This is a genomic window from Parascardovia denticolens DSM 10105 = JCM 12538, from assembly GCF_001042675.1.
GTDB classification, from domain to species: Bacteria; Actinomycetota; Actinomycetes; order Actinomycetales; family Bifidobacteriaceae; genus Scardovia; species Scardovia denticolens.
Map to the genome: position 1 here is coordinate 804523 of NZ_AP012333.1, position 57671 is coordinate 862193.

Consider the following 57671-nt stretch of genomic DNA (forward strand, 5'->3'; position numbering starts at 1 on the left):
CCGACCGGGCTCGGGACTTCCTCTCCAAGATCATCGAACACTAGGAGGGATCATGACGAACATGAGAACGAAAACGACCGCCGGTCCTGGCCGCCTCCTATGGAAAATCTGCTCCCTGATCCTGGCCTTGACCACCGCGGTCGGCCTGTCGGCCTGCGGGGCCGTTCGGGGGAAAAGCGACCATGTGATCACCATCGGGATCAAATTCGACCAACCCGGCCTGGGCTACAAGAAAAACGGGACCTATTCCGGCTTCGACGTGGACGTGGCCCGGTACATAGCCAACAAACTGGGCTATAAGGACTACGAGATCAATTGGGTGGAAGCCCCCTCCAAGCAGCGCGAGACCATGCTGCAAAACGGGGATGTGGACATGATTCTGGCCACCTATTCCATCACCGACGACCGCAAGAAGACCGTCGATTTCGCCGGCCCTTACCTGGTCGCCGGCCAGGACCTCCTGGTCCGCAAAGATAACACGAACATCCACGGTCCCCAGGATCTCGACGGCAAACGCCTGTGTTCGGTCACCGGTTCCACCTCGGCCACGGTCATCAAGCAGAAGTATTCCAACAAGGTCCAGCTCATGGAACAGCCGTCCTACGCTGAATGCGCCACCGCCCTCTTCTCCGGAATCGTGGATGCGGTGACCACGGATGACATCATCCTGGCGGGCTTGTCCGCCAACGCCCGCGGCCGCCTGAAACTGGTCGGCAGGCCTTTCACCCAGGAATATTATGGGGTGGGCATCCAGAAGAACGCGAAATCCAAGGCTTTCGCCCATAAGATCAACGCGGCCATCAACGAGATGGTCGCCACCGGGGCCTGGCAGCGGGCCCTGTCCAAAGACACGGATGGCTCCGGCTACCGGCCCGACGCCCGGTACAACCCGCCCAAAGCGGTCGAGGAATAGGCAGGAGGTAAACGTCATGTCTGAATTTTTCTCCGGATTCGCGTCCCTTTTCCGCGAATACAACATCGTCGGCGCCTTCTGGGTCAACATCGAGATCACTTTCTGGGCCGCCCTCTTCTCCATGATCATCGGGACCATCCTGGTCATGATGCGGATCAGCCCGGTGGACTCCCTGCGGGGTTTCTCCGCCGCCTACACCGAATTCTTCAAGAACATGCCTTTGACCATCATCATGGTTTTCATGGTCTTGGGTTTCTTCGGTCAGCTCAAGCTGGGCTTCTCCGATGACTTCACGATCAACTTCTTCTGGCTGGCCGTGACCGGCCTCAGTCTTTACACGGCCTCTTTCGTCTCCGAATCCTTGCGGTCCGGCATCAACACCATCCCGGTGGGCCAGGCCGAGGCTTCCCGGGCCCTGGGTCTGACCTTCTTCCAGTCGATCACTTCGGTCATCCTTCCCCAGGCCTTGCGCGGGTCCATCGCCCCTTTGGGCAACACCCTCATCGCCTTGTTGAAGAATTCCACCGTGGCCGCGGCCGCTTCCGTCACCACCGAGACCTCCTCCCTCATGTCGGAGATGTTGGAATTCCATCCCAGCCAAATCGTCCAGATCTTCCTGGTCTTCGCTTTGGGGTACGTGATCCTCATCATCCCCATTGGCCTTTTGACCACTTACCTGTCCAATAGATTGGCGGTGCGCCGATGACATCCTCCTCCCATACCGATACTTCCACCCAGCTTCTTTTCGACGCCCCAGGTCCGAAGGGGATGAAGAAGATCCGCATAGCCAACGCCATGGGGGCCTTCCTCATCGTCGTCCTGGTGGCCTTGGTCCTCGTCCGTCTGTGGCGGCCTCCCCAAGGGGAGAACCAGCTTTCCTGGGAGCTGTGGCGGCCCGCTTTGGATTCGGAAGCATGGACCGACTTCTACCTGCCCGGCCTGGTGCAGACTTTGGCCGCCGCCGGTGTGGCCATCGTGGGGTCCGTCCTCTTCGGCCTCCTCTTCGGAATTGGCCGTCTCATCCCCAACGGTTTCGTCCGCTGGCTCTCCGGCATCGTCGTGGAGTTCTGCCGGGCCGTCCCCGTCCTCTTGATGATGATCTTCATGTGGCGTTGGTTCGCCTCATTGGACGTCCCCTCCGCCTCCTATTGGGCCGTGACCCTTTCCTTGGTCCTCTATAACGGGTCCGTGGTGGCCGAGTTGGTCCGGTCCGGGGTCGGCTCCTTGCCCGGCGGACAGCATGAGGCGGCTTTGGCCCTGGGATTGACCAGGACCCGGTCCCTGATGTTGGTGGAAGTCCCCCAGGCCATCTACGCCATGCTGCCCGCAGCCGTCACCCAGCTGGTGGTGGTTCTGAAGGATACGGCTTTGGGGTCCATCATCCTGTATACGGACCTACTCCAGCAATCCCGCCGCCTGGGGTCCATGTACTTTAACATCCTGCAGACCCTGTTCATGGCCGGCATCCTCTACTTCATCATGTGCTTCATCGTCTCCCGGATCGCCGAGACCCTGCCCGCCCGTATGGCCGCCCGGACCTCCGGCGCTACCGAGCCCGATCCCACGGCCCCCATCGCCATCAACGACCCCAGCAACGTGGTCCGCGTGCGGGCCGCCCAGACCCCGCGTCCTCTTGGTGGCGCCCAGCCAGACCTGCCGGACAGCTATGGCGAATCCGGTTTCACCCCGGACGGATGGATGGGCGATTACCGCGGCTGGCTTCATGAGGATGAAGAGCAGTACCTGCACGGTCGGGAGCGCTACCATGAGCGCAACCAGCATATGAGCGTGGAGAAGCTGGCCAGCATGATCAATCAGGATAAGAAGGTCACCCTGGATTCTTCATCCCCGTCCGGCAAACATGGACGCAAACACGGCAAACAGGCCAAGCAGACCAGGCAGACCAGGTCGGCCGACAAAGGGGAGAGGAAGGGCAAGCATAAGAAGGATGACAAAAAGTAAGTAAGAGCGACCGGTGATTGTCATGGGGCGGTCTTACACTGTAAAAGCTTGAGAAATCAAGAAAGTGGATCTCCCACCTGGGAACCTTTTGAGGCTCCGGGTTCAGGCTGAAGCCTTGGGCTGCAGCCACGGCCGGTCGTCCGGCCATGCATGAGGAATCATGCTTCCCCGTCCAAGGGATGTTTCAAGCATTCGTCGCCTGCGAGGGCGAAGCTTTGGGCGGGCGTTGGAAGCCATGTTTCCGATTAGGGTGATTCAAAAGCGATTCCGCTTTCTTCTCCTTGCCATCCCGGCCGGGAACAAGAAGGCGGAGCAAAGATGAAATGGAGTCATCATCAGCGAACAACGTATTAATGATGAGATTCGCGCTTCCGAGGTCCGTCTGATCGGACCGAACGGTGAGCAGGTCGGCATCGTGAAGACCTCGATCGCCATGAATCTCGCGCGTGAGGCCAACCTCGACCTGGTCGAGGTGTCCGCGCACGCCAAGCCGCCTGTGGCAAAGCTCATCGACTATGGCAAGTTCAAGTACAACGAGAAGATCAAAGCCCGTGAAGCTCGCCGTAACCAGAGCACAGCCGAAGTCAAGGAATCGCGTTTCCGCCTGAAGATCGATGATCATGATTTCGAAGTCAAGAAGAACCAGGTGTCCCGCTTCCTGGAAGGGGGAGACAAGGTCAAGGTGAGCATCATGCTCCGAGGCCGCGAGCAGTCCCGGCCGGTGGGAGGCATCGAGCTCATGCAGCGTCTGGCTGATGAAGTGGAGGAGTTCGGCACTGTCGAATCCGCCCCTCGCCGTGATGGACGCAACATCATCATGGTGTTGGCGCCTAAAGGCAAGAAGGTCCACAAGCAGTCCGAGCAGCGCCGTCGCGGGGCCGATTCCCGCGAAGAGCGCCAGGCCCGTCAACAGGCGCGCTTGAAGGCCAAGGAAGAGGCTCAAAAGGCCGCGGCCCAGGAAGCAAAGGAGGCTCTCGCCTCCCTGGGCAAGGGCTCTTCCGCCGCCGAGCAGACTGATTCGGAATCAGAGAATCCCCAGACTTCCACGAAGAAGACTTCTTCCCGTCCCGCGGATGAGGGCGAGGGGAAGGCATCACCTAAGGAGGGCAAATAATGCCAAAGATGAAAAGTAATTCCGCCCTGTCCAAGCGCGTGCGCACCACCAGCAAGGGCAAGATGGTCCACAACGGCAGCGCCATGCGCCATAATCTGGAGAACAAGTCCGCTTCCCGGCGTCGTCGCATGTCCGACAACAAGGTTCTGGCCAAGGCCCAGACCAAGAAGCTGGCCGCCATGCTCAACGCCTGAGGCCAGATCTTAGCCGGCGAGTCCAGACGGATATACGAAGAAATAGATTTTAGAACAGACGTCAAGAAAGACGAGGAATTGAATTATGGCACGTGTCAAGCGCGCAGTGAATGCGCATAAGAAGCGTCGTGTGGTGCTCGAGCGGGCGAAGGGCTATCGTGGCCAGCGCTCCCGCCTTTATCGTAAGGCCAAGGAGCAGCTCCTGCACTCCTTCACTTACAGCTTCCGCGACCGCAAGGCCCGCAAGGGTGATTTCCGCAAGCTGTGGATCACCCGCATCAACGTGGCCGTCCGCGCCGAAGGCATGACTTACAACCGCTTCATCCAGGGTCTGCGCCTGGCCGGCATCGAACTCGATCGCCGCGCTTTGGCTGACCTGGCCGTGAACGATCATGACACTTTCGTCTCCATCGTGGATGCCGCCAAGAAGGCTCTGCCGGCGGACGTGAACGCTCCCGCCAAGTAAGCAAGGTCGGGGCAAGCGGAAAGTCGGAACGGCTGATGAGCCGGAACCTACAGCTCCGAGAAGGGGAGCGCCCTCCCTTTCGATTCAGGGGATGGTCTTGGAACCATCCCTTTTTTCATGCCTTTCGTTCATTTCGCTCGTCCCCTCATCCCGGTCTAGGAAGGATTTCGCTCTAGGCCTTCTTACTTGCACGTTCTAATGTGAAGAAGCCTCCTATCAGAGGCGTGTCCTTTTGTGATTCCGCCTTTTCTAGAGTAGAGTGGGAGTGTGCGAGATGCAACGTTTGCGTCTCCTCAAAGAAGTCTCATTCAATGAAGATAAGACGTAGAGTATGGTCTCCATCTTCAGATAGAAAGGAATCAGATGGGTGATTCAGCACAATCCAAAGATCAGCATATTGTCGTAGCCCTGGGCGAGCTTTTGTGGGACATGCTTCCCACCGGCAAACGAGCCGGTGGCGCCCCTGCGAATTTCTGCTACCATTCCATGAAGAACGGGGCCGATGGATATGCGATCAGCGCTTTGGGAGAAGACGAACTCGGAGATGAGCTGGAAGCAGAGGTCAAGAAGGCCGGCATCAAGCATGTGATCAAACGCAACGCTTATCCGACCGGAACCGTGGAAGTCCATCTGAGCGATGGCATCCCGACCTACGACATCGTCAAGGACGTCGCTTGGGACCATATCCCCTTCACCAAGGACATGGTCGATCTGGTCAAGCAGGCCGACGCCGTCTGCTACGGGACCTTGGCCTGCCGCAGCCAGGAATCACATGACACCATCATGCGTTTGCTCGACCAGGTCCATCCTGGCACCATGAAGTATTTCGACATCAACCTTCGCGGCGATTTCTACTCCAAGATCCTCATCGAAGAGCAGCTCGAATCCGCCACCGTCTTCAAGATCAACGACGAAGAGATCACCCAGCTCCAGACCATGTTCAGCGTCCCCGGCACCCCCGAGGAAGTGGCCCAGTGGTTCCTCAAGCAGTATGACCTGGATTACGTGATCCTGACGGCCGGCAGCGAATATTCCGAAGTCTTCGGCAAGGGCGGGGCCTTCTCCAAGGTCGTCACCCCGAAGGTGGAAGTGATCGACACCGTCGGCGCCGGCGATTCCTTCTCCGGCGTCTTCTGCATCGAGATCCTCAAGGGCACCCCGCTCCACCTGGCCCATAAGAGGGCGGCCAACGTGGCCGCTTATGTGTGCACCAAGGCCGGGGCCTGGCCGGAGTATCCCGACGAGATCCCCGATTACGTGGCGGATCAAGGGCTGGAATAAATCACGGTCCGTAAGGGACCTCGTGCTCTCCGTCTGTATCTTTCTTCCAGGCTTCTCAGCCGCTGTCCGCCTCTTTCCGGTTTGGATGGCGACCGGCTGGCCTGACCTCACCGACGCTGTGGAAGGATCCTCTTGTCCGGCGGTTCTCTGTCTTTCTTCGCGCGCCCAACGTGTGCTTGGCGTGCGTGCGCCATCAGGTGAGTGTTTCTATCTTTTCGGCAGAACCATCTTCCCCTCGTTCTAAGGATTTTTCATGGAACAAAAAATGACACGACAAACGAAACAAGCCTCAGCAGGCGTCATCGCCCCGATTTTCCTGGCCTTCTTCACCATGGGCTTCGTCGATTTCGTAGGAACCGCGACCAACCTCGTGAAAGAGGATCTGACCTTGTCATCCGGACAAGCCAGCCTCTTCACCACCATGGTCTTCTTCTGGTTCTTCATCTTCGCCATCCCCACCAGCTATTGCATGAACAAGTATGGCCGCCGGGTGACCGTCCTGATCTCCATCGCCATCACCATCGGCGCCTGCATCTTCCCCATCTTCGCTTACGCCATTCCCGGCGTCCCCAAAGGCGGCAAGCTGGCTCTCATGGTCATCTCCTTCATCCTCTTGGGCATAGGCAACACCTTCATGCAGGTGTCCCTGAACCCTCTGATCGCCAACCTGGTTTCCGGAGACCGCTATTCCAGCACCATCTCCGCCGGCCAGTTCGTCAAGGCCATCGCTTCCTTCTCGGCTCCTCTCATCGCCGCCTGGCTGGGTCAGGCCTTCCACATCTGGTGGTTCATGTACGTGATCTTCCTGATCATCTCCGTCCTGGCCTTCGTCTGGCTGGCCGCTGATAAGATCCAGGAGGAGAAGCAGACCGCCCCCGACATGTCCTTCGGCAAGGTGCTGGGACTTCTGGGCGATACGGTCATCCTGCTCTGCTTCATCGGCATCCTCTGCCATGTGGGCATCGACGCCGGGGTCAACACTTACGCCCCCCAGTTCCTGATGGGGGCTCATGCCGGCATGAAGGCTTCCGCCGCCGCCTACACCACGTCGATTTACTTCGCCTTCCGTACCTTGGGCTTCGCCGTGGGCATGTGGGCCCTGGCCAAGTATTCCAACAAGGTGACCGTGGCCATCTGCGCCACCTGTGTGGCCTTGTCCGTCCTCTGCTTCATCCTCTTCACCACGGTCCTGCCGGTCAACTGGATCCTCTATGTGGCCTTGGCCTTAGTCGGCTTCGGCAACTCCAACGTCTTCTCCCTCATGTTCTCCATCGCCGGTCTCCATATGCCCAAGCGTCAGAACGAGATCTCCGGCCTGATGATCATGGGCCTGATCGGTGGGGCCATCCTGCCTCCGATCATGGGCGGCATCTCCTCCTTGGTCGGCAGCCAACTCGGCTCCGCCCTGGTCCTGATCGTCCCCGCCTGCTATCTGGTCTTCGTGGCCTGCAATCCTCACCTTCTGGGCGAGGACTGATGATCGCTGGACAGTCGTCTGATAGCTGAGGGAATCATTCCCCTTTTGGGCTCATCCGGGAAACCGGATGGGCCTTTTGCGAGGATTGGGCCGAAAATCGGGGGAGGACGGGGGAGAAGCGATAGGATTTGAGGGGATGTATTTGACGGAATCTCGGGTAGGCCTGAGACGGACTTGCAAGAGGATTTGATACAGATTTGACACAGAAAGCGGAAAGGCGGGACGATGACCGCGACGAATGAGGATTTCGAGACCGGCAGGGAGCTCTTCCTCGGCTACATCTCGATTGAGAAAGGCTTGTCCGAAGCCACGCGCCGGGCTTATGAATCCGATTTGAAGAAGTACATGGCCTGGCTGGCTAGGCATGGGATTGACCGGCCCGACCAAATCAGACAGGAGGACGTGGAGACCTTCGTGGCCAGCTTGTCCCAGGAGGGGGAGTCCAGCAGGTCCATCGCCCGCAGGCTGGCTTCCATACACGAATACCACCGTTTCCTCACCTCCCGGGGGATGGCGCAGGCCGACGTCTCGCAAGGGGTCAAGCCCCCCAAGGCGGCTTCGGTCCTGCCGGATGTTCTCACCATCGAAGAGGTCCGTAGACTCTTGGAGAAAACCAGCAATGAGAGGGATACGGACCCGGTCGTCTTGCGGGACAGGGCTTTGTTGGAGTTCCTGTACGCGACCGGAGCCCGCGTCTCCGAAGCGGTAGGGGCCAATCTGACTGACGTCGATCTGGATGATCATTTCGCCCGTCTGACCGGCAAGGGGAACAAACAACGCCTGGTGCCCTTGGGGTCGTATGCCTGCCAGGCCATGGAAAGATATCTGGACGGTCCTCGGGCCCAGCTTCAGGCCAAGGCCGCCAAAGGGGCCGAGGTCAACGCCATCTTCCTGAACAAAAAGGGCAAACGCCTGTCCCGCCAATCGGTCTGGGAGATCGTCCAGAAGGCGGCTGACAGGGCGGGGATCACCAAGGAAGTCCATCCCCATACTTTGCGCCATTCCTGCGCCACCCATCTGATCCAAGGCGGGGCCGACGTGCGCATGGTCCAGGAGCTTTTGGGGCATGCGTCGGTGACCACCACCCAGATCTACACCCACATCTCGCCCCAGACTTTGATTGAATCCTATATGGGGGCCCATCCCCGGGCGAATTAAGGAAGCAGTCCCGACCCGGGCGAACGATTGGTCTTTGGCCGAAATCAGCGGCCTTCAGGCTGATCAGCAGGAAAGATATGAAAAGCGGCACCCAGAATCCTGAATCCTGGATGCCGCTTTCCTGTTCTCAGCTTCGGCAGACGAAGCTCAGGGCTTTAAGAGGCCATGACCGCTCATGCCGAGGCCGGAGTGGGGACTATTTCTCCCAACCAACGTCTTCCCTCAGGACCGTCTGCCATCCGGCTGGGCCGGAGTTGGCCAGTCCTTTGGTATAGGCGCCCATGACGGGGCCGTTGAAGTAGGGGAAGGTGCCGTAGAGGGCCAGGGCCTTCTTTTCGGCGGCGTTCATGGTGTCCACCTGTTGCTTCGTATCCTTGATGGAGGGGACCTTCTTGAAGGCTTCGTCGATTTCCTTGGTGCCGACGTGGGTGTAGTTGGACTGGGAGTCGGAGCCATAAAGCTGATAACCGGAGCTGAAGGCGTCGGTGGGGATGGAAGAGGACCAGCTCATGCGGACGATGTCCCAGTTGCCGGAAGTCAGGGTGGTGGAGAAGTTGGCGGAGGGCTGGTTGTCGATGGTGAGCTTGATTCCAGCGGCCTTCAGCATCTTCTGCACGGCCAGGCCATTGGCCTTGGTCTTCTGGCTGTCGGAGAAGGTGGTGTAGGACAGGGCCAGGGTCTTGCCGTTCTTGGCGTAGTAGCCGTCGGAGCCCATCTTGTACCCGGCCTTTTCCAGCGTCTTTTTGGCGTTGGCCACGTTGTAGGCGGATTCCTTGGGCATGTTGTCCTCATAGGAAGACTGGGTGGGGTATGTGAGCTCCGACCCGGGGACCGACTCGTTCCAGTCGATGCCGGCGTTGGCCAGGTCGTCAAGCTGCTTGCGGTTGATGGCCTGGACGATGGCGCGACGGACGTTGATGTCCTTGAGCTGGGGGCGGGTGGTGTTCATCTCGAGGACGCCCACGGAGGAGGCGTAACCGCGACGGATGGTTGCTCCCTTGACGGAGGCGACGGCCTTGATGTCGTCCTTGGATCCCAGGGAGACCGTGTCGATTTCGCCGTTCTTGAAGGCGTTGATCTCAGCCTGGGATTCCAGCTTCTTCAAGGTGACGGTGGTCATCTTGGGCTTGTTGCCCCACCACTTGGGGTTGGCGGTGAAGACGACCTGGGAGTCAGTCAGGCTCTTGACCACGTAGGGGCCGGCTCCCCAGTCCTTGTCGTGCGGGTCGTTGGACCATCCCTTGGTGTAGGCGTTGACGTTCGCCGCCTGAGGAGGATAGACGCCCAAGAAAGAGTAGGCGGGATAATATGGGGTCTTCATGGTGACCACGGCCTGCTTGGAGCTGGTTCCTTGCTTGACGGATTCGACTTGGTCCCAGCCGGTGGTGGAGGCGGGGGTGTAGTTCTGGTCTTTGCCGGACTGGACCTTCCAGGCGGCTTCCACGGCGGTCCAGTCGATGGGGGTGCCATTGTTCCATTTGGCCTTGGGGTTGAAGTTGAGGGTGATGGTCTGCTTGCCGTTGACCGTCTTCACGTTGTAGTCGGTGATGTAGTTCTTGTTGGGGGCGACCTTGGAGCCATCGACGTTATAGGTCCACAGGACCGGCATGTAGTAGGACCAGAGGGTGTTCATATAGAGGGTGTTGCCGTTAACGGACCAGGTGTTCCAGTCGGGGCCCAGCTCCACGATGGGGTAGGTGACGGATCCGTTGTCCTTCAACTGGTCGCGGGACTTGGGGTTGTTATAGACGCCCACCTTCTTGGGCATAGGGAGCGTGCCGGAATAGTTGACCGGGGTGCCGGCGGCGGACTCGGACTTGGCCGACCCGCTTCCCGCATTATTGTTTCCGCAGGCGGCTAGCGCGAAAACGGTGGCGGCCGAAGCGACAAGGGCGCCAAGCTTAACGAGCGTAGAAGTCTTCTTCATTGCTCAATCCTTCCTTTCGAAGTTTCTTATGAAACTTTGCGAGAAGGGAGCCTCGCTGGTGTGGGGCGTCTCTCCTTGCAATGTGGTTTTTATACTAATCTTCAATAAAGATGTGAGAAAGGTGGATGTCCACAATCTGATATTCTATGCACATACTGAATCCCCTCTGAGAAAAGTCAAGGATATCTGCGAAAAGGCTCATCATTGATTGGGCGTGTCACGCCTCTTTTCCCACGGTATCAAGCCTTGATTCAAGTCAAGAGAGGGAAGGGACGCGTGCCAGAGGATAGGGAAAGTCCCATGAAGGGAGGTAAATATTTATTGGATTGAGAACCTGCTATAAGGAATTCCTATAGTATGAATCATATAGCTTCCTGACGGGCATCTTTTCCAATACTTCCCTGAGCCTTCCGATGGACTTTGGACTTCCTGTCCCCGCTTGCTTCTCTTGCCTTTCGCCAGCTCACTTCCCGCGGGTCCCCGTATGAAAGAGGCAGGAAGACAGGAGCCGGGGAGGGGCAGCAGGAGGGAGAAAGAAAAAGGGCCGAAGCTGACGCCCCGGCCCTGTCGGAATCCTGACTCGCTTACGCCCGAAGCCCCTGGGCGGCGCCATAAGACTCCACCTTATGCAGCTCCCCGTCTTCGAACACATAGCGTTCGCGGCTGCGCTCGATCACCGGGTCGGGGATGGGGATCGCGGACAGGAGAGCCTTGGTGTAAGGATGCTGAGGATTGGTGAAGACGTCTTCCGTCTCCCCCTGCTCCACGATCACCCCATGGTACATGACGCAGACGCGGTCGGAGATATGGCGGATGACGGCCAAGTCGTGGGCCACGAAGAGGTAAGCGATCTTCAGCTGGGCCTGGAGGTCTTCCAGAAGATTGATCACGCCGGCCTGGATGGACACGTCCAAGGAGGCGATGGGCTCATCCAGCAAAAGAAGGCGGGGATTGGTGGCCAAGGCGCGGGCGATGGCGATACGCTGGCGCTGTCCGCCGGAGAATTGGGTGGGGAAACGGTCCACGTAATCGGGGTTGATCCCCACCATGGTCATCAGCTCGCCGATGCGGTTGTTGATGTCTCCCTTGTTCCAATGCTGGGCGGTCAGGGGCTCGGCCAGGACGTCATAGACGGTCATGCGGGAGTCCAAGGAGCTCAGAGGGTCCTGGAAGATGATCTGGACGTCCTTGCGCAGCTCCTTGCGCTGCTTGCGGGAGAGGTCGGCGATGTTCCTGCCCATGATGGTGATGGACCCCTCTTCGGGCTTCTGCAACTCGACGATCTGGGTCAAGGTCGTGGACTTGCCGGAGCCGGACTCGCCTACCAAAGCGACGGTCTCGCCTTCATGGATGTCGAAGGAGGCGTGGTCGACAGCGGACAGCTTGCCAATCACCCGGCCGAAGGACCCGCCTTTGGTGATGGGGAAGGTCTTGGTCACGTCTTTGAGGGAGAGGACCATCGGACGCTGGTCCCGAGGGACGTCGGCCCACTTGGCCGGCAGGTCTTCCGGCGAAGGGAAGACCTCCTTGTAAGTCAGGTTGTTGTCTTGGATGTGCTTGAGCCTCAGGCAGGAGACCAGGTGGCCGGTGCCTTCTTCGGCCAGCTCCAGCTGGGGCTCGGTTTTGAAGCATTCGTCCACGGCCAGGGGGCAGCGGGGGGAGAAGGGGCAGCCGGCCGGGATGTCCGCCAGGGAAGGCGGGTTGCCGTTGATGGGGACCAGGCGTTGGCTGGCCGCCACATGGGGCTTGGGAACGGCGCCTAAAAGGCCCATGGTGTAAGGCATAGTGGGCTTGGCGAAGAGCTTGTCGATGCTGGCCCGTTCCACGGCCCGGCCCGCGTACATGACCAGGATGTCGTCGGCTGTGCCGGCCACCACGCCCAGATCGTGGGTGATAAGGACGACGGCCGCGTTGGTCTCGCGCTGGGCCACGGCCAGGAGATCCAGGACCTGGGCCTGGATGGTCACATCCAAGGCGGTGGTGGGCTCATCGGCGATGATCACGTCCGGGTTGTTGGCGATGGCGATGGCGATCATGACGCGCTGGCGCATGCCGCCGGAGAATTCGTGGGGGAAGGAGACCATCCGCTTTTCCTGGTCATCGATGCCCACCATTTTCAGCAGTTCCACGCACCGGTCATGCACGGCTTCCTTGCTCATGTCAGGGTGGTGGATGAGCAGGGCCTCGGCCAGCTGGTCGCCGATGGTGAACATGGGGCTCAAGGCGCTCAAGGGATCCTGAAAGATCATAGAGATGCGTTCGCCCCGGATATGGGACATCTCTTCATCGGTCTTACCCACCAGCTCCTCACCGTCCAAGGTGATGGATCCGCTGACGGTGGCGTTGTCGTCCAAAAGCCCGATGAGGGACAGGGCGGTGACGGACTTTCCGGAGCCGGATTCGCCCACGATGCCCAGGGTGCGGCCCCGCCACAGGTCGAAGTTCATGCCTCGGACGGCCTTGACGTCGCCGGCTTCGGAGGCGAAGGAGACGTTCAGGTCCCTCACCTGCATGACCGGGTCGCCTTGGGGGGCGCCTTTGGGGCCGTCGGCCTCGAGGTATTCGTAAGTCAGGGTGTCGTCTTTGACCAATTCCGTCTTACGGAAGCCGTCCTTGTCTTCGGAGGACTGGGACTTGTCCGCCGTCCGGCGTTTGTTCACATGTGCCATTGCTGTGTCTTTCCTTAGATTGAGAGGGTGTTGTTCGACGCTTCTCCGTCTCTTTCCGGCCCCGAATCAGGCCGGGGACGATCAGGCTCCCGCATGGCCGCTGGCCCCGGACCGGGGGTCGATGGCGTCGCGGAGGGCGTCGGAAATCATCATGAGGCTCACGCAGAGGACGATCAGGGTGAAAGCCGGTTCCAGGACCACCCAGGGGGCGGTCTGCATGACGCTTTGGCCTCCGGACAGGAGGGAACCGAGGGAGGTGTCAGGGAGCTTGATGCCCAGACCCAGGAAGCTCAAGCCGGTTTCGGAACCGACGGACCCGATGATGCCCAATAGCATGTTGAGGATGATGATGGAGGCCAGGTTCGGGATCAAATGGCGGATGATGATGGTGAAGGAATTCACACCCATGTATTTGGAGGCTTTCACGTAATCGCGTTCGCGCAAGGACAGGGCGACGGTCCTCAGGACTCGGGCCTCGGAGATCCATCCGAAGACGGACAGGCCAAAAACCAGCCAGACCCAGCCGGCGCTGGCGTTGGCGGCCCTCACCATAAGGGCGATCAGGAGGAAGGAGGGGATGACCATGAGCATATCGAGCAGCCACATGCCGATCTTCTCCACCGGGCCGCGGAAGTAGGCGATGGCCGTTCCGTAGATGGCGGCGATGACGGTGGAGATCAGGGAGGAGAGGATGCCGATGGTCATGGACCGGCCCAGGCCGTGGCACATGGCCGAATACATGTCGACCCCGGAGGAGTCGGTGCCCAGCCAATGGTCGGCGCTAGGGGCCGAGGACAAGGCGGTGAAGTCGGGGTCCGAATAGGAGAACTTGGCGAAATGGTCGCCGAAAATGGCGATCAGGGCCAGGATCACGAAGATGGTGACCCCGATCACGGCCCTGGGCTGGCGGAAGAAGCGGCGGGCGATCAGGTGCCAGTAGCCGATGTGCTTGACCTTCTCCTCGCTTTTCCCGGTTTTCTCGGCCAAGGCCTGCTGGGCCTTGATCTCCTCCACGGCGTTGACCACCATGGGGGCCGAAGCCTCGGATGCGGCTTCGGGCTGATTCTGTTCTTCTTGCGTCATCTTGTTGTCTTCCATAATGTAGTCTCCCGTGCCTTAGCTCATCTTGATTCGTGGATCCAGCAGGGCGGCGACGATGTCCGCCAGCAGAGCGCCGACCAGGGTGGTCACGCCGCCGAAGGCCATGTAGGCTACGGTTCCGTAGATGTCGTTCTTGGCCAAGGCGGTGACGAAGTACTTGCCCATGCCTTCGATGCCGAACATGGATTCGGTCAAGGTGGCTCCGGTGAAGACGCCGGCGATGGAGAAGGCGATGGAGACGGCGGTGGGGATGAAGGAAGCCCTCAAAGCGTGCCTGCGGATGGCCTGGTTGCGGGTCAGCCCCTTCATGCGGGCGGTGCGCACGTAATCGGAATTTATCTCGTCCATGAGATAAGTGCGCTGGCTGATGTGATAGCCCACGGAGCCGACGATGGTCAGGACCAGGGTGGGGATGAAGATGTGCTGGCAGAAGTCCAGGAACCAGAAGAAGGGGTTGTCCCCCGTGTAGGATGACAGGCCGGTGACGTAGAAGATGGTCTTGCCGGACATGGTATTGATGTTGATGAAGAAGAAGATGAGGAGGATGGCGATGACCGGGGTGGGGATGCACATGAGCACCGAAGCCAGACCGGTCCAGAAATTGTCCTTCCAGCTGTACTGGCGCAAGGCCGTGTAAACGCCCAGGGAGACTCCGACCAGGATGCTGAGGATGGTGGCCAGGGTGACAAGTTCGGTGGAGGCGACGATGCGGGGGGCCATGATGGTGTTGACCCTCTGCCCGTCGGGGGTCATGCCCCAGTCCCAGCGGGTGACGACGCCAGTCAGCCACCGCCAGTAGCGCACGAAGATGTTCGTATGGTCGTTCAGGTTGGCGTTATTGAGAGACCTTTCGATGGAAGGCTGCGGGGGCCGCGGGGTCCTGCTTTCGTAATTCGAGCGGGGGTGCATGAACCAGCTTGCCATGAAGAAGGTCATGGAGGTCGCCATGAAGAGCAGGACCACGTACCTTCCTAGTCTCTTGATAATGAACTTGAACATTTCCGTTTTCCTCGAATTCTTGGTGATCGTACCCAAGAGCACTGAGATCTCCATCTGGAGTGCTGCGCTACAAGAATCCTCACCTTAGCAATTTTTCAAGTACGTTCATAATACAATGCCCCTCTACCTTTTCCGGGGAAGAAAAATGTATAAATAGCGTATAAACGTCTGTTTTTTAGGAAATATACTGTATATACTCTACAATCACCGTTTTCGCGCCCTGGAGGGGTCGGGAAATTTGCACAAGATGTGAAGGCGAAAGACAAGCGCTATTGATAGAGTACAATTATGCCAGTTGATATGCTCGGACGCGAATACAAGACCTTCCCGGCCCCTGAACCCCTTGGCCAGCACGGCCCGGCCCGCGTGGTCGCCATGTGCAACCAGAAGGGCGGGGTGGGCAAGACCACCAGCTCGGTCAACATAGCCGGGGCCTTAAGCCAGTACGGGCGCAAGGTCCTCCTCGTGGACTTCGACCCCCAGGGGGCGGCCACGGTCGCTTTGGGCATCAACGCCAATCAGGTGGAGAACACCATCTACACCGCCCTGTTCAACCCTTCCATGGACGTCCATGACGTGGTGGTCCACACCCGTTTCCCCAATCTGGACATCATCCCGGCCAACATTGACCTGTCGGCCGCGGAAGTGCAGCTGGTCACCGAGGTGGGCCGCGAACAGGTCCTGGCCAGCGTTTTGCGCAAGGTGAGGAACGAATACGACGCCATCATCATCGACTGCCAGCCTTCCCTGGGCCTGCTGACCGTCAACGCCCTGACCGCCGCGGACGGGGTCATCATCCCCGTGGCGGCCGAGTTCTTCGCCTTGCGCGGGGTGGCCTTGCTCATGCAGTCCATAGAAAAGGTCAAGAGCCGGATCAACCCCGACCTGGAGGTCTACGGGGTCTTGGTGACCATGTACACCAACACCATCCATTCCCAGGAGGTCCTGCAAAGGGTTTACGAGGCCTTCCAGGGCAAGGTCTTCCATTCCATCATCTCCCGTTCCATCAAGCTGCCGGACGCCACCGTCGCCGCCGCTCCCATCACCATGTTCGCCCCGGAGCACCGGACGGCCAAGGAATACCGGGAAGTGGCCCGGGAGATCATTTCCGAAGGGATCATCGCCTAGCCTTCCGGGCGGGCGGCTGACAGGACGGCGGGAATCCATGGCTTTGGAGGAAACGGAGATCTCGGAGAGGTTCGTGGTCAGCCTTGACTCCTATCAAGGCCCTTTCGACGCGCTCCTGAGCATGCTGGCCCAACGGAAGATGGAGCTCTCCCAGATCTCCTTGGCCCTCATCACCGAGGATTTCCTCCGATACGTGTCCACTTTGGACATGATCGAAGACGCGGATCAGATCTCCTCCTTCATCGACGTGGCCTCCATCCTAGTGGAGGCCAAATCCGCTTCCCTCCTGCCCCATGAAGAGGCGCAAGAACCTTTGGAACAGAGCTTGGAAGCCCTACGGGAGAGGGACCTGCTGTTCGCCCGGCTTCTGCAGTACCGGGCCTTCAAGGAGGCCGGCGAGGACTTCCGCCAGCGGTTGGCGGCGAATTCGGGGTCCTTCCCCCATCCGGGATACATGGATGGGGCCATCGCGGCCATGCTGCCGGAACTGGCCTGGTCGGTCAGGCCGGAGGACCTGGCACGGATCGCGGCGTCCGCCATCGCCAACGCCCCTCTCAGCCAGGTGCGGGTGGACCAGCTTCACGTCCCCATGGTCAGTCTGCGCCAGGAGGCGACGGTCGTCAGGGAACGGCTGCAGGCGGCCGGGCCGCAGGCGGACGTGACTTTCGCCTCCCTGATCGAGGACGTCCAGGAGAGACTGGTCGTCGTGGCCCGCTTTTTCTCCCTCCTGGCCTTTTTCAAACAAGGGTTGATCCAATTCAAGCAGGCCGGCCCCTTTGAAAGCCTTCATATCCGTTGGGCGGGCCAGGAGGATGGGCAGGAAGCCGAAGACGCCGCTTTCGGCGGCATCAGTCAGGAGGATTTCGCATGACGACGACCGGGACCGAAGGAATCGAAGATGGGCAAGAGGGGCAAGCCAAGGCGGATACTGCGTCGGAAGCCAGGTCGAAGGCCGAGCTCCAGGCCGGCCTGGAGGCGATCCTCATGGTGGCCGATCAACCGGTCCAGACCGACCAGGTGGCCCGGGCCTTGGAAATCTCCCCGGCCAGGGCGGACTCTTTGATCCAGGACCTGGCCCGGTCTTATGGCCAGGAAGGGCGGGGATTCCAGCTGAAGATGACCTCCCAAGGCTGGCAGCTGTCCAGCCGGCAGGAATTCGAGTCGGTCGTGTCCGCCTTCGTAACCGACGGCCAGACAGCCCGCCTGTCCCAAGCCGCTTTGGAGGCCCTGGCCATCATCGCTTACAAGCAGCCGGTCACCCGGGCTCAGGTGGCGGCCATCCGGGGGGTCAACTCCGATGGGGTGATCCGGTCCCTCTCGGTCCGGGGCCTGATCCGCGAGCAAGGGGAGGATGAGGAATCCCATGCGGCCCTGCTGGTCACCTCCGGTCTCTTTCTGGACAAGATGGGGATCCGGACTGTGGGGGAGTTGCCTTCTTTGGCGCCCTTCCTCCCGGTTTCCGCCCGGGACGTGGCCGAGGAGGCCGGCCTGGCCTGATTATGTTCAAATGGGAGACATAAGAAGCAAGGCATAAGAAAGCCCCTGCATCGCATGCACTCGTACGTTCCTTCATACTGTGCGGATTTGCAGGGGCTGCAGCCGGTTCGTCGCTTTCCGGCTTATCAGCCTTCGATGGCGATCGTATGCTTCTTTTCCACCTCAGGCTGAGCTTCCTTCTTGGCTATGGCCAGGCTCAAGGTCCCATCCTTATAGTTGGCGTGAATATCGGCGTCGGTCACTTGGTCGCCCACATAGAAGCTACGGGAGCAGGTGCCCACATAGCGCTCGCGGCGGATCCACTTGCCTTCGCCTTCCTTATCGTCTTTCGAACCTTCGGCCGGTCCTTCATCGCTGTGGCTTTCGTCCTTATGGGCGGAAACGGTCAGATAGCCGTCGTTCAGCTCCACGGAGATATCGTCCTTCTTGAAGCCGGGCATATCGATGGCGACATCATAGCTGTCCTTGTTCTCACGAACGTCGGTCCGCATGAGGTTGGTGGACTTCACGCTGGCCGGGACCAGCTTGGACCCATCCTTCTTCGCGGACTCGGGGGACTGCCCCAGGACAGCTTGGCGCATGCGGGTGAAGAAAGGCTCATCGAACCAATCGTCAAAAGGATCGTCGAAAAGGGAATCCTCAAAAGGCATCGGTAACATTGCCATGATTTCATACTCCTTCGTGTATGCGTCGAAGGTTTCCCGCCTTCGGCCACTGCTCTTGTGGGTCTCTCGTAGGGGTGACGCCTTGCAGGGGTATCATCGTCGATCGGCCCACCTATCTGGCTTAACCTAAAGCGTAAGGCAATCTTCCATTATTTTACCGTGGGAGAACGGCCCCTGTTTCCAAGGTTTTCCGGGCATTTCCACAGTGGGACCCCAGGAGTCCGCGGGCTTGCGGACGGCCGGAAGGCATGCGTGAGATGATTCATCTTCGGGCGAAAAGACGATAGAATGGAAGGGACGGTCTCGTCATGGACGATGGGAGCGTCAGAATGCCGTACCAGCGGTCAACAATTATACAAAGAGGTAATAATGAGAACAGTTTTATGCTCGCCAGGCACATATGTGCAACAGGAAGGCGCCATCAAGACCTTGGCCGAGGAATACAAGGCCGTCGGGTTCCAAGGGGCTTACCTGATCGTCGATTCCACCATCGACAAGCTCTATCATGACGACATCGTCTCCAGCTTCGAATCCAGCCAGACCCCCTATCAGCTGGTGGTCTTCGGCGGGGAATGCTCCGATCCGGAAATCCAGAAGCATGTGGCCGCTTTCGGCCAGATGGATACGGTCATCGGCATCGGCGGAGGAAAGACCTTGGATACGGCCAAGGCAGCCGCCTATTACGGCAAGCGGCCGGTGATCATCGTACCCACCGCCGCTTCCAGCGATGCCCCCTGCTCCCGTCTGTCCGTGGTCTACACCACGGAAGGCCAGTTCGACCATTATCTGTCCCTGCCGGAGAACCCGCGGGTGGTCCTCATGGACACGGACCTGATTTCCCACGCCCCGGCCCGCTTCCTCATCTCGGGCATCGGAGACGCTTTCGCCACCTATTATGAGGCCGTCGCCTGCGTCAAATCCAGCGCCATCACCATGACCGGAGGCCATGCCACCAACGCGGCCTTCGCCTTGGCCACCCTCTGCCACGACAACCTCCTGGCGGATGGGATCAAGGCCGTCTCGGCCGTGAAGAAGGGGCTGAGGACCAAGGCCGTGGAGAACATCATCGAGACCAACACCCTGCTTTCCGGCCTGGGGTTCGAATCCTGCGGCCTGGCCGCCGCCCATTCCATCCACGATGGTCTGACGGCTCTGCCTCAGACCCACGCCTACCTGCATGGGGAGAAGGTGGCCTTCGGCACTTTGACCGAGATGATCATGGAGGATAGGTCTTTGGAAGAGCTGGCCCAGGTCTACCGCTTCTTCCGCGCCGTAGGCCTGCCCACCACCTTCGCCGGGATCGGGATCACCGAAGTGAGCGACGAACAGCTCCTGCAGGTGGGGGAGTTGGCTTGCGGCCCGGCTGACACCATGGCCAACATGCCTTTTGAAGTCCAGCCGATCGACGTGGCCAACGCCATGCGGGCGGCGGACGCTTTGGACGCCGAAATCGACTGATCTGAATCCGAAACCGCGATCCGAGGCCGGAGTTTGACGGACCATGTCTGATCCGTGAGAACCCGGCCTTTTCTCGTGCGGCATCTGTCAAGCGCCGTCTGTATTCTTTAACTTTGGCATTTTTCAGGCTGAGAGATACGTATTAGTCACGAAAACAAGCAGGAATATCCGAGGAATATAAGAGGAAATATGGCAACTCGTTCTGACATCCGAAATGTAGCTATCGTCGCCCACGTCGATCACGGCAAGACCACCCTGGTGAACGCGATGCTGCAGCAGTCCCACGTCTTTTCGGAACGAGAGGAAGTGCCTGACCGCGTCATGGACTCCGGCGACATCGAACGCGAGAAGGGCATCACCATCCTGGCCAAGAACACGGCCATCCGTTACACCGGGCCCTTGGCCGCAAAAGTGGGCCAGCCCGATGGCATCACCATCAACGTGGTGGACACCCCCGGCCACGCCGATTTCGGTGGGGAAGTGGAACGCGGCATCTCCATGGTCGACGGGGTTCTCCTTCTGGTGGACGCTTCCGAAGGTCCCCTGCCCCAGACCCGTTTCGTCCTGCGCAAGGCCTTGGAAGCCAAGCTGCCGGTGATCCTAGTGGTCAACAAGACCGACCGTCCGGACGCCCGCATCTCCGAAGTGGTCTCCGAGACCACCGACCTGCTTCTGGGCCTGGCCCAGGATGTGATCGAAGAGGGGGTGGACCTGGACCTGGATTCCCTCCTGGACCTTCCCGTTCTTTATTGCGCGGCCAAGGCCGGCATCGCCTCCACCAAGCAGCCCGCCGATGGGTCCGTGCCTGAAGGCGAAGGCCTGGAGCCCCTTTTCCAGTCCATCATCGAGAACATCCCCGCCCCCGACTATGACGAGGACGCTCCTTTGCAGGCCCATGTGACCAACATCGATTCCTCCGATTACCTGGGCCGTCTGGGCCTGGTCCGCATCTACAACGGCGCCCTGGTCAAAGGCAAGAATTACGGCCTCTCCCGGGTGGATGGGTCCGTGGAGACCTTCCGCCTGACCGAGCTGTTGCGCACCGAAGGCCTGGACCGCGTTCCCACCGAAGAGGCCGGACCTGGAGACATCGTGGCCGTGGCTGGCGTGAGCGACATCATGATCGGCGAAACCATCGTCGATCCCGACAATCCCCACCCCATGCCCCTGATTCACGTGGATGATCCGGCCATCTCCATGACTTTCGGGACCAACGATTCTCCTTTGGCTGGAACCGAAGGCAAGGACCACAAGCTGACCGCCCGCATGCTCAAGGACCGTCTGGACCGCGAGCTCATCGGCAACGTCTCCATCCAGGTCTTCCCCACGGACCGGCCTGACGCTTGGGAAGTGCGCGGCCGTGGCGAATTGGCTCTGGCTGTCCTGGCCGAGGAGATGCGTCGCGAAGGCTACGAACTGACCGTCGGCCGCCCTCAGGTGGTGACCAAGACCATCGATGGCCAGGTGAACGAACCTTTCGAGAACACCACTATCGACGTTCCGGAAGAGTACATGGGGGCCGTCACCCAGCTCCTGGCCGCCCGCAAAGGCCGCATGGACTCCATGACCAACCACGGGTCCGGCTGGGTCCGGATGGAATTCACCGTCCCCTCCCGCGGTCTCATCGGTTTCCGCACCCAGCTCCTGTCCACCACGCGCGGGACCGGCATCGCTTCTTCCATCTCCGCCGGCTATCAGCCTTGGGCGGGGGAGATCGTCCTGCGCCAGAACGGTTCCATGGTCTCCGACCGCCAGGGCAAGGCCAGCCCTTACGCCATGCAGCGTCTGCAGGCCCGGGGCAACTTCTTCGTGGAGCCCCAGAGCCCGGTCTATGAGGGCCAGGTGGTCGGCGTCTGCGCCAAGCCGGGGGACATGGATATCAACATCACCCTGGAAAAGCACATGACCAACATGCGTTCCTCCACCGCCGACGTGCTGGAAACCCTGACCCCGCCCATCAAGATGAGCCTGGAGGAGTGCCTGGACTTCGCCAACGAAGATGAATGCGTGGAAGTGACCCCCGAGGCCGTCCGCGTGCGCAAGATCATCCTGGACCGCGAGCAGTGGTACAAGTGGAACGCCCAGCAGCGTCGCCAGTCCAAGAACAACGGTAAGTAAACGGTCGGCGGGATGCGAGGGCACATGCAGGAAAGCAAGCAAAAGCCAGGGCAAGGGCAAGGCCCTCGGACGCAAGGGGAGGGCGATGACCGCCTGCCCTGGTCCTATCGCCTGTCCGCCTCCAAGCGCCTCCTGGTCTGCCTGCTGAGCGCCGTTCTGGTAGGGGCCATCGGAACGGCCGCTCACCGTATGGGGGCCGCCTTGAACATCCCCTATGGGATGGTCCTGTCTTTGGTCCTGGTCGGCCTGTCCGCATGGTCGGCCCGGGCCCGTTCCGGCTTTGGCGGTCTCCTGCTTCATTTCGTGGTCTCCTGCGCCGTCGCCTGGGGATTCGCCCTGATCGTCAAACCACAATCCGCCTTGGTGGCGACGGGGAGCCCCGCCTTCACCACTTATTTTTCAACGGAAGTCTGGAAATACTGGCTTTTCGGCATCATCGCCGCCCAAGTCCTCATCGCTTTCCTTCCCAGCCGGGCCTTTCTGCCCGCCTCTCGGGAACAGGCTTCATCCTGACGATGCGGTCGGCGTCGATGGCCACATCCTCTTCGGGCCTGGCCCCGTTCGCCGACGCGTCCCTTCTCATACGTAGGGTCTTTCCATCCCAGGCGCGGACGTGCCCCACGAAATCTCGATATTGGGGACGGCCGCTGTAAGGGTCGGTCCCGTCGGTCACTCGGACGACCACGCGGATCCCCGACGGTATGCTCTGAGGTAAATTCATACCCCTATTTTATGATTTAGTGCATATTTTCCGCATAAATTCAGAAAATTTCACGATTTGAAACGAATTTATTATCATAAATCTTGCATTGAGCGTATAAAGTCTCTTTATATTCGCCTTATGGCTCAGCCTCGGCGAATCCGGCAGGAAGGCCCGCCGGACCCAAGGGACTTCGCTTTCGCCTCGGGCGTCTGGATTATCCGCGGAAAATCCTGATCGAATCCTTGGGCCGGCCTGTGGACTCAGTCTTCAGGTCAAGCTCCAGGCTCGGCCTTCGGGTCAAGTCTTTGGACCAGGTCTTGGATCGGGAATCAACTAGAGAAAGAAAAATAATGAAAAAGCATTTATTCAAAAGCATGGTGGGGGCGGTCGCGGCCTTATCCCTCTCCTTTGGCCTGGCCGCCTGCGGATCCGGCGGTTCCTCCTCGGGAGCGACGGGGGAGAAGAGCATCGTCACCGTCTACAATGTGGAGCCCCAGAACAAGATGATCCCCGGCAATGTGAACGAAAACGCCGGCGCCCGGGTCTTGGACCTGATCTTCGCCGGCCTGGTCACTTTCGATCGTAACGGCATCCCCCACAATGAGGTCGCCCAGTCCATCAAGGCCAGCAAAAACAACACCTTCTTCACCATCAACCTCAAGAGCGGATGGAAATTCAACGATGGGACCCCCGTCACCGCCTCCTCCTTCACCAAAGCCTGGAGCTACACGGCCAACGCGACCAACGCCCAGCTGAACGCAAGCTTCTTCTCAGTCATCAAGGGGTACGACGCCCTGCAGCGCAAGGGGGTCTCTCCCCAAGCCCAACTGTCCGGACTCAAAGTCGTCAATGACCGGACCTTCACGGTGGAGCTGAACAAGCCTTCCCAGGTCTTCTCCATCATGCTGGGCTACATCGCCTTCGTCCCCATGCCCGAATCCTTCTACAAGGACCCTAAGGCCTTCGGCGAGAACCCGGTGGGCGATGGACCCTACAAGTTCAAGTCCTGGACCCACAACAGGTCCATCGAGGTCGTCAGGAACAAGGATTATCACGGCTTCCTCAAGCCCAAGAACGCGGGCATCACCTTCAAGATCTACACGGACAAGGAATCGGCCTACTCCGACGTGCGGTCCGGCAACCTGGATGTCATGGACACCGTGCCCACTTCGGCCTTGAGAACCTTCCGCACGGATACCTCCCTCAAGTCCTACAACAAGGCCGGATCCCGCATCGAGACGGTGACTTTCTCCCCCAACCTCAAGCATTTCGGCAATGACAAAGAGGGAATCCTCCGACGCCGGGCCGTCTCCCTGGCCATCGACCGGCAGCAAATCGCCTCCAAGGTCTTCTCCGGCGTGGTCACCCCGGCCACTGACTTCGTTTCTCCCCCCATCTCGGGCCATACGGACAAGCTCAAGGGGGCGGACGTGCTGACCTACAATCCCAGCGAAGCCAAGAAACTCTGGGCCCAGGCGAACGCCATCAGCCCCTGGACCTCCTCCGACTCCATCGTCCTGTCCTACAACTCCGACGGAGGCACCAAGGACGTGTTCGACGCCATCGCCAACCAGCTCACGAACACGCTGAAGGTGAAGGCGACCACCAACCCCGTGGCCACCTTCAACGAGTTCCGTAATGAGATCAACCAACGCAAGCTGGTCGGCGTCTTCCGCACGGGCTGGATGCCTGATTACCCTTCGGCCGAGGATTACCTGAACCCGATCTATTCATCCGAAGCCGCTGACGGCAAAGGTTCCAACGACGGCGATTACAAGAACCCCAAGTTCGACGCCATCCTCAGCCAGGCGGCCGGGGTCAGCTCGACCGCGGAGGCCAACAAGCTCTACCAGCAGGGTGAAGAGATCCTTCTGGCCGAGCTGCCGACCATCCCCCTGTATTACTACAACAACTACGGGGTGACCACGAGCGGCGTCAGCGGTTACTACCAGGGATGGGATTCCGTCCCCCGCTATGAGGACCTCCAGAAGAACTGAAACCACTGAGTGGCGGTGACTTCAGGAAGAACTTTTGGAAAGACTCCAGGCAAGACTCTAGGAAAAAGAGGAAGTGGACATGTTCAGATATTTCATACGCAGGCTTTTGCAGATGATTCCCGTGATCCTGGGGGCGACTTTGCTGATCTACGCCTTGGTCTTCGCCCTGCCGGGCGACCCCGTGGCCGCCATGTTCGGCAGCAGACCGGTGAATCAGCAGGTCGCCGCCCAGATCAGGGCGGAATACAATCTGGACAAACCCTTCTTCGTCCAGTACCTCCTTTTCCTGAAGAACGCCGTGACCCTCGATTTCGGGCGGACCTTCTCCGGGCAGCCGGTCCTGTCCATCATGGGCCGGGCCTTCCCGGTGACGATCAAGCTGGCCATCATGGCCTTCGTCTTCGAAGGGCTCTTCGGCATCGTTTTCGGCATCATCTCCGGCCTGAACAAGGGGAAATGGTTCGATTCGGTCATCCTGGTCCTCTCCCTGCTGCTGATTTCGGTCCCCACTTTCGTCACCGGCTTCGTCATGCAGTATTTCCTGGGGGTCAAATGGCACGTCTTCCCGGTGACGGCCAGCTCCAACAACAGCTTCCTGGACCTGCTCATGCCGGCCATGGTCCTGGGCAGCGCCTCCATGGCCTACATCATCAGGCTGACCAGGACGGAAGTCTCGTCCAATAGGACCTTGGACTACGTGCGCACGGCCCGGGCCAAAGGCATGTCCAACAAGAACGTGATCGTCCGCCATATCCTGCGCAATTCCCTGATCCCGGTCGTCACCTATTTGGGCGCCGACCTGGGGGCTCTCATGGGAGGGGCCATGATCTCCGAACGGATCTTCAACATCTTCGGAGTCGGCTACGCGCTCTATGACGGGATTTACCGGGGGGAGCAGACCCTGGTGGTCTCCCTGGTCACCGTCCTCGTGTTCATTTTCGTGATCTGCAATCTGGCGGTCGACATGCTCTACGCCGTCCTTGATCCCCGGATCCGTTACCATGCTTCGCAGGCTTAGGAGGTAGTTCATGGAAGATCAAGATCGAATCGAACGGATCGAGCTGGGCGAAGAACTCGAATATAGCCAGACGGACAAAACGCAGGCGACCAGAGTCCAGGTAGACCAGGAACAGCCCGGTCAACCCCAAGCGGGTCAGGTTCTGCCCGGCCAGGAACGGTTCGTCGCCCTGGTGGACGAAGACGGCTTGCAAGAGGTGGACGCGGTGGACACTCACGCCCCCTCGTCGAGCCTCCTGGCGGACACTTGGCGCAGCCTGCGTCGGAACCCCCTCTTCTTCATCTCCACCGCCCTGATCCTTTTCATCGTGGTCGTGGCCCTTTTCCCCAGGCTTTTCACCCACACCGACCCCATCTACTGCGAGCTTGGCAACTCCTTGCAACCGGCCAGGGCGGGACATCCTTTCGGCTTCGACCTGCAAGGCTGCGACATCTACGCCAGGGTCATTTACGGGACCAGGACCTCCGTCAGCATCGGCGTCTTGGCCACACTGCTGGTCGTCCTCATCGGAGGGGTGATCGGGGCTTTGGCCGGTTTCTTCGGGGGCTGGGTGGACGCCCTTCTCTCCCGGGTCACCGACGTCTTCTTCGCCATCCCCCTCCTGCTGGGGGCCATCGTGGTCCTGCAGATGTTCAAAAACAACGGGTCTATCTGGAAGATCATCCTGGTCATGGCCATCTTCGGCTGGGTATCCGTGGCCCGCATCGCCCGCGGGGCCGTCATGGAGGCCAAGAACCTGGAATTCAACACGGCGGCGACGGCCTTGGGCTCCTCCCGGACGAGGAACCTGGTCCATCACATCATTCCGAACGCTTTGGCCCCGGTGATCGTCGTGGGAACCACGTCTTTGGGAACCTACATCGTTCTGGAAGCCACCTTGAGCTTCCTCGGTCTCGGCCTGCCCATCAGCACGGTCAGCTGGGGAGCGGATATCGCCACGGCCCAACAGCTCCTGTCCACGTCCAACGCGATCGTCCTCGTTTACCCCTCGGCCGCTTTGGCCATCACGGTGCTCGCCTTCATCATGATGGGGGACGCGGTCAGGGATGCCTTGGACCCCAAGAGCAGGACGGAATGACCTCAACCAATCAAGGCAAGACGATTGGTATCAGGCAGATGATTCAGACTCTCCATGCGCACGAAGCGCATGAGGCATTTCAGGCGAAATAGACAATTCAGGAAAGATACGAATCCGGTCAACGGATAGAGGAGGTAACGATGACCATGACGGATAAGGCGATCAAGACCGGTCAGGATAGCGCTCGTAGGCGGCAGGAGGAGGAAGTTCCTCAGCGGGCCCTTCCCCGGCCCTTACTGGATGTCAAAGACCTCAGCGTCTCTTTCCAGACCAAGAACGGTCGGACCAAGGCGGTGAGGCAGGCCTCTTTCACCGTCTACCCCGGGCAGTGGGTGGCCATCGTAGGGGAGTCCGGCTCAGGCAAATCCACGTCCGCCATGGCCACTCTGGGCCTCTTGCCGGGGACGGGCCGGGTAGAAGGAGGGTCGATCGTCTTTGAAGGCCAGGAGATCAGCCACTACACCCAGAAGCAGTTCGAAAAGCTGCGCGGGGTGAAGATGGGCCTGGTCCCCCAAGACCCGATGAGCAATCTCAACCCCGTCTGGAGGATCGGGACTCAGATCAAGGAAGCTTTGGTGGCCAACAACGTGGACATCTCCCATGAACAGCGGATCGAATGGGAGGAGGAGCTGAAAAAGCAGGAGGAGGGGGCCACCCGGATCCCTTACGATGACGAGCTCTTCATCGGGTCCGACGAACGGGAAACCCTTTTGTCCGAAGCCCGGAAGGCCTTGGATGGTTTGGAATTGTCCGAGGCTGAGAAAGAAGAGACGATGCAGGGCTTCGAGCGGGAGTGGACGGTCGGGTCCTGCACCCGGTGGAGGGTCCGGGAGCAGCTGGAAGGGGCCGGCCTGCCCCAAGACCAGGCCGAAGATCTGGCCCGACGATATGTGACCGGTTCGTCCATCAACGACCGGATCTGCGGCCTCATGGAAGAAGCGGGCCTGCCCGACGCGGCCGAAAGGGCCAGGCAGTATCCTCACGAATTCTCCGGAGGGATGAGGCAAAGGGCCTTGATCGCCATGGCTTTGGCCGCCCGGCCCCGTCTGCTGATCGCCGACGAGCCCACCTCGGCCTTGGACGTGACCGTGCAGAAGAAGATCCTGGACCACCTGCGCTACCTGACCGATTCCTTGGGGACTTCCGTCCTCTTCATCACCCATGACCTGGGTTTGGCCGCAGAAAGGGCCCAACACATCGTCGTCATGTATCGGGGGCAGGTGGTGGAATCCGGCCCGAGTCTGGAAGTTCTCCAACATCCCCAGCACCCCTACACCAAACGCCTGGTCCATGCGGCGCCTTCCCTGGCCTCCCAGCGGATCCGGTCGGACAAGGCCGCAGGCCTGGACGCCTCTGTCGATGAAGAGCATCACGCCCTGTCCAATCAGGACCAGCAGGGCAGGAAAGTGATTCTCGAGGCCAGGAACCTGGTCAAGGAGTTCAAGATCCCCCGGCATGACGGTACCTTCAAAGCCGTGGATAACATCTCCTTCCAAATCCGCAAAGGCACGACCCTGGCCATCGTGGGGGAGTCGGGATCAGGAAAATCGACGGTGGCCAACATGATCCTGCACCTGCTCAAGCCCACATCGGGTTCCGTCCTCTATCGAGGGCAGGATACGATCGGTTTCAAGCGGTCCCAGCTCCTGGATTTCCGACGGCACGTGCAGCCGGTCTTCCAGAACCCCTTCGGATCCCTGGACCCGGTCTATTCGATTTACCGGTCCATCGAAGAGCCTTTGCGGATCCATAAGATCGGCAATCGGCTCCAGAGGGAGAAACGGGTGCGCGAACTGCTCGACATGGTGGAGATGCCGCAGACCGTCCTGTCCCGCTATCCCAACGAGCTTTCGGGCGGCCAGCGTCAACGTATCGCCATCGCCCGGGCCATGGCCCTGGACCCTGACGTCATCGTGGCCGATGAGGCCGTCTCCGCCTTGGACGTCCTGGTCCAGGACCAGGTCCTTCGGCTTTTGAACGACCTGCAGGAGGAAAAGGGGCTGAGCTACCTTTTCATCACCCATGACCTGGCCGTCGTCCGTCAGATCGCCGATGACGTCCTGGTCATGGAGCGTGGGGGGATGAAGGAGCATAATTCCACCGACGAGGTCTTCGACCATCCGCAGAGCCCTTATACCCGGGACCTTTTGGACGCGATCCCCGGCGGCCATCTGCAGCTGGGGCTGGATTCCTTCAGGTGAGGCGAATGATAGGATGAAAGCATGGATTTCGCCGAGCTTCTGCATGACTACTGTCTTTTTCTGAAAGACAGCAAAGGCCTGAGCCCGCAAAGTCTGAAGGCCTATGAGAGCGACGTGGACCAATGCCTTCATTTCCTGTGTCTCCATGGTCGAACTGATATACAATCCATCAATACTGATTACTTACGTATGTGGATGAGCTATGAATCCCGGAAGGTGGCCAAATCTTCCCTGGCCCGGAAAATCGTCGCCGTCCGGGGCTTCTTCGCCTACCTCTATACCCATAAACTCATCCCATCCAACCCTGCCCGGCCCCTGGGAACCCCCAAATTGCCCAAGACCCTGCCGGCGGTTTTGACGCAAAAACAGGCGGTCAGGCTCATGGACCAGGCCGAGGAGGTTTGCGAGCGTGACCGGGATGGCCAGGCCGACAGGGCTGAGACAGGTAAGGCCAAGGCTGAGCTGTCCAAGGCCGAAGCGGAGAAAAAGACCCTGCTGGATATGCGCGACGACGCCATCATGGAAGTCCTGTACGCCACCGGCATCCGTGTGGCTGAGCTCGTTTCCTTGGATGTGGACGACATCGATTTCACCACCCGGACGGTCAAAGTGACGGGAAAAGGCAACAAACAACGAGTGGTTCCTTTCGGCAAGCCGGCCGCGGAAGCCTTGGACCGTTGGATCCGCCAGGGGAGGGATGGTTTGCTGGATCAAGCGGCCCCGTCCGCGGCGCAGGGGTCGGCGGCCGACCGGTCCGCCGTCTTCGTGGGGAGCCGGGGGAAAAGGATCAACCAGCGGCAGGTGAGGGAAGTGGTGCATCGCCTGGCCCGAGAGGCCGGGGTCCCCGACATCAGCCCCCACGCCTTGCGGCATTCGGCCGCCACCCACCTTCTGGATGGAGGGGCGGATTTGCGCGAGGTGCAGGAAATGCTGGGGCATTCCTCCCTGCAGACGACCCAGCGCTACACTCATGTGTCCATGGAGCAGCTGACCAAAAAGTACAAGCGGGCCTTTCCCCGGGCCTGATTAGGAGAGATGGCCTCGGGTGGACCCGGTGCGGGTAGTGTGGGTATAATCACACAGAGACGGCCTTCCAAAGATGGGGGGCTTTCATAATGGTGAAACGCGGTCGGCGGGAAAGGCAGGTGGCATGATGGGAAAGGCGCAGGGTCTCCTGGCAAGATCCGTGACGCGGGTCCTGCCCAGATTCCTGAGAAGATCCTCGGGGAAGTCGCTTGCCTCCTTTGTGTGCCTGTCTTTCGTCGTCGCATCCGTCGGTCTTCTCCCCGCCTGCGGGACGGGGAAGCCTTCAGCCCCCCCATCTTCCACTTCGTCATCCTCTTCGGCGGCCTCTCCGAATCCTTCCGCCAGTCCTTCCTCTTCTGAAGACAGCGGAATCATCAGGGCTTATGGGACTGCCCCGGTCGATCCTTTAACCCCGGGAAAAGCGCAGGATAACGCCAGCGGCCGCTTGGTCGACCTGGTCTTCGCCGGTCTGGTGGCCTGGGACTCCAACGGGGACACCCATTATGCGGCCGCCAGCGACATCGAACCGAATGACGATTTCACCCAGTTCCAAGTGACGGTCAGGTCCGACTTAGGTTTCAGCGATGGGACGGAAGTCACCGCCCAATCCTTCATCAAAGCCTGGGACTATGTAGCCAACATCCGGCACAAGCAGCCCAACGCCCCTTATCTGGCCTTGATCAAAGGGTATGGGGACCTGCGCAGGAAGGACGTAACCGAAAACGCCCATATGGATGGTCTCACTCAGACTGGGGAATACAGTTTCACTATAGAACTATCTCAGCCATGCCTGAATTTCATGTCGCTTCTGGCGAACCGGGCCTTCGATCCCTTGCCCGAAGCTTTCTACGCCAATCCGTCCAAGTTCGAAGCCAATCCCATCGGCAATGGACCCTACCGGATCAGTTCCTATCAGCCGGGGAAATCCATCACCCTCCTGCCTAATCTCAACTATAAGGGTGCCGGCGGCGCGGCCAACGACGGGCTGAGGTTCGTCTTCTATTCCGACCCGGCCAAGGCCTACGACGATCTGGTCAAAGGCCGGCTGGACGTGACCGAGGTCGTCCCTTCGGCTCGCCTGGGTTTTTTCACCTCGAGCGGGAAGAGCCTGCCTGCCGGTCTCAAAGCGACGAATTCCTCCGGCAACAGTCTGATGATGCTGACTACCTCGAAAGGATACCCCCACTTCGCCCTCAACCAGGAGGGAGCCCTGCGGCGCAAGGCCCTTTCCCGGGCCATCAACCGTTCGGACCTGGCGAAGGAGACCATGAAGAATCTGGGCCTGCCCGCCACGGATTTCCTCAACCCGGCCGTCAGCGCCTACACCGACAGTCTGAACGGTTCCGAGGTCTTGACTCACAATGCCCAGGCGGCCAAAGACCTCTGGGAACAGGCCAATTCCCTTTCCCCCTGGAAACCGGGCGACTCGCTGGACCTGACCTATGACGCCCAGGCGGAGGATCCGGCCTTCTATCGATCTTTGGCGGAGAGTCTGAAAAAAGTCCTCAAAATCAAGGTCAGGCTTCGTCCTGTTTCCACCACATATGAATTTGGCCTGAAAATGAAGCAGGGGAAGCTGCGCGGTTTGATCGGCTTCACTTGGCGGCCTTCCGGCCTCGTCGCCTGGAACTATCTCATGCCTTTGTATACCAACCAGTTGGCAGGGTCCGGCCTCAACGCCAGCGGATACCAGGAAGGCGACTTTTCGACCATGCTGTCCAAAGCCTTGGTGGCCGCGACCGCGTCCTCGTCCATCTCCCTCTATCAGAGCGCCGAGGAGATCCTCCTCCAGCAATTGCCGGGAATCCCTCTGGTCTATAAGAACTCCTTCGGCCTGAGTTCCACGACTGTCAGCGGTTTCGCTTTGAACTCCAATGGTCTGCCTAGGTATCCCTCTATCCGCCGCATTCAGTGAGGCCATCCGGCAAAACCATCCAGCGGCTCATCCAGTGAGTACACCCACCGGGTTCTCATCCTGCGGGTTCGTCCGGCGATGCTGAGGAAGCGGCAGGGGAGGGCTGATAGAAGCGGAGGCGGACGTAGACCGAAATACCAGCCTGAAGATAAGCTTATCCTCAGGAAATTTTCAGATTCCCTGACCATAATCAAAACGGTGATTCCCTACGTCGATAGGAATGGTATGTTCGGTTTTGGCAAGAAGTCCAAGCACAACAAGAAAGATCGGATCTCTGAGGACGAAACTCAGGATGTGGTGGAAGACTCTCAGCTGGCGGACTCGGACCGGGAAGACCCTGCCGAGACCCGCGGGGCTGCCGGGAAAGGCGAGAACGCCGATAGGTTTGATGAGGACTCCAAGACCGCCAAAGCCAGCGATTCCAGCGACGTCGATGAGTCCGATGACGCCCCTCAGAATGACGGCTCTTCGGATGATGATTCCTCCACGAAAGACAACCTGCTGGAACCGACTGGCCCGTGGGATATCGACGACCCTGACGCCCCTGATTACGACGAGATGGTGAATCTGGGCGCTTTCTATCTTCCGGTGATCTCGGGGGCCGAGCTCAGGCTCAAGGCCGCTCCCAGCGCCGACCCCAGCGATCCCACCATCATCGGCGCGACTTTGACTTTAGGTGATTCCAGTCTGGAATTGGAAGCCTTCGCGGCTCCGAAGACCATGGGCCTGTGGGAGGACATCCGCCAGGAGCTCCTGGACTCCAATCCTCAGGCTTCTGAAGAGGAAGGGACCTTCGGTCAGGAGGTGACCCTGCCGGTGACGGTCAAGGGCAAGACCTACATCTCTTTGATCGTCGGTGTGGACGGACCTCGATGGATGCTCCGCGGGATTTTCACCGGCCCGGCTGCCAGCTCGGAAGGTCAGGAGTGGGACGCATTGTCCGCCTGCTTCTCCGATATCGTGGTCGATCGTGGCCAGGAGCCTTTGGCTCCTCGTGACCTGCTGCCCATGACTCTGCCTCAGCCCCCCAAGCAGGAGGACGACGAGGATGAGGATTGGGAGGAGAAAGCCCAGGAGCCGGTCAAGCCCGACGGCTATGGGGTCCAGACCACCGTGCAGACCTCCTTGACCCGGGGCCCCCTCTTCTCCGAATTGCGCTGACGTGAACCCAGTGACCCCTTCCTCCCCGGAATCCTCTTCCCCCTCTTGTTCTTCCACTTCCTCGCAGGATTTCTCCCCTCTGGATACGATCAGCGGGGTCCGCGGCCTGGTCGAATCCGTCCTGCCCGCCTTGGTCTTCATTCTCCTGTACCTTTTCACGCGTTCCCTGCCGTGGATCGTGGGTATTTCCCTTTTCATCGCCTGCGCCGAGTTCCTGCTTCGCCTGATTCAGAAGCAGAAGCTGGCCGGGACCCTTTTCGGCTTCGTCGCCGTCCTGGTCTGTCTTCTGACCGCCTGGTTCAGTCATGATGCCAGGAATTTCTATCTGCCCGGCTTCATCCTCAACGCCGTTTTGCTGATTCTCCTGATGATTTCGATGGTTGCCAAGACCCCCGGTGTCGGTTTTCTGGTCGAAGTGTGGCGGGACGCTGACATTTCCGATTATTCGGCTTGGTCGGCCCGATGGAAGCAGGACAAGTCTCTCCTGTCCGCCTACCGCCTGGCGACCTGGATTTGGGCCGGGATTTTCGCTCTAAGACTCCTGGTGGAGATCCCTCTTTACGTGGCGCAATCGGTCGCCTGGCTGGGAACCGCCCGGGTGATTCTGGGCATCCCACTTTTCCTGCTGGGTCTGTGGGTCTCATGGATCCTTCTCGCCGGGCCGATTCAGGCGAACAAGGCCGCTCGGCCGTCAAAGACCGACTCTGCCTCTTCCGATTCCGCTCCTTCCGATTCCACCCCTGTGAATTCAGAAAGTGAGCTTTCATGACCGCTCCCGCTAGCCAGCCTCTTCCTTCCGATAATCGTTTGGAAGCGGATGTGGAAATTGAGCGTTACGCCGATCAAGGCCGATGCGTGGCCCACCTTGACGGCCGCGTCGTTTTCGTCCGCTTCGCCTTGCCGGGGGAGCGGGTGCACATCCTGGTGGATGAGCCCCATAACCGCAAAGACCGTTTCTGGACAGCAGAGGTGACTGAGGTTTTAAAGGCGAGCCCAGACCGTGTCGAGCCTGTGTGGCCTCTGGCCGGTCCTTTGGCCTGGGGCGGGGGAGTCGGCGGGGCCGATTTGGTGCATGTCTCCCTGCCCGGTCAACTTGCCTGGAAGAAGGCGGTGATCGAAGACCAGATGCGCCGGCTGGGGCATGTGGAGGTATCCGTCCCCGTGCATCGGCTCCCTGAGGATGAGGCTGAGGGCGGTTTGCATTGGCGGACCAGGCTGGACCTGGTGGCTGATGAGGAGGGGCATCCTTCCATGCGTCGGCGGGAATCGCATCAACGGGTTGCCTTGACCGACATGCCCACTGCCAGTCAGCGGCTGTTGGGTGTCGCCGCCGCCGAGGATCTGTGGAATCATCGCTTTGATCCTAACGACCATATTCGCATCAGCGTTCCCGAGCCTCGAAGCCTTGCTGGGGAAGCTAAGGATGGCAAAGATAACGAGGATAACTACGCTATCGTCCTGAATGGGAAAGTGATTTCCGGCAGACGGAATCTGTCGGAACGAGTGTTGCTGTCCAACCCTGCTTTGCCGGGCGATGATGGTTCGCACACGCAGTTTGATTCGTTTGATTCGTTTGACTATACCGTTGACGCCGAAGGCTTCTGGCAGGTCCATCGGTGCGCCCCCACTGTTCTGGCCCAGGCCGTGGTAAACGCTTTGATGGCTTCCGGGGCAGACCAGGCTTCAACTCTTTGGGACCTTTACTCCGGCTCGGGGCTTTTCACCTTGCCTATGGCCACTTTCTTCCCCCAAGCCCAGGTCCTGAGCATTGAAGGTGCTCCTGTCGCTGTCAAGAACGCCCACAAGAACATCAAGCAAGCGAGGTTGAACAAGACTATCACTGCTTTGGAAGGCGATGTGGCCGAGACTATCCGCTCTCTGACTGCTCACGGCCATGCCCAGTTGACCAAACCGGACATCATCCTCTTGGACCCCCCTCGGGCCGGAGCCGGCCGCAAGGTCTGCCAGCAGATGGCGGAGTCCGGAGCGAAGGCGATTATCTATGTCTCCTGTGACGTGACCAATCTTGCTCGCGACACCGCTTACCTGACCGAAGCCGGTTATCATATCTCCGACATTCAGGCTTACGATATTTACCCCATGACCCATCACGTCGAGACGGTGGCATTGTTTTCCTGAGAAAAAACTGTTTTACGATCATACTACGATAGAAAATCACAAGGAGGCGCGCGAATATGAAAACAGGTTATGAACTTCTCAATGATCCGTTTTTGAACAAGGGGACTGCGTTTACGCAGGAGGAGAGGAAGAAATTCGGGCTGGTCGGCATTCTGCCGCCGGTGGTGCAGACGATTGAGCTGCAGGCGGCACGGGCATATGAAAACGTGCAGCGCAGGGAAAACGTCACAGAAAAACGTCACTATCTGATGAATCTCTTCAGCCGGAACCGGACCCTGTTTTTCTGCCTCTTCTCGCAGCATGTACAGGAACTTATGCCGATCGTCTATGATCCGGGCATCGCCGAGAGCATCCGCAATTACGGTGAGTTCTTTATGACGCCGCAGAACGCGGCTTATCTTACGGCAGATCATCCGGAGGAGATGGAGGAAGCCATCCGCAATGCGGCGGGAGACCGGGACATTGAGCTGATTGTGGTCACCGATGCGCAGGCCATTCTGGGAATCGGCGATTGGGGAACCAATGGCGTCAGCATTTCCACCGGAAAGTTGATGGTATATACCGCTGCGGCGGGCATTGACCCGGCGAAGGTGCTGCCGGTCGTCATCGATGCGGGCACGGATCGCCAGAGCCTTCTGGACGATCCACTGTATCTGGGCTTTCATCACCACCGGATCGGCGATGAGCAGTACTACGCCTATATTGACCAGTTCATGGAGCTTGTGGAGAGGATGTTCCCGCACCTGTACCTCCACTTCGAGGATTTCGGAAGAGGCCATGCGGCAGTGCTGCTGAACCGGTATGTCAACCGCTATCCAGTATTTAATGACGACATCGAGGGAACCGGCATCATTTCTCTGGCGGGGATACTCGGGGCGCTGCGCATCTCCGGCGAGAAGCTCGCCAACCAGAAGTACCTGTGCTTTGGCGCGGGAACGGCGGGCTGCGGCATTGTGAAGAGGATCTGCCAGGAAATGGTTGACCAAGGTATGGATGTCAAGGAAGCCCAACAACACTTCTATCTTGTCGACAAGCAGGGCCTTCTGTTCGACGACATGCAGGATCTGACCCCGGAGCAGGCCGTCTTTGCACGAAGCAGAGAGGAGTTCGCTGACGCGGATGCGCTGACCACACTGGCGGCAGCGGTGAAGGCGATCCATCCCACCATCCTGGTCGGGACATCCACGCAGGGCGGTGCCTTCACAGAGGAGATTGTGAAGGAGATGGCAGCCCACACGGCGCGCCCCATTATCTTCCCGCTGAGCAACCCGACGGAACTGGCGGAGGCAAAGGCGGAGGATCTCATCCGCTGGACCGAGGGACGGGCGCTGGTGGCAACGGGAATTCCGTCTGCGCCGGTCTCATATAAGGGCGTCACGTATGAAATCGGGCAGGCGAACAACGCCCTGATCTATCCGGGACTGGGGCTTGGCGTGATTAGTGCAGATGCAAAGCTTGTCACCGACCGGATGATCTCTGTCGCGGCTCACTCGATCAGTGACATTGTCGATGCTTCCCGTGCCGGTGCCGCAGTCCTTCCGCCGGTATCGGAACTCCCTGAGTTTTCGAGAACCGTGGCGATTGCCGTCGCCGGTGAGGCGGTCAAGGAGGGACTGAATCGTCGGACGGTGGATAACGTTGCCGATGCCGTGGATACACAAAGGTGGAGCCCTACATACAGAGAGTTTGCATAACGTCACAATGCCTCCAAGCCATCATGGCCTGGAGGCATTTCTTGTGATCATCTACTCGCGTTCAAGGTACGGATCGCTGTTCAATATGCGGATGCCTTCTGTGGGGCGGTACGACAGTTTCTGCCATAAACGCTTTCGAGGAGTCCCTCGGAGTCCCAAGAGGATCCAGGGCATGAATGAATAACGGCGGGTTGTGACTGCGATTGAGCTGCTAGGGTGACGAATCGGAGGCCGACAGATGGATACTAGAGAAGCAATTAAAGCCGAATTCATGAAAGAGTATGCCCAGAAAGACTTCCGGCTCATCACCGTGAAAGCTCTCTGCGCGGCGACGCCGGTCGCCCGGACTACGTTTTATTCCTATTTCGACAACACGGACGATGTGTGTCGCGAGGTGGAGAATGATCTCATCAAAGGACTGTTGAAGGTATCTCGGAATGTCTCTTCCGGGAATATGCCAGATATGGATTTCAATCGTTTTATGGATGAGATAGAAAGATACATAAAAGATAACTGGACCAATATTTATGCGTTCCTTGTACGGCAGCCCAATCTCAGATTTATCCGTAAATGGAAAAATGCAATCGTCGTAAATTTTCGAAAACGATATCCGCAGAAGCAAAGCAATAGGAACTATGACGCTATTGCCGAGATGTTGGCTTCGTCGGTCATCAGCGCCTACACGTATTGGATGGAGCATCCGGATACGTGCGACACAAAGGAGATCAAACCGCTGTTGCACAAGGTGCTGAATTCACCTGTGGCTGCATTGTAAGTGCTCCTGAGTGCTTGCAAGTGCGAACACTTTTGGTATTTGTGTAGCGTCGAACCCTTCTAGGATGGCCGCAACGGCGAAAAGCCGAAGGTCACTGAATAGGAGGGCTTTTATCATGGCAAACATCACAATTCGTGTATTTCACGCCGGCGAGGTCTGTGTCGCTCCGGATTTTCCCTTTGGTGGAGAACACAGTAATGCGGTCACGTCATCAGGTATTTTCGAGAACAGATCAAAACGTATGTGGCTCCCGCTGTCTGCATATCTGATCGAGCATCCGAAGGGGAGATTCCTTGTTGATACCGGCTAGGCGCGTGATATCAGCCCGAACGGTGAGTTCGACAAGAAAGCGCAGATCAAATCTTTGGGCTCTGTGCTGCTTTATGAAGTGAATCAAGGTCGCATCGGATTGGGGCAGTGCATTGACGAACAGCTTGTAGAAATGGGCATCAAAGACTCCGATATTGACGCAGTGCTCATCACTCATCTCGATTGCGATCACGCCAACGGCATGAAACAGGTAAAAGGCGCGAAGAAGTTTTTGGTCGCAGCGGATGAAATCAAGTTCGCCAACAAGTTCACGCCCGTCAACAAGGTGCGTTACTACAAAGGCTGGTGGGACGGGATCAAACTGACAGGGTTTGACTGGAATGATAATCAGGGCCCTGTCGGTAGGTCTTATGACCTTCTTGGGGACGGATCCATTGAAATGATCAACATTCCAGGGCATTCCGATGGACTGTGTGCGGTCAAGGTCAAGAATGAGGAAGGCAAATTCGTGCTGATGTTCTCCGATGGCGGTTATGCGAGAAAAAGCTGGGAGAAGATGATCACCTCAGGTATTTATACGGACAAGCAGCTTCAGAAGAAGTCCCTCCAGTGGATCAGGGAACAGAGTCTTGACCCGAATTGTGTCGAGTCAATGGCAAGCCATGACCCGGATGTTGCTCCGCATGTCATAGAGCTGTGAGGTGAGTCCATTGAGACACCATCAGACTGCTCTTATCACAGGAGCCTCCGGAGGACTTGGCTTGGAATTTGCCAAAATCCTTGCGAAAAAGAAATATGATCTTGTCCTTGTAGCGAGAAACGAGGGGAAAATATATTCTCTCAAAAATGAGCTTGAATCGGAACACGGCATATCGGTGTATCCATATGCGGCAGACTTGTCGGCTGTGGATGCTGCTTTGAATGTATTCAACTACACGTTGGAGAACGGCATCACAATCGATGTTCTTATTAACAACGCCGGTTTTGGTGATTCAGGCAGTTTCGCAGACAGCGACTGGCGAAAACAGTATGAGATGGTGCAGTTGAATGTCGTGGCGATGATGCAACTGACACATTGTTTTCTTAATCCGATGATCGAACAGGGGCATGGGAAGATTCTGAATATATCGTCCGTGGCGGCGTTCAGCGCTGGACCGTATATGAGCATCTACTATGCGACCAAGTGTTTCGTCAGAAGCTTTTCCGAAGCAATTGCAGAAGAGGTCAAGGCACGGGAGTCACGGTGACGGCGTTTTGTCCAGGACCTACGGCGACTGGGTTTGAGCAGGCGGCGGCAATGGGCAAAGGCTCTGTTATGTTCCGCAAGGCGGCCAAGGCAGGCGATGTTGCAAAGGGTGGCATACGTGCCATGGCAAGAGGAAAAGTCCTCAGCTACTATGGCAGGTACACGAAGTGCATGAGCTTTCTATGCAGGATTGTTCCAAGATCCGTTGCAAGAAAATATGCCGAAAAAATGGATAGATGAAAAAACAGACCAATGCTCCACACTGCCATCATCAGCGGGGAGAAACATAACGATGACAATGTCTCTAAGCCATACAGAAACTGCTTGATGTTCTCGGTGATGAGGAATTGTCCACCGTTCAAGTCATGGAGAGACTTGACCTTTCTCGTAGGCCGACGTTTCGCAAGAACTATCTGAATCCGGCATTAGCGCAAGGAGTTATCGAAATGACAATTCCCGACAAGCCTAACAGCCGAAATCAGAGCTGCAGGAGAAAGCAACCTGATCGGTGACCGACCAAGATAAGCGACCAAGATACCGACCAAGTTAACGGCATACTGGGCCTAGACCTTGATCATAAACCGATTGAGCGGAGGAGAACAGGTCGAGACGATGGCTTCCCTCCTGACCGCCGTATTATAGGTAGAAAAACACGTGGACAAGTTCCCGCAAATGGAGAGCACCTGTAAAAGCGCCGTTTTTTGGCTTTGAGCAGTTTCCGTAAACGGGCGGAAATGAGTCCGGAATCCAGACATTCAGGTGCTTGTCTCATGTCATGTCGAGGCGGTAGCCGTTGATATCAACGGCTACCGCCGAACTCGGCGATTGATAGGAAATGGTCAACGCCGGATACAGGTTGATCAGAGTCGGCCTGTCGACAAGTCGATTCGCATCTGTTAGTGTACCTGTTACAGGTACAAATATATATTTATATGAGGTACGGATGGATACAGAAAAATCGGACAGAAAAATTCGTAAGGCCTTCAGGAACAGGAGGCTCCAGAGCAGTTCATGAACCGGGTGATTGCTACCTATGCGTTGGAGGCGTAACCGTGGATACAAAATTCTCCTCAGCTATTCATATGCTGATCCTGATTTCTGAATCAGAAGCACCGATGAATTCTGATCAGATCGCGGCCAGTGTCGGAACCAATGCGAGTTACATCCGCAAACTGACAACGCGGCTCAGCAAGACTGGAATCATCGAGGGACACCGTAGTGTCAGCGGTTTTCGCATGGTTAGAACGCCGGAAGATATCACGCTTCTGGATATATACAGAAGCGTGATGGAGACGGATGAACTGCATCTGTTTGATCTGCACCAGAATCCGAAAGACGCCTGTATCGTCGGGCATAATATCCGGCCGGTCCTTAGCGGCATGTTCCGTGACATGGAAGAGAGCATGGAAAGAAGACTGCGAGGGAAGACCCTTGCGGACTGCATCGGGCATATGCGTCAGTACATCACACAAAGTAATGCGATGACCAATAATGCCAGGCTGTGCAACGCCACATCCGACATTGTGATGACAGAAGATAGCACAGGAATTAATGAAGAACAGGAGAAAAACAATGAGAGCAGCAGTGCTTCCTCACTACGATAAAGATGGTACGGACCTTGAAATCCGCGAGGAGCCCATTCCGGTTCCGGAAGATGATGAAGTCCTCGTCAGGATCATTGCGGCAGCCGTCAACCCTTTGGATAATATGATTATCCGGGGCGAGGTGAAACTGATCGTGCCGTATAAAACGCCGCTTGTCATGGGAAATGAGTTTGCCGGCGTGGTTGAAAAGACAGGGCGGGGCGTTTCCCGTTTCAAACCCGGAGACAGGGTTTACGGAAGAATGCCGCTGAAAAGGATTGGTGCGTTTGCGGAATATGCGGCTGTCAGCGAGTCCGCGCTTGCGGTGATTCCGGATTATCTGTCCTATGAAGAGGCATCGACTGTTCCGCTTACTGCGCTCACAACGATGCAGGCCTTTGAAATCATGCAGGTGAAGCCGGGTGAATCTGTGTTCGTTTCCGGTGGAACCGGGAGCCTCGGGGCAATGGCAATTCCTGTTGCCAGAAGCCTTGGACTCCATGTGTACACCAACGGCAGCGGAGAAAACGAAGAGCGTGTTTTAAAGCTTGGAGCGGAGAAATTCATCGATTATAAAAAAGAGAAGTATACGGATGTTCTGGCGAATGTAGATCATGTCCTGGACACGCTCGGCGACAGGGAGCTTCCGGATGAATTCAAGGTACTGAAAGCGGGTGGGAATCTGGTATCCCTGAGGGGACTTCCGAATGGAAGATTTGCTCAAAGAAGCGGGATGCCATTATTGAAGCGTATCCTTTTTCAGGCCGCCGGAAGCAGGTACGACAAGATGGCAAAAGCGAAGGGTCAGACCTATGATTTCCTTTTCGTGCATGAGGATGGACGTCAACTGGAGGAGATCGCCAGATTGTTCGGCAAAGATCATCCGTTGGAGACATCCATCGATACTGTCTTTACGCTGGATCAGGTCAACGATGCTCTGGCAAAGGTCAAACAGGGAAAATCCAGAGGGAAGACGATCATTAAAATGAACGTGTAATTTAAATATATCACGAAAACCTTCCGGCTGCTTGGGATCTCATTCAACGGTTAGGAAGAGATGCGCATTTTAAGGACTGTGCTGGATCGCATTGGACGACCGAAAAAATGTGTGGATGATATCAGGATATTCCATATGTGGCGGAATATCCTGTGCGTAACATGGTTACGTTCAGAAAGCGATATAGGGATGTTTGGATTTTATAGAGATAACATTCTTAACAGAATACAAGCTGGCGGCTGGATGTCATAGGTCGAGGCTTCAAGTTGGTCATCGAGGCGTTGAGCGTAGGAGATGGGTGTCAGTAACTGACGCGAGAAGCATCGGAGTATGGAGGTATATGAAGGCCATGAAAATCAAGAACCTGGACCATCTGGTCATTACGACACGGAATCTCGATTCCTGTCTTCATTTTTATGTGGATGTCCTCGGCATGGAGTGTGACAGGGGCAACGGCAGGTATTCTGTGCGTTTTGAGAATCAGAAGTTCAATATTCACACGAAGAAGGCGGAGTTTCTACCAGCGGCAGCGTATCCGACATCTGGTAGCCTCGATCTGTGTCTTGTGGCCGACGTCGATATTGATTCCGTGAAACGCGAAATCGAAGGAAAAGGCTATCCTGTTGAGGAAGGCCCCGTGGTCCGTCATGGAGCGCTTGGGGAAATGAAAAGTGTATATCTGCGTGATCCGGATGGCAATCTGATAGAGTTGAGCAGTTATCAATGATTCGAGTGGCATAGCGGTGTCGGTCTGTCAAGAAAAGCGTGCAGGCGCTCCGTCGCGGGCCTTTTCATCTCATCCGCGAAAGTTTTCTGCTTGCGTTCAAGAATTTCGGCCACCTTCCGGTCGGAGATCCCTTCCGGGTGGAACTGGCCGAATTGACGGTACTGGCGGCTGGGGTCGTCTTGGAGAGTCGGCGGATTGAAGAGGGGTGGGTTGAAACGGTGGGAATCCTGAGTTTTCCCGCAGACTCTTATCTTGAGATGACCGATAAAACGGAAAGCATGGATTATATTATGGAGAAACGGGGCCGCGATCCTTTTCCGCAAACGGTCAGGTCCAAAAAAACACAGCAATTTCGTCACAGGGCTCCTATGGACCGGTTCCCGCGAACGGAGAGGCGACTTTTCCCCGTGTTTTCCCGTAAACGGAAACATATCCACATTCGTTCCCGGGCTCTTGCCGCATCGAACCGGTAGGGTAGCTGCGATGCCAAAGGAGGAGGAAAAATAGCCGCAAAAGTCGAGTAGAGCTACGCTTTTGGGCAATCGAGAAAATCTGGTATTGGACAGACAAATCTCTCTGTGGAAACATCTGCCAAAGGCAAATCCGATCAAAAGTGTGAAAGTCGAGTGCCTTGTTAGATGTTAGAGAGTGAAATCAGGAATTGTGGAGGATAAACAGCAGTCAATTAACCCTCGATAAGGCCGGGAAGACTTTAAACGACTTTAGACGTGTATCAACGGAATGGAAAGAAGCGATCGCAGGCTCCAACTATGTTGAAGGAAAAGGATTCAGCCAATTCGAATATTCAGGTAAGACCACCTCGGTAGCTTTATGCGGGGACTTATAGTACGAGGCTGATTGCGCGCAAATGAAGTACTTGAATTCTGATCTGGTTCTGTGGCCTGTTTATACAGATTTCAACTGTCAAAAGTGGAATACGAGGCTGGAATATGAGTACGCTGAGCAAGCTGGGAAATGCGGGGGAAAATGTTTTGTATATCAACTCGTATTGCATGGATGGCAGTGGTTATGAAATGGCGCGAGGAGGAGCTGCTTTATTCGTCGATGGAGGAATTCAAGCGGAGAAGCCTTCCGGTGAAGAGGGTGTTCTTGTAGTCGAGATTTAATTATCAAGAGATCGTTCATGGCAGCTTGACAAACCCGAGGCGAAAAGCACGGGAAAGCGAAAACCTATCAGAAAGAGTTCGAGCTGTGGAGAGGGCATTGCGAAAATGAGGGGTTACGGCACTTGTTCTTGGAGTTGCCGTATTTTACAGCGCAGTATTTGAATATATGGATGCGATCGAAGAACGACGCTATTTTGGATGAGCTCTATCACGATTCCGCGGCACGCTTTCTCACGTTCCGGATGAATCGAGTTTTTCAAAGGAATCAAGAAATACCATCCGACAACGAGATTCCATGAAACGGATGCAGGTCATCAATTCTTCTCAACAGGTAGACGCTACCTTCCTTATGCTTCCCGTGTCTATGGAATGGATTCGGAAGAGTATCGTTTAGCGAAGGAGAACATCAGCCAGGGAGCCGAATATTATGACAGCAATAATGATGCATTCCATGAAAATATGATGACTGAAAATTTCATGCGAGTGTACGATGGCTTGGGGAAGGGCGTTGTGATCATGGGGATTTATGGGGATGACCATTGCTATCCGAGAAAATCCATTTATACGCAGAAAGTCGATTCCATGGCGAAGCGGATTCGGGCGCATTACGGGGATGTGGTCAAATATGAGTCTGTGATGAGGATGAAGTAGGCGTCGCGCGGATTACAAGCTCGATTGATAAGACGTGATGGGTCGGACCCGTATCAGAGTGATGGCGCGTAAGAGAAGGTTGGCTCGATGGCTCCTGTCTGCCCCATATGGGTAGGATCGGATTAAGATTTTACGCTAGGATGGCTCTTTGCTATTGGGCTCCCATATAAGCAGGCGATTGCTCGCTACATGGCGGCCGCTCACTATAGAGAGTGGCAAATGCCAGTGCTGTCGCTCGCGCATAAGGGCGTAAGTGTTATAAATCCAGATTGGAGATGCGCATAGTGGAAATCCGTATCAAGGAAATTTCTGATGCACAGGAGAAGGAAAGGATAAGCCACAGCGTGCTCCTCGATCTCCCGGAGTGGTTTGGTATCCCTGATAGTACGGCTGAATATATCACAAAGTCGCAGGATAAGCCGTTCATTGCCGGCTTTGTTGATGATGAAATTGCGGGTTTCATCGTCTTGAATGCGACCAGTGAGGATTGCGCTGAAATTTTCGTCATGGGGGTCAAGAAACAGTATCATCGCCTGGGTGTCGGCTCACGACTCTGCGACGCATATGAAACCTTGGCAAAAAGTATGGGGTTCTCGTATTCGCAAGTGAAAACGATCAAAATGGGATGCTACAAAGAATATGACGACACCAATAGGTTCTATAGGAGTATGGGATACAAGGAATTTGAGTGCTTCCCGTCCTTATGGGATGAGCTGAATCCTTGTCAGATTTATATCAAATATATCGGGGGTACGCCCGAGGCGGGCAGCTATGATCAGGGTCAGGCTCGGCATTGAAGATATCAATGCATATCGGATTCTATCGGATTAGGGGCCTCCCTGAGAATATCGAAAAGGTCAAGGCGCCGAAATCCCTTGCCGAGATGTGTGTTGGCATAAGGATAGGATTCGCATGTGAACGCTTGGGAATTTTCAGATGAAGAAGTGAATGATTTCGTCCAAGTACTGCTCGATTATCGCAAGAATACAGCGGTCAAGAATTATCTTCGCGAACTTGACCGTCCGAATTCCTGGACGGTCATGAGCTATAGGCATAAGTCCTATGAAGCGTGTTATTCCAAGATCCTTCGTTTGCTGCTTGACTCGAACGAGAATCATGGCCTTGGCCGAGATCTCGCTGAAATTCCTGTCTATGAAGAACTGTGATAAAGCGAAGAGCGAAGCAAAGAACGAAACGCAGAACGAAATAAAGAATGAAGCATCGGATTTCGTGGGTGAAATCGCCTATCATTACGATGCCAAGCGAAAATCCTGCGGCCTCTCTCTTCCTGAAGAACGGGTTTGTGGAAGAATACCGGACTGATGGGGTGATCATGCTAAAACGAGGAACTGTAAGGTTCAGCGCAAAGAGGCGTCGGCGCATCTGACTGAAGAAGGAGAGCTTCCGGTATCCGCTGATGCCGCTGCCAGGATTCTGGCGCAAGAGGAGTTCGGAAAGGCAAGCGGAAAGTATTGTGACCGTAGTACAAGAATCGCCTTATCCTCCGAACTGTCCTATAATGGGAAGAACGCGAAAGAGCTGTGGAAAGACAGCCTGGAGCTGACAAACGTTTGATCCGAAGCATGGAGGTTGACAATGCGGAGAAGAGCTCGAGGGGGAATCGGCGTTTATCTTATGCTCCTCCTGCTGGTTTGCGCAATGCTGGTCCAACTTTCAGCCTGCTCGCTGCCGTTTGGAGGAGGGGGAAACGGCAGTAGTCATTCTGGTGCCACCTGCATGTCTGGCCTGAGTCAGTCGGATTCGCAGGCGTTGATGAGGCAGGTCGCGAAAAAAGAAGGACAGACCTTGTATGCGAAATATGGCCTGCCGGATAGGAATTTCGCAGTCGCTGAGATCTTTGGCCTTCGCAAATCAGGCAAGAGAGGGACAGCCTACGTTTACTTGAATGTCGGGGAATTCGTAGCCCTCAAGGGGAAGGCCTATAACATGTCGGGATATGCGGCTGAAGCCGTCATTCGATTCGACTATGGCGACCAAGGGCCGAAGCTTTCCGATGTCGAATTGGCCAGCGACGGCGATCTGCATGACGCTTGGATCAAGAAGAATTTCCCTCGGGCATGCCGGGTCAAGCGCGACGTCTTCGCTTCGGTTTTCAGCGGTCGTTTGCAGGCCAGGCTCAGCGAAGAAGCCGCAAAACAGATGGGCATTCCCGTCGAGCCGAAAAACCTTCTCAACATTGACGAAAAGAAGGGGATCTATAAAATCGTCAAGATGGTGAATGACCGCAAGGCAGCTGGTGGATCCAGGTTCGTGACCATTGACGAAGGCAAGCTCAGCGATCTGAAACGGGGACGTTGACCGCCTCGTCTTCGTCCCAATCGCAGGAGTTGCAGAGAGAAGTCTTGAGGGGAAGACGTCTATATGCTTTATCGGTTTGAGGATGGATTAGCTTAAGCTCGAAAACTCTGGTGGATATTCCCCTGACGAGCCTTAAATCGAAGTTTGCTCAATACTTTGTTTTAGAATAGGGATTATCAAAATTTAACAATATATAAAAGGATGGTACGTGGATGGATACGGGTATGAGCAAGGAATTGGACGTCAGGCTTGTTCCCGATGAAGATAACAATGCTAGCTATGACATTGAAAAGGCTATTCATGATTTAAATAATCAGATCGATAACCAGTCTAGTCAAGCTGACTATATGGATTATTTGGTAGCGATTTCATCAGGGATACTGTGCGGAATGACCGATATCCTTTGGACTGGTGAGTTCGATCTGACCAGAGGGCGTGATATCGCTGACTCGCAAATTAAGACTTTTGTTAACAAAACAGCGAATATGATGGGCTGCAATAGCGATGATCTAACAAAGTCTGTTGAATTCCTAGAAAAGAAGTTTCCAATACCAGAGGATGGGAATACACCTGATTTTGGTGGAGGCCTTCAACATCATCTCAGAGACTTTGCGCATCATCCATCAATTGTTGGGCTATTGTTTTCGCTCTTAACACAGTTTACTGAGAAATCGTACGGTACAGATACGTTCGGGAATTTTATTATTGTTCCTGTTCCTCCAAGAAGCCGAACATTCATTGGGGAAAATTCGTTCGATAAAATTTTCCGAGGAACAGTTATCTGGTTTTTCCATCTTGTAAGTGATATGGCTGGATCAAGCAATACTACCGCATTTAGTGGTGGGACTGGCATACCCGGCCCGATATTATCGCTCGCCAAAGAATTATCCTCTCTGCCAATATTTAAAAGCCTCAAGGCTGACGATAAGACTTTATCTACCTTCCTTTCAAAAATCTTCAATGGTACGATTTTCGCAAAACGTGATCGAAATGGGAAACTGATAAAAGATTCAGTAATTAGATGCGATTTAAGAGGTGAATTAGGAGGCGCTCTTGAGCTGGGACGACAAGCACTGCCTGTACTCGCGAATGATTGCCTAGTAAGATGCTTCTACTTTGTCAGAAGGCTCTTCGAAGAAATTCGGAGGATAAATCCAAAGTCTCTCGATGAAATCAAGGAGCTTGATTGGGATAAAATTAAACCAATTAGTAGTCCTACTCTTACAAGGATGTTGACGGTCGCTACAGGAGTATTCACAACGATTGATGTTGCTGATGCGGTTGTTGCAAAGAAATATTGGGTTTCCATCAACTATATTGGCGTTGGGCGATTTTCTGTCGCTCTCGAACAGGAGATGGTTAATTTTCTTAAGATCAGAGATTTAAAGCGTCTTAGGAAGATGTACGAAATAATAAGTAGGAATACTTTCAAAGAGACAGATAATCGGATTTATGCAAATTTAGGAGATACTTTGGACACTGAAAAATTCGGACTGACAGTAGAGCAAACCGAAATACTCTATAACCTGGAACTACTAAAAACCCAGAATGATATCAGCGAGACAAATATGCTGGGAGATAAGGAAAAGATTATTTCTTTGAAGCAGCAGTGGCTTGCTGAATGGCAGAAATACATGGAAGCCGGCTTTTCAGGGTTTACCGGAGAGAAAGATGCGGTGCTACATTGGTATGATAAGGAAGAGTTGATTTCACGGATTGAACAAAGCGAACCGTGGAAGACGTGGTTCCGTCTGGTTCTTCTGGAGGCGATGCTGTTTGAGCCATATTATTCCCTTACTATCGAAAAAGACAAAAAAGGGAAGGCTGTGCCCAGCAAACAGTATAAATTGCAGAATCCGATTTATGGTTACAAATGGCAGAAAGGTGATGAATTCCTAGAGTCGCTATTCCAAGGAGATTATTATTCAAAGGGGTATATAAAGCGTTTGAGAAAATGCTATAAAAAGGTAAGAGGCGAGCTGATAGAGCAGCAGAAAAAAGTTGCTGAAGGACTGGCTATTTTTGCAGCAATAGTAGTAGTAGCTACAGCAACTGCGGGAATGCTTGCTCCAGGCATTGCTGTTGCGCTCGTTGGTACGAATTTTGCTGGTCTTCAAGGAGCTGCTCTTACGAGTGCATGTCTCGCTTATCTGGGAGGTGGAGCTGTAGCTGTCGGTGGAGCTGGAATGGCTGGAGGCATGATTGCGGTCGTAGGCGGCGGTGCGGTTCTTGGCGCGGGGGTCGGAGTTTTCGCTGGTGGCGCTACGGCAGCGACGGGTATTATGAGCAAAGAGGAAGTCATACTTCAATCTGCTAAACTATTGGTTGCGGTCCGGGAAATTTTCCTGAACGATGAACATGACATAGCATATTCAAATAGCGTATATGAGCAATATGTAACGCAGATATCAGAACTTGAAAAGAGCCTTGTTGATTTGAGATTACAGGCGATGTCGGCATCCAAGGAAGAGAAGGCGGAGCTAGATAAAAAGATCAAAAATCTTAGCGAATCTGTCCATGCAATGAAGATTGCAATGAAGAGTATGATGAAATTCAATAGCTCTTTTGAAGCAGGAATGCAGTGTGAGTAATCTGTTCCTATGCTTCAACTTCCTTTGTTAAACTAGCTTCCTTTGTTAAACTAGTTTTCGTAAGGAGTATGGTCTTGCTCGGGAGGTCTTGGCTATGGCTTTGACGGTGAATCTTTACTACACAGGAACGAACGGCAGCGCTCGCAAGTTCGCCGAAGAGATGGAATCCAGCGGGATCGCACCTGCTATCCGAGCTGAGAAGGGGAATGAGAAGTACCAGTATTTCCAGCCCGTGGATGACCCGGAAACCATCCTTCTCATCGACTCGTGGACGGATCAGGCCGCTTTGGATACCCATCACGCTTCTCCTATGATGGCCCAGCTCGCCGCCTTGCGGGAGAAATATGACCTGCATATGCGGGTGGAGCGATACCGGTCGGATGATGACCAGGCTGCGGCCAGCAGTGACCGCAGCTTCATCCGGGAATGATCTGATGGATAGATAACAGACAGAGGATAGAGGGAATCGGTTCGGGAGGAGCTATGTATAAGCTAGGCCTTGAAACCAAGACGAGAGGGGATAAATTAGGGCGGGTAGCCAACATCTGCCTTGTAGTCCTGGCCAGCCTGTCCGCGAGCTTGATCTACGCCTTCCATCTGCCTATCGGGATTGTCATAGGGGCGATTATCTTTGTCTCGCTCGCTCTCTGTGCTGTCCTTATCTATCCATGCGCTTCCCACAGCAGCACTTGCCGGCTGACCATCATGAAAGGCGGAAGGCAACTGTTGGAAGCCTTCCTTTGGGCTTTGCCGGTCGACATCATTATCATGGGGATTCTCGCCTGTGGACTCGCAACAGCCTCTCCGCCACTGTCAGGAAAAGAATTGGCGGTCAGCCTGCTGGTCGCAGCCATCATTCTCGCCTTGGTTTTCTGGGATGGAATCATACGGATCTATCTGACCAGCATCCAACTGGGAATCCGTTGGCGGGTGCTGGGCATCGTAGCCGGATGGATATTCCCTGTCAACCTCTTCGTCCTCACCCGGATGGTGGCTGTGGTCGCCGACGAGGAAGAGCAGGAACGCGAGCGCCTGGAACTGGACCAGGTCCGGGCATCCAGCCAGATCTGCCATACCCGGTATCCGCTCCTTTTGGTCCACGGGATCTTCTTCCGCGATTTCAAAAAGGTCAATTATTGGGGGCGGATTCCCCAAGCGCTGATGAAAAACGGGGCCGTCATCTATTACGGCCAACAGCAGTCGGCGGCCTCAGTCGAAGAGTGCGGCAAGGAGCTGGCCGAAAGAATCGACCAGATCCTGGCTGAGACCGGGGCGGAGAAGGTGAACATCATCGCCCACTCCAAAGGCGGTCTGGACGCCCGCGCCGCCATCAGCCATTGGGGGATGGCGGATAAAGTCGCCTCATTGACCACCATCAACACCCCGCACCGGGGCTGCATTTTCGCCGAACAGCTTTTGACCACCATCCCCGAGAAGACCAGGCAGGCTGTTGCGGCCCGCTACAATTTCGTGGCCGGGAAGGTGGGTGATAGGGGGCCGGACTTCCTGGCCGGAGTCACCGACCTGACGGCTTCCGCCTGCCGGGAATTCAACGACCAGACCCCCAACATGCCCGGAGTGCTCTATGAAAGCGTCGGCTCCTACTGTCGCAAAGCCCAAAGCGGCCGTTTCCCCCTGAACATGACCTACCCCTTGGTCAAGCACATGGACGGGCTCAACGACGGGCTGGTGTCCGTGGATTCGGCCCCATGGGGGAGCAGCTTCCGCCTGATCGAGCCTCGGACCAACCGGGGCATTTCCCACGGCGATATGATCGACCTCAATCGCGAGAACATCCCTGGTTTCGATGTCCGCGAATTCTATGTGGGCCTGGTCTCATCCTTGAAAAAACGCGGATACTGAGCGGTATTCCCCCGAAGGGAGCGTGTTTTTGAGGTCTGTCTGGCCGCATGGGCCGCTATGATGAACAGGACATACGATTCGCATCATCAACATCATCAAGGAGAGGTCATGACCATTCTGACCGACATCATCATCGTTTTGGTGGCTATTGAATTCGGCTACATTTTCTATCTGGAGACCGCCGTCCCCGACTCCGAACGGACCGCCGGCGTTTTCGGCATGGACATCAACGAGCTGAGGCGGCCGGCCATGAAGAACGCCATGAAGAACCAGGGGGTCTACAACCTCGGCATCGGGATCCTGCTGTTGCTGGCCGTCTTCGCCTTCCGCAGCAAGGCCATGGTCATCTCTTTACTGGCCTACATCATCTTCGTGGCCCTCTACGGCAGCTTCACCGTCAATAAGTCCATTATCCTCAAACAGGGCGGCCTGGCCATCATCGCCCTCATCCTCAGCATCTTCTTCCTCCACTAAAGGCTGGTTGGTTCTGGCATGAAATTCGTCACATGGAACATCGACTCCTTGAACGCCGCCCTGACCGGGGACTCCGAGCGGTCCCGCCTAAGCAGGCAGGTCCTGCATGACATCGCCGCCTGCTCCCCTCAGGTCTTCGCCATCCAGGAGACCAAGTTGCCCGCCGCCGGCCCCAGCAAGAAGCAGAAAGCGAGCCTGGAATCGATCTTTCCCGGCTACTGGATCGCCTGGAGATCCTCACAGGAGCCGGCCCGGAAGGGGTACGCGGGGACCATGTGCCTTTACCGGCCTGAGGGCGGGCAGGAGGTCAGCCCCCTTTATCCGCAGATCGGAGCGCCGGAACCGATGGACAGCGAAGGGCGGATCCTGACCCTGGAATTCCCTGGCTTCTATCTGACTGACGTCTATACGCCCAATTCCGGGGACGGTCTGCGTCGGCTGGAAGAGCGGCAGGTCTGGGATGATCGGTATCGCTCGTATCTGCAGGACTTGGACCAGGTCAAGCCGGTCATCGCCTGCGGGGATTTCAACGTCGCCCATGAGGAGATCGACCTGGCCCACCCGGCCAGCAACCGCCGCTCAGCAGGGTTCACTGACGAGGAGCGAGATAAATTCGGTCAGCTTTTGGATGCCGGCTTCGCCGACACCTTCCGTCGCCTCCACCCGAATCAGGCGGGAGTCTACACCTGGTGGGCCCAGCGGGCGGTGACCAGCAAGGCCAATAATTCCGGCTGGAGGATCGACTACTGGCTGGTTTCGGATCGCCTGATGGATAAGGTACGGGGAGTGTCGGTCATGGATACCGGGGAGCGGCGTGACCATGCCCCCCTCGTCATGGAGATCGACCTGTGACTGACTCCGGGAAAGATCTCCGGGAAGACCAAGGGGGACCTTCGTCCTCCGTGGATTCTTTCGCCCTGCCTTTCGACCGGTTGACCGCCAGGCAGGTCTATGAGATCTTGAAAGCCCGTGCCCTGGTCTTCTCCGTGGAGCAAGGGATCCACTATCTGGATATGGACGACGTGGATTATTCCGCCTGCCACGTCTTCCTGGCCGACCGTCTTGGGGAGGTCCTGGCTTATGGTCGCCTTTACCGGCAAGAGGGTGATGAGCCCGGGGTCATCCGCATGGGACGGGTCCTGACCGTCCGGCATGGCCGTGGTCTTGGCCGTCGGCTGATGGAAGTCATCCTGATGATCGCCAAGAAGAAGATGGGTGCGCGGACGATCGTTCTGGACGCTCAAAAGAGCGCCATAGGGTTTTACCAGGTTTTCGGTTTCAGCATAAAATCAGGGGAATTCCTGGAAGCTGGCATCATTCATCAGGTCATGGAAAAGGACCTGAGTATGATGGATGACTGATGATGACGATGACAACGAAAAGCCGGACGGTCGGTCTGCGTCTGTGCTGGATCCTGGTCCTCCTTTGCCTGGTCCTGGCTCCTTTATCCGCCTGCTCAGGGCCGTTTTCCTCCCCGAACCCGGCTGATTCCCTTCCCATCGGTCACTCCTATCAGCCGGGGGACAAGGGCTATGTCCTGGTGGACGGGATGGATGACCCCGACATCCATCTGGGATTGATCGGAAACTGCCAAGAGAATGATTCCGCTAAGAACCTTAAGAACCTTAAGGACCTTAAAAACCCAGTCGATTCGGCCATGAAAGCCCTCAACGACTCCCTCTCCCGCACTTACGCCTCGTCCGTCTACACGCCCATCGACTGCCCGACCAAGGCAAGCCAAGCCCTGGACCTGCAAATCAAACAGCTGGGCGGCTACCTCTCCCGCCAGATGACGGCCATCATCATCCATCCCCAGCGAATCGCAAGCGCGGCGGCTTCCGATAATCCGGGCAGGGACGCCTTCATCCAAGCCTTGCAGAGGGCCCGTTCTCATAAAATCCCAGTCATCCTCGTCAACACGAGCCAGGCACAGGCGGATTCCATGGGTATCCCGAAAGAGCTGTACGCCGGCTTGTGGAAGGTCGCCCTGACGGCCCCCACCTCGGCTTCCTCCTCTGACACGTCTTCGCGTAAGGTCCTTTCCATCATCAAACTGGTGGTGGATGATAAACCGCATACAGCCAACCTGCCCGGTATCAGGCTGACGAATGTTCGATGACTCCGAAGTCAAACCCGAACGGACCGGGGGAGGACCGTCCCATGATCGTTGAAGAAATCCAGGATGAATTGTTCTGTCTTCAGGACGAAAAATATCGAGACTTTCAGGCGAAGCTGATCCCCACTGTCGACCCGGAGAGGGTGATCGGAGTGAGGACGCCTCAGCTTCGTCAATACGCCAGACAGCTCGCGAAAAGGGAGGATATTTCAGCCTTTCTGAATAATCTACCGCATGGATATTTTGAGGAATGCCAGCTTCATGCTTTTATCATTTCCGGGATGAAAGATTATGACAAATGCATGGAAGAAGTGGACCATTTTCTGCCCTCCATCGATAACTGGGCGACCTGTGACCAGCTGTCCCCGAAAATATTCAAGAAGCACAGAGAAAAGCTGCTGGATCATATCCGAGTCTGGATTCAATCAGAGGAAACCTACACCGTCCGGTTCTCGATCGGGATGCTGATGGAGCATTTTCTGGATGAGGATTTCGATACGGACTATCCAGAAATGGTGGCAAAGATCAGGTCGGACGAATACTACGCGAACATGATGATCGCTTGGTATTTCGCGACGGCTTTGGCGAAACAGTGTGAAGCCGTGCTGCCTTATATCGAGCGGCAGCGATTGGATAAGTGGACGCATAACAAGACGATACAGAAGGCTGTTGAAAGCTATCGGATCACGCCGGAGAAGAAAGAGTACCTGAAGAGTTTGAAAGTAAGGAAGTAGGGATGCCGCTCCCTCATCGTGCGGTAGATTGTAGATTGAAGATAGCAACGGACTAGGAATGGAAAAGAGGATCCATGCCAACAAAAGAAAGCATCGGCAAGACCACCGATCCGGGCGAGAAAGCCCCCTCCCTTCCTTGGGTCGATTTGCCCGGCCTGAGCGCCCAGGAAGTCCAAGCCCAGATTGAAGCAGGGAAAACCAACGATTTGGAGCAGAAATCCTCCCGATCCCTCTGGCAGATCATCCGGGCCAACGTTTTCACCCTCTTCAACGCCATCATCTTCGTAGCCATGGTCATGGTCCTCATCACCGGCTACTGGAAGGACGCCCTTTTCGGCTTCGTCCTCATCATCAACACCGGCATCGGCATCTTCTCCGAAGTCAAATCGAAGCGGACCCTGGACCGGCTCTCCATTTTGGTCCAAGCTCCTTATATTGTCCACCGTGATGGCAAGGATCAGGAAATCGCCCGGGAGAAGATCGTCCAGGGGGACTTGCTGTGGATCCGCTCGGGAGAACAGGTCCCGGCCGATGGGGAAGTGCTGGAAGATTTCGGTTTGGAGCTGGACGAATCCGTTCTGACCGGCGAATCACGAACCGTGAAGAAGAAGGTGGGGGAGGCGGTCCGGTCCGGCAGCACCGCCATCGCCGGCCTGGCCTTGGTCCGCGTGACCGCGGTCGGGGCGGACAGCTACGCGGCCAAGCTGACCGCTCAAGTGAAGAAGTTCACCAAGACCCATTCCGACCTCAACGATGGCATCAACAAGATACTGAAAGTCATGACTTTCGTAGGCATTCCCATGGTTTTTCTTTTGGCCTGGAGTCAGATCCGCATCGTCGGCGGCTGGAACCACGCCTTGGCGACCGGCCTATGGCGACAGGCCGACGTGTCAGCCGTCTCCGGCGTGGTCGGGATGATCCCCGAAGGCCTGGTATTATTGACTTCGTTGAATTTCGCCATCGCAGCCATGAGGCTGGCCCGGCAAAACACCCTGGTCCAGGAGCTGGATGCCGTGGAGACCTTGGCCCGGGTGGATGCCTTGAATCTGGACAAGACCGGGACCATCACCGACGGAGGCATCGTCTTCGATAGGTTGGAATTGGTCGGTCGTAAGGGGTCCGCGGAGCAGGGCAAGTCTGATGGATCCGGCGGGGCCGATGTGGCCAGCCAAACCCATCAAGCCCTTTATGACCTGTCCGATGAAGAGTCCCCGAACGCCACGGCACGGGCTGTGCTGGCCTACTTCGACCAGAGAAAACCGGGGGAGGGAGAAGTCCTTTCCCGTCCTGACCTAGTGACTGGTGCCAAAGATGGAATCGAGGCTGATATTAAAGCCGGAGCTAAAGCCGGTGCCAAGAATCCTATCGTCTCCCGCCTGCCTTTCTCCTCGGCCCGGAAATGGAGCTCGATCGTGTACGCGGATGGAAGGCAATGGTATTTCGGCGCCCCCGAAGTCCTGCTGACCGGCTCCCGAGCCGCTGTGGACGCCGGAACCAACCAACCGCAGGAATTGGATGTTTATCGGGACCTCTTCGCCCGAATCTCTCTCTTAGCCAATGAAGGCTCCCGCGTCCTGCTTTTGGCCACGGTCCCCCCGCAAGAAAGGCAGGCCGCGGAAGAAGAAGGGCTGGAGACCATCAATCCCGCCTTGCAGCCGGTCGGTCTGGTCGTCTGCTCGGAATCCATCCGGTCCGACGCCGGGGAAACCCTGGCCTGGTTCCGGGAGCAAGGAGTGCGTTGCCGGGTCATCTCCGGGGACAACCCGGGGACCGTGGCCGCTATCGCCGGGAAAGTGGGCCTGACCGGCCAGACGACCCCCCGTTACATGGACGCCCGCAACCTGCCCACAGACCTCGGCCAGCTCTCTCAGGCTTTGGAGGATGTGGACGTGCTGGGGCGCGTGCTGCCGGAGCAAAAGAAGGCCATCGTCCAAGCCCTGCATAAAAGCGGTCATACCGTCGCCATGACCGGCGACGGGGTCAATGACGCCCTGGCCCTCAAAGAGGCCGACCTGGGCATCGCCATGGGGAACGCCGCTCCGGCCACCAAGGCCGTGGCCCAGGTGGTTCTGGTCGATTCCAAGTTCTCCCACCTGCCTTCCGTGGTCGCCCGAGGCCGTCAGGTCATGGCCAACATGGAACGCGTGGCCAGCCTCTTCCTGGTGAAAACCGTCTACTCCGTCCTCATCTCCTTGGGCGTGGTCCTGACTTTCATCCCCTTCCCGTACCTGCCGCGTCACATCACTTACATCGGCGGCCTGACCATCGGCATCCCTGCTTTCATCCTGGCCTTGGCCCCCAATACCCGCCGTTACATCCCCGGCTTTCTCAAACGGGTGGTGGCCTTCGCTTTCCCCGGTGGCATCGCGGCCGGTCTGTCCGTCCTTCTGACCGCCTGGATCGTACCCAGAGCCATGGGCTGGGGTTATCAGGGGACCGATCTTTCCCACTTGAGGACCATCTGCGGGATCGTCCTCTTCTGCATCTCCATCGCCGTCCTGGCCCGGGTGGCCCGACCGCTGCGTTCGTGGAGGGGAGGTCTGGTCCTGGCCTTCTTCCTTCTGGGGGTTGTTGGGGCGGCCATCCCCTTCGTGGCCCGCTTCTTCGAAATCCATGTGCCTGACGGACCCAGCGCTGTGGCGACCATCATCGCCATCGCCGTGGGTCTGGCTGTTTTCTGCCTATGTTACGGGGTTCAATCCCTCATCCAGAAAGGCGAAAACCGGTAAGACCAGCGAAACCGGCGGGACCCGCGAGACCAAAAAGAAGCGCTAGAGGGTAGCCGACTGGCTAGGAGCCGTTTCCACCGTCTTATCCTCTGATTCGGCTCCCGGGACCTGGGCACCGTCAGGGAGGGGAAGAGGAGCGGGATCGTCTTCATCCACAGGGGCGAAGTCCGCCGTATTGCCTGTGGACTCAAGCCGATTGCGGCGCAGACGGAGGTTCTCGACCGGAATCTGGGAAAGCAAAGTGCCGACGAAGATGAGGGAGGAGCCGAAAATGGCCCGTCCGCTCATGAACTCGTGCAGGATGAGGATGCCGCCGACAGCGGAGAAGAGGGATTCCAAAGACATGAGGATGGAGGCCTGAGCTGGCTGCACGAATCTTTGCCCGAAAATCTGCAAAGTATAGGCCACGC

55 protein-coding genes and 1 pseudogene (2 of these 56 only partly in view) are annotated in these 57671 nt (G+C 56.8%); 49 read left to right on the forward strand and 7 right to left on the reverse strand.

The annotated features are described in order from the left end of the window. The 10 genes and pseudogenes from PSDT_RS03385 to xerD form a co-directional block, all read left to right on the forward strand. Nucleotides 1-44: the end of an amino acid ABC transporter ATP-binding protein gene (locus PSDT_RS03385; RefSeq protein ID WP_006290481.1), read on the forward strand. 889 nt of this gene lie to the left of the window's left edge; the window shows 44 of its 933 coding nt (coding positions 890-933); its start codon lies off the left edge, out of view; the stop codon is at nucleotides 42-44. An 8-nt stretch (nucleotides 45-52) separates the two neighbouring features. Beyond that, complete coding sequence (locus PSDT_RS03390) at nucleotides 53-913, forward strand: glutamate ABC transporter substrate-binding protein (RefSeq protein WP_006289360.1); 861 nt, start codon at nucleotides 53-55, stop codon at nucleotides 911-913. A 16-nt stretch (nucleotides 914-929) separates the two neighbouring features. After that, nucleotides 930-1619, forward strand: a complete 690-nt coding sequence (locus PSDT_RS03395; protein ID WP_006289359.1) for an amino acid ABC transporter permease — start codon at nucleotides 930-932, stop codon at nucleotides 1617-1619. Beyond that, nucleotides 1616-2875, forward strand: a complete 1260-nt coding sequence (locus PSDT_RS03400) for an amino acid ABC transporter permease (RefSeq protein WP_006289358.1) — start codon at nucleotides 1616-1618, stop codon at nucleotides 2873-2875. Before PSDT_RS03395 ends, PSDT_RS03400 begins: the two co-directional genes overlap by 4 nt. Before the next feature lie 331 nt (nucleotides 2876-3206). Continuing rightward, nucleotides 3207-3860 (forward strand): annotated as a pseudogene (gene infC / locus PSDT_RS03405) (translation initiation factor IF-3); the annotation flags it as partial. A gap of 128 nt (nucleotides 3861-3988) precedes the next feature. Then, nucleotides 3989-4183, forward strand: coding sequence for a 50S ribosomal protein L35 (gene rpmI / locus PSDT_RS03410; protein WP_006289356.1), 195 nt, complete (start codon nucleotides 3989-3991; stop codon nucleotides 4181-4183). 85 nt (nucleotides 4184-4268) lie between these two features. Further along, nucleotides 4269-4649 (forward strand): 50S ribosomal protein L20, encoded by a 381-nt coding sequence (gene rplT / locus PSDT_RS03415; protein WP_006289355.1) that lies wholly within the window; start codon nucleotides 4269-4271, stop codon nucleotides 4647-4649. Between the two features lie 363 nt (nucleotides 4650-5012). Then, a complete protein-coding gene (locus tag PSDT_RS03420; protein ID WP_006289354.1) occupies nucleotides 5013-5930 on the forward strand; it encodes a carbohydrate kinase family protein in 918 nt (305 codons plus the stop codon). A 253-nt stretch (nucleotides 5931-6183) separates the two neighbouring features. Then, the gene (locus PSDT_RS03425; protein WP_006290479.1) at nucleotides 6184-7407 is read left to right on the forward strand and encodes an MFS transporter; all 1224 of its coding nucleotides are present in this window, start codon (nucleotides 6184-6186) and stop codon (nucleotides 7405-7407) included. A gap of 225 nt (nucleotides 7408-7632) precedes the next feature. Then, a complete protein-coding gene (xerD, locus tag PSDT_RS03430) occupies nucleotides 7633-8565 on the forward strand; it encodes a site-specific tyrosine recombinase XerD (RefSeq protein ID WP_006289352.1) in 933 nt (310 codons plus the stop codon). A 196-nt stretch (nucleotides 8566-8761) separates the two neighbouring features. Here xerD and PSDT_RS03435 read toward each other — a convergent pair whose 3' ends face one another. The 4 genes from PSDT_RS03435 to PSDT_RS03450 all read right to left on the reverse strand — a co-directional run bounded on the left by PSDT_RS03435 (nucleotide 8762) and on the right by PSDT_RS03450 (nucleotide 15261). After that, a complete protein-coding gene (locus tag PSDT_RS03435) occupies nucleotides 8762-10492 on the reverse strand; it encodes an ABC transporter family substrate-binding protein (protein WP_006289351.1) in 1731 nt (576 codons plus the stop codon). A gap of 584 nt (nucleotides 10493-11076) precedes the next feature. Continuing rightward, complete coding sequence (locus PSDT_RS03440) at nucleotides 11077-13161, reverse strand: dipeptide ABC transporter ATP-binding protein (RefSeq protein WP_006289350.1); 2085 nt, start codon at nucleotides 13159-13161, stop codon at nucleotides 11077-11079. Between the two features lie 81 nt (nucleotides 13162-13242). Then, nucleotides 13243-14244: an ABC transporter permease gene (locus PSDT_RS03445; protein ID WP_223293571.1), complete on the reverse strand. Its 1002-nt coding sequence runs from the start codon at nucleotides 14242-14244 to the stop codon at nucleotides 13243-13245. 33 nt (nucleotides 14245-14277) lie between these two features. After that, nucleotides 14278-15261: an ABC transporter permease gene (locus tag PSDT_RS03450; protein ID WP_006289348.1), complete on the reverse strand. Its 984-nt coding sequence runs from the start codon at nucleotides 15259-15261 to the stop codon at nucleotides 14278-14280. Between the two features lie 288 nt (nucleotides 15262-15549). Here PSDT_RS03450 and PSDT_RS03455 point away from each other — a divergent pair, with 288 nt between their 5' ends. The 3 genes from PSDT_RS03455 to scpB are packed head-to-tail and all read left to right on the forward strand — an operon-like array spanning nucleotide 15550 to nucleotide 17886. Further along, nucleotides 15550-16389, forward strand: a complete 840-nt coding sequence (locus PSDT_RS03455) for a ParA family protein (protein ID WP_006289347.1) — start codon at nucleotides 15550-15552, stop codon at nucleotides 16387-16389. Between the two features lie 37 nt (nucleotides 16390-16426). Beyond that, the gene (locus PSDT_RS03460; RefSeq protein WP_006289346.1) at nucleotides 16427-17260 is read left to right on the forward strand and encodes a segregation and condensation protein A; all 834 of its coding nucleotides are present in this window, start codon (nucleotides 16427-16429) and stop codon (nucleotides 17258-17260) included. Next, nucleotides 17257-17886, forward strand: a complete 630-nt coding sequence (gene scpB / locus PSDT_RS03465) for an SMC-Scp complex subunit ScpB (protein WP_006290475.1) — start codon at nucleotides 17257-17259, stop codon at nucleotides 17884-17886. Before PSDT_RS03460 ends, scpB begins: the two co-directional genes overlap by 4 nt. Before the next feature lie 125 nt (nucleotides 17887-18011). Here scpB and PSDT_RS03470 read toward each other — a convergent pair whose 3' ends face one another. Then, complete coding sequence (locus tag PSDT_RS03470) at nucleotides 18012-18551, reverse strand: Hsp20/alpha crystallin family protein (RefSeq protein ID WP_006290474.1); 540 nt, start codon at nucleotides 18549-18551, stop codon at nucleotides 18012-18014. Nucleotides 18552-18920: 369 nt separating this feature from the next. Here PSDT_RS03470 and PSDT_RS03475 point away from each other — a divergent pair, with 369 nt between their 5' ends. From PSDT_RS03475 to PSDT_RS03485, 3 genes are all read left to right on the forward strand, one after another. Next, complete coding sequence (locus PSDT_RS03475; RefSeq protein WP_006289343.1) at nucleotides 18921-20009, forward strand: glycerol dehydrogenase; 1089 nt, start codon at nucleotides 18921-18923, stop codon at nucleotides 20007-20009. A 189-nt stretch (nucleotides 20010-20198) separates the two neighbouring features. Continuing rightward, on the forward strand, nucleotides 20199-22127 hold the full coding sequence (typA, locus tag PSDT_RS03480) for a translational GTPase TypA (protein WP_006289342.1): 1929 nt from the start codon (nucleotides 20199-20201) through the stop codon (nucleotides 22125-22127). A 24-nt stretch (nucleotides 22128-22151) separates the two neighbouring features. Further along, entirely contained in the window at nucleotides 22152-22640 is a 489-nt protein-coding gene (locus PSDT_RS03485) for a hypothetical protein (protein WP_006290471.1), read from the forward strand. Here PSDT_RS03485 and PSDT_RS08075 read toward each other — a convergent pair. Then, complete coding sequence (locus tag PSDT_RS08075; RefSeq protein ID WP_006289340.1) at nucleotides 22579-22848, reverse strand: DUF6725 family protein; 270 nt, start codon at nucleotides 22846-22848, stop codon at nucleotides 22579-22581. The genes PSDT_RS03485 and PSDT_RS08075 overlap by 62 nt on opposite strands. Before the next feature lie 332 nt (nucleotides 22849-23180). On the opposite strand from PSDT_RS08075, the gene PSDT_RS03490 reads away from it, so the two are divergent. The 33 genes from PSDT_RS03490 (at nucleotide 23181) to PSDT_RS03640 (ending at nucleotide 57261) form a co-directional block, all read left to right on the forward strand. Further along, entirely contained in the window at nucleotides 23181-24827 is a 1647-nt protein-coding gene (locus tag PSDT_RS03490; protein ID WP_006289339.1) for a peptide ABC transporter substrate-binding protein, read from the forward strand. 79 nt (nucleotides 24828-24906) lie between these two features. Further along, nucleotides 24907-25845 carry an ABC transporter permease gene (locus PSDT_RS03495; protein WP_006289338.1) on the forward strand — a complete coding sequence of 313 codons (939 nt, stop codon included), beginning with the start codon at nucleotides 24907-24909 and terminating at the stop codon, nucleotides 25843-25845. Nucleotides 25846-25855: 10 nt separating this feature from the next. Further along, the gene (locus PSDT_RS03500) at nucleotides 25856-26923 is read left to right on the forward strand and encodes an ABC transporter permease (protein ID WP_006289337.1); all 1068 of its coding nucleotides are present in this window, start codon (nucleotides 25856-25858) and stop codon (nucleotides 26921-26923) included. Nucleotides 26924-27069: 146 nt separating this feature from the next. Next, a complete protein-coding gene (locus tag PSDT_RS03505; RefSeq protein WP_006289335.1) occupies nucleotides 27070-29124 on the forward strand; it encodes a dipeptide ABC transporter ATP-binding protein in 2055 nt (684 codons plus the stop codon). A 21-nt stretch (nucleotides 29125-29145) separates the two neighbouring features. After that, entirely contained in the window at nucleotides 29146-30150 is a 1005-nt protein-coding gene (locus PSDT_RS03510) for a tyrosine recombinase XerC (RefSeq protein WP_006289334.1), read from the forward strand. A 124-nt stretch (nucleotides 30151-30274) separates the two neighbouring features. Further along, the gene (locus PSDT_RS03515; protein ID WP_006290468.1) at nucleotides 30275-32065 is read left to right on the forward strand and encodes a peptide ABC transporter substrate-binding protein; all 1791 of its coding nucleotides are present in this window, start codon (nucleotides 30275-30277) and stop codon (nucleotides 32063-32065) included. 225 nt (nucleotides 32066-32290) lie between these two features. Next, entirely contained in the window at nucleotides 32291-33226 is a 936-nt protein-coding gene (locus tag PSDT_RS03520) for a DUF3710 domain-containing protein (RefSeq protein ID WP_036737429.1), read from the forward strand. A 1-nt stretch (nucleotide 33227) separates the two neighbouring features. Beyond that, nucleotides 33228-33995, forward strand: a complete 768-nt coding sequence (locus PSDT_RS03525) for a DUF3159 domain-containing protein (RefSeq protein ID WP_006289331.1) — start codon at nucleotides 33228-33230, stop codon at nucleotides 33993-33995. After that, nucleotides 33992-35365 (forward strand): class I SAM-dependent RNA methyltransferase, encoded by a 1374-nt coding sequence (locus PSDT_RS03530; protein WP_006289330.1) that lies wholly within the window; start codon nucleotides 33992-33994, stop codon nucleotides 35363-35365. The genes PSDT_RS03525 and PSDT_RS03530 overlap by 4 nt, the downstream gene beginning before the upstream one ends. Before the next feature lie 56 nt (nucleotides 35366-35421). Beyond that, nucleotides 35422-37059 carry a malolactic enzyme gene (locus tag PSDT_RS03535; protein WP_006289329.1) on the forward strand — a complete coding sequence of 546 codons (1638 nt, stop codon included), beginning with the start codon at nucleotides 35422-35424 and terminating at the stop codon, nucleotides 37057-37059. Between the two features lie 238 nt (nucleotides 37060-37297). Further along, on the forward strand, nucleotides 37298-37834 hold the full coding sequence (locus PSDT_RS03540; protein WP_006289328.1) for a TetR/AcrR family transcriptional regulator: 537 nt from the start codon (nucleotides 37298-37300) through the stop codon (nucleotides 37832-37834). A gap of 115 nt (nucleotides 37835-37949) precedes the next feature. Beyond that, the gene (locus PSDT_RS08580; RefSeq protein WP_223293569.1) at nucleotides 37950-38144 is read left to right on the forward strand and encodes a hypothetical protein; all 195 of its coding nucleotides are present in this window, start codon (nucleotides 37950-37952) and stop codon (nucleotides 38142-38144) included. A gap of 63 nt (nucleotides 38145-38207) precedes the next feature. Continuing rightward, on the forward strand, nucleotides 38208-38804 hold the full coding sequence (locus PSDT_RS03545) for an MBL fold metallo-hydrolase (protein WP_006290465.1): 597 nt from the start codon (nucleotides 38208-38210) through the stop codon (nucleotides 38802-38804). Between the two features lies 1 nt (nucleotide 38805). Then, nucleotides 38806-39351: an SDR family NAD(P)-dependent oxidoreductase gene (locus tag PSDT_RS08420; RefSeq protein ID WP_223293568.1), complete on the forward strand. Its 546-nt coding sequence runs from the start codon at nucleotides 38806-38808 to the stop codon at nucleotides 39349-39351. A 319-nt stretch (nucleotides 39352-39670) separates the two neighbouring features. Continuing rightward, nucleotides 39671-39862 carry a Fic family protein gene (locus tag PSDT_RS08730; protein ID WP_407668720.1) on the forward strand — a complete coding sequence of 64 codons (192 nt, stop codon included), beginning with the start codon at nucleotides 39671-39673 and terminating at the stop codon, nucleotides 39860-39862. Between the two features lie 540 nt (nucleotides 39863-40402). Continuing rightward, the gene (locus PSDT_RS03555; protein ID WP_223293567.1) at nucleotides 40403-40954 is read left to right on the forward strand and encodes an Rrf2 family transcriptional regulator; all 552 of its coding nucleotides are present in this window, start codon (nucleotides 40403-40405) and stop codon (nucleotides 40952-40954) included. Next, nucleotides 40923-41930: an NADP-dependent oxidoreductase gene (locus tag PSDT_RS03560; protein WP_006289325.1), complete on the forward strand. Its 1008-nt coding sequence runs from the start codon at nucleotides 40923-40925 to the stop codon at nucleotides 41928-41930. Before PSDT_RS03555 ends, PSDT_RS03560 begins: the two co-directional genes overlap by 32 nt. Nucleotides 41931-42270: 340 nt before the next feature. Continuing rightward, a complete protein-coding gene (locus PSDT_RS03565; protein ID WP_006289324.1) occupies nucleotides 42271-42657 on the forward strand; it encodes a VOC family protein in 387 nt (128 codons plus the stop codon). 950 nt (nucleotides 42658-43607) lie between these two features. Continuing rightward, a complete protein-coding gene (locus tag PSDT_RS08340; RefSeq protein ID WP_006290461.1) occupies nucleotides 43608-43784 on the forward strand; it encodes a hypothetical protein in 177 nt (58 codons plus the stop codon). A 459-nt stretch (nucleotides 43785-44243) separates the two neighbouring features. Continuing rightward, nucleotides 44244-44435, forward strand: a complete 192-nt coding sequence (locus PSDT_RS03575) for a hypothetical protein (RefSeq protein WP_223293566.1) — start codon at nucleotides 44244-44246, stop codon at nucleotides 44433-44435. Nucleotides 44436-44710: 275 nt separating this feature from the next. After that, nucleotides 44711-45232: a GNAT family N-acetyltransferase gene (locus PSDT_RS03580; protein WP_006290460.1), complete on the forward strand. Its 522-nt coding sequence runs from the start codon at nucleotides 44711-44713 to the stop codon at nucleotides 45230-45232. A 117-nt stretch (nucleotides 45233-45349) separates the two neighbouring features. Then, a complete protein-coding gene (locus PSDT_RS08085; protein WP_006289320.1) occupies nucleotides 45350-45601 on the forward strand; it encodes a hypothetical protein in 252 nt (83 codons plus the stop codon). Continuing rightward, on the forward strand, nucleotides 45588-45758 hold the full coding sequence (locus PSDT_RS03590; RefSeq protein ID WP_223293565.1) for a hypothetical protein: 171 nt from the start codon (nucleotides 45588-45590) through the stop codon (nucleotides 45756-45758). The genes PSDT_RS08085 and PSDT_RS03590 overlap by 14 nt, the downstream gene beginning before the upstream one ends. A gap of 312 nt (nucleotides 45759-46070) precedes the next feature. Then, complete coding sequence (locus tag PSDT_RS03595; protein WP_223293564.1) at nucleotides 46071-46754, forward strand: hypothetical protein; 684 nt, start codon at nucleotides 46071-46073, stop codon at nucleotides 46752-46754. Between the two features lie 224 nt (nucleotides 46755-46978). Then, nucleotides 46979-49345, forward strand: a complete 2367-nt coding sequence (locus PSDT_RS03600; protein ID WP_223293563.1) for a hypothetical protein — start codon at nucleotides 46979-46981, stop codon at nucleotides 49343-49345. A gap of 94 nt (nucleotides 49346-49439) precedes the next feature. Continuing rightward, nucleotides 49440-49775, forward strand: coding sequence for a putative quinol monooxygenase (locus tag PSDT_RS03605; protein WP_006289316.1), 336 nt, complete (start codon nucleotides 49440-49442; stop codon nucleotides 49773-49775). A gap of 53 nt (nucleotides 49776-49828) precedes the next feature. Next, nucleotides 49829-51208, forward strand: coding sequence for an alpha/beta hydrolase (locus PSDT_RS03610; RefSeq protein WP_006289315.1), 1380 nt, complete (start codon nucleotides 49829-49831; stop codon nucleotides 51206-51208). 108 nt (nucleotides 51209-51316) lie between these two features. After that, the gene (locus PSDT_RS03615; protein ID WP_006289314.1) at nucleotides 51317-51682 is read left to right on the forward strand and encodes a DUF1304 domain-containing protein; all 366 of its coding nucleotides are present in this window, start codon (nucleotides 51317-51319) and stop codon (nucleotides 51680-51682) included. Nucleotides 51683-51700: 18 nt separating this feature from the next. Then, nucleotides 51701-52534: an exodeoxyribonuclease III gene (locus PSDT_RS03620; RefSeq protein WP_006289313.1), complete on the forward strand. Its 834-nt coding sequence runs from the start codon at nucleotides 51701-51703 to the stop codon at nucleotides 52532-52534. Next, nucleotides 52531-53043 carry a GNAT family N-acetyltransferase gene (locus tag PSDT_RS03625; RefSeq protein WP_006289312.1) on the forward strand — a complete coding sequence of 171 codons (513 nt, stop codon included), beginning with the start codon at nucleotides 52531-52533 and terminating at the stop codon, nucleotides 53041-53043. The genes PSDT_RS03620 and PSDT_RS03625 overlap by 4 nt, the downstream gene beginning before the upstream one ends. Then, the gene (locus PSDT_RS03630; protein WP_006289311.1) at nucleotides 53043-53801 is read left to right on the forward strand and encodes a hypothetical protein; all 759 of its coding nucleotides are present in this window, start codon (nucleotides 53043-53045) and stop codon (nucleotides 53799-53801) included. The genes PSDT_RS03625 and PSDT_RS03630 overlap by 1 nt, the downstream gene beginning before the upstream one ends. 41 nt (nucleotides 53802-53842) lie before the next feature. Then, nucleotides 53843-54532, forward strand: coding sequence for a DNA alkylation repair protein (locus tag PSDT_RS03635; RefSeq protein ID WP_036737423.1), 690 nt, complete (start codon nucleotides 53843-53845; stop codon nucleotides 54530-54532). A 74-nt stretch (nucleotides 54533-54606) separates the two neighbouring features. After that, the gene (locus PSDT_RS03640; RefSeq protein WP_006289309.1) at nucleotides 54607-57261 is read left to right on the forward strand and encodes an HAD-IC family P-type ATPase; all 2655 of its coding nucleotides are present in this window, start codon (nucleotides 54607-54609) and stop codon (nucleotides 57259-57261) included. 42 nt (nucleotides 57262-57303) lie between these two features. Here the strand turns inward: PSDT_RS03640 and PSDT_RS03645 are convergent, their stop codons facing one another. Further along, nucleotides 57304-57671 carry the final stretch of a DMT family transporter gene (locus tag PSDT_RS03645; RefSeq protein WP_006290457.1) on the reverse strand. The gene runs 784 nt beyond the window's last position, so 368 of the gene's 1152 nt are visible here — the last part of the coding sequence; its start codon lies off the right edge, out of view; it ends in the stop codon at nucleotides 57304-57306.

Bases quoted from the DNA above. Each gene is read 5' to 3' on its own strand.
- PSDT_RS03390 (WP_006289360.1), top strand. From the start codon at position 53: ATGACGAACATGAGAACGAAAACGACCGCCGGTCCTGGCCGCCTCCTA.
- PSDT_RS03395 (WP_006289359.1), top strand. From the start codon at position 930: ATGTCTGAATTTTTCTCCGGATTCGCGTCCCTTTTCCGCGAATACAAC.
- PSDT_RS03400 (WP_006289358.1), top strand. From the start codon at position 1,616: ATGACATCCTCCTCCCATACCGATACTTCCACCCAGCTTCTTTTCGAC.
- rpmI (WP_006289356.1), top strand. From the start codon at position 3,989: ATGCCAAAGATGAAAAGTAATTCCGCCCTGTCCAAGCGCGTGCGCACC.
- rplT (WP_006289355.1), top strand. From the start codon at position 4,269: ATGGCACGTGTCAAGCGCGCAGTGAATGCGCATAAGAAGCGTCGTGTG.
- PSDT_RS03420 (WP_006289354.1), top strand. From the start codon at position 5,013: ATGGGTGATTCAGCACAATCCAAAGATCAGCATATTGTCGTAGCCCTG.
- PSDT_RS03425 (WP_006290479.1), top strand. From the start codon at position 6,184: ATGGAACAAAAAATGACACGACAAACGAAACAAGCCTCAGCAGGCGTC.
- xerD (WP_006289352.1), top strand. From the start codon at position 7,633: ATGACCGCGACGAATGAGGATTTCGAGACCGGCAGGGAGCTCTTCCTC.
- PSDT_RS03435 (WP_006289351.1), bottom strand. From the start codon at position 10,492: ATGAAGAAGACTTCTACGCTCGTTAAGCTTGGCGCCCTTGTCGCTTCG.
- PSDT_RS03440 (WP_006289350.1), bottom strand. From the start codon at position 13,161: ATGGCACATGTGAACAAACGCCGGACGGCGGACAAGTCCCAGTCCTCC.
- PSDT_RS03445 (WP_223293571.1), bottom strand. From the start codon at position 14,244: ATGACGCAAGAAGAACAGAATCAGCCCGAAGCCGCATCCGAGGCTTCG.
- PSDT_RS03450 (WP_006289348.1), bottom strand. From the start codon at position 15,261: ATGTTCAAGTTCATTATCAAGAGACTAGGAAGGTACGTGGTCCTGCTC.
- PSDT_RS03455 (WP_006289347.1), top strand. From the start codon at position 15,550: ATGCCAGTTGATATGCTCGGACGCGAATACAAGACCTTCCCGGCCCCT.
- PSDT_RS03460 (WP_006289346.1), top strand. From the start codon at position 16,427: ATGGCTTTGGAGGAAACGGAGATCTCGGAGAGGTTCGTGGTCAGCCTT.
- scpB (WP_006290475.1), top strand. From the start codon at position 17,257: ATGACGACGACCGGGACCGAAGGAATCGAAGATGGGCAAGAGGGGCAA.
- PSDT_RS03470 (WP_006290474.1), bottom strand. From the start codon at position 18,551: ATGGCAATGTTACCGATGCCTTTTGAGGATTCCCTTTTCGACGATCCT.
- PSDT_RS03475 (WP_006289343.1), top strand. From the start codon at position 18,921: ATGAGAACAGTTTTATGCTCGCCAGGCACATATGTGCAACAGGAAGGC.
- typA (WP_006289342.1), top strand. From the start codon at position 20,199: ATGGCAACTCGTTCTGACATCCGAAATGTAGCTATCGTCGCCCACGTC.
- PSDT_RS03485 (WP_006290471.1), top strand. From the start codon at position 22,152: ATGCAGGAAAGCAAGCAAAAGCCAGGGCAAGGGCAAGGCCCTCGGACG.
- PSDT_RS08075 (WP_006289340.1), bottom strand. From the start codon at position 22,848: ATGAATTTACCTCAGAGCATACCGTCGGGGATCCGCGTGGTCGTCCGA.
- PSDT_RS03490 (WP_006289339.1), top strand. From the start codon at position 23,181: ATGAAAAAGCATTTATTCAAAAGCATGGTGGGGGCGGTCGCGGCCTTA.
- PSDT_RS03495 (WP_006289338.1), top strand. From the start codon at position 24,907: ATGTTCAGATATTTCATACGCAGGCTTTTGCAGATGATTCCCGTGATC.
- PSDT_RS03500 (WP_006289337.1), top strand. From the start codon at position 25,856: ATGGAAGATCAAGATCGAATCGAACGGATCGAGCTGGGCGAAGAACTC.
- PSDT_RS03505 (WP_006289335.1), top strand. From the start codon at position 27,070: ATGACGGATAAGGCGATCAAGACCGGTCAGGATAGCGCTCGTAGGCGG.
- PSDT_RS03510 (WP_006289334.1), top strand. From the start codon at position 29,146: ATGGATTTCGCCGAGCTTCTGCATGACTACTGTCTTTTTCTGAAAGAC.
- PSDT_RS03515 (WP_006290468.1), top strand. From the start codon at position 30,275: ATGATGGGAAAGGCGCAGGGTCTCCTGGCAAGATCCGTGACGCGGGTC.
- PSDT_RS03520 (WP_036737429.1), top strand. From the start codon at position 32,291: ATGTTCGGTTTTGGCAAGAAGTCCAAGCACAACAAGAAAGATCGGATC.
- PSDT_RS03530 (WP_006289330.1), top strand. From the start codon at position 33,992: ATGACCGCTCCCGCTAGCCAGCCTCTTCCTTCCGATAATCGTTTGGAA.
- PSDT_RS03535 (WP_006289329.1), top strand. From the start codon at position 35,422: ATGAAAACAGGTTATGAACTTCTCAATGATCCGTTTTTGAACAAGGGG.
- PSDT_RS03540 (WP_006289328.1), top strand. From the start codon at position 37,298: ATGGATACTAGAGAAGCAATTAAAGCCGAATTCATGAAAGAGTATGCC.
- PSDT_RS08580 (WP_223293569.1), top strand. From the start codon at position 37,950: ATGGCAAACATCACAATTCGTGTATTTCACGCCGGCGAGGTCTGTGTC.
- PSDT_RS03560 (WP_006289325.1), top strand. From the start codon at position 40,923: ATGAGAGCAGCAGTGCTTCCTCACTACGATAAAGATGGTACGGACCTT.
- PSDT_RS03565 (WP_006289324.1), top strand. From the start codon at position 42,271: ATGAAGGCCATGAAAATCAAGAACCTGGACCATCTGGTCATTACGACA.
- PSDT_RS08340 (WP_006290461.1), top strand. From the start codon at position 43,608: ATGAGTACGCTGAGCAAGCTGGGAAATGCGGGGGAAAATGTTTTGTAT.
- PSDT_RS03575 (WP_223293566.1), top strand. From the start codon at position 44,244: ATGATGACTGAAAATTTCATGCGAGTGTACGATGGCTTGGGGAAGGGC.
- PSDT_RS03580 (WP_006290460.1), top strand. From the start codon at position 44,711: ATGCGCATAGTGGAAATCCGTATCAAGGAAATTTCTGATGCACAGGAG.
- PSDT_RS03590 (WP_223293565.1), top strand. From the start codon at position 45,588: ATGAAGAACTGTGATAAAGCGAAGAGCGAAGCAAAGAACGAAACGCAG.
- PSDT_RS03595 (WP_223293564.1), top strand. From the start codon at position 46,071: ATGCTCCTCCTGCTGGTTTGCGCAATGCTGGTCCAACTTTCAGCCTGC.
- PSDT_RS03600 (WP_223293563.1), top strand. From the start codon at position 46,979: ATGAGCAAGGAATTGGACGTCAGGCTTGTTCCCGATGAAGATAACAAT.
- PSDT_RS03605 (WP_006289316.1), top strand. From the start codon at position 49,440: ATGGCTTTGACGGTGAATCTTTACTACACAGGAACGAACGGCAGCGCT.
- PSDT_RS03610 (WP_006289315.1), top strand. From the start codon at position 49,829: ATGTATAAGCTAGGCCTTGAAACCAAGACGAGAGGGGATAAATTAGGG.
- PSDT_RS03615 (WP_006289314.1), top strand. From the start codon at position 51,317: ATGACCATTCTGACCGACATCATCATCGTTTTGGTGGCTATTGAATTC.
- PSDT_RS03620 (WP_006289313.1), top strand. From the start codon at position 51,701: ATGAAATTCGTCACATGGAACATCGACTCCTTGAACGCCGCCCTGACC.
- PSDT_RS03630 (WP_006289311.1), top strand. From the start codon at position 53,043: ATGATGACGATGACAACGAAAAGCCGGACGGTCGGTCTGCGTCTGTGC.
- PSDT_RS03635 (WP_036737423.1), top strand. From the start codon at position 53,843: ATGATCGTTGAAGAAATCCAGGATGAATTGTTCTGTCTTCAGGACGAA.
- PSDT_RS03640 (WP_006289309.1), top strand. From the start codon at position 54,607: ATGCCAACAAAAGAAAGCATCGGCAAGACCACCGATCCGGGCGAGAAA.